Origin of the sequence: Streptomyces sp. NPDC012935, from assembly GCF_042900345.1 — a bacterium.
Taxonomy (GTDB): domain Bacteria; phylum Actinomycetota; class Actinomycetes; order Streptomycetales; family Streptomycetaceae; genus Streptomyces.
This window is the reverse complement of record NZ_JBIBBC010000001.1, coordinates 282772-337694: the sequence shown is the minus strand read 5'-3', so window position 1 is coordinate 337694 and position 54923 is coordinate 282772. Positions and strand designations below refer to the sequence as shown.

54 protein-coding genes and 2 pseudogenes (2 of these 56 only partly in view) are annotated in these 54923 nt (G+C 71.6%); 27 read left to right on the top strand and 29 right to left on the bottom strand.

All coding sequences use genetic code 11. From position 1 onward, the window contains the following. The 4 genes from ACFY5C_RS01430 to ACFY5C_RS01415 form a co-directional block, all read left to right on the top strand. Positions 1-1380, top strand: the 3' portion of a protein-coding gene (locus ACFY5C_RS01430) for a fumarate reductase/succinate dehydrogenase flavoprotein subunit (protein ID WP_389439191.1). 570 nt of this gene lie to the left of the window's left edge; the window shows 1380 of its 1950 coding nt (coding positions 571-1950); its start codon lies beyond the left edge, outside the window; the stop codon is at positions 1378-1380. Then, positions 1377-2123, top strand: a complete 747-nt coding sequence (locus ACFY5C_RS01425; protein ID WP_389439189.1) for a succinate dehydrogenase/fumarate reductase iron-sulfur subunit — start codon at positions 1377-1379, stop codon at positions 2121-2123. The genes ACFY5C_RS01430 and ACFY5C_RS01425 overlap by 4 nt, the downstream gene beginning before the upstream one ends. Before the next feature lie 302 nt (positions 2124-2425). Next, positions 2426-3196: a GNAT family N-acetyltransferase gene (locus tag ACFY5C_RS01420; protein WP_389439187.1), complete on the top strand. Its 771-nt coding sequence runs from the start codon at positions 2426-2428 to the stop codon at positions 3194-3196. Between the two features lie 14 nt (positions 3197-3210). Continuing rightward, positions 3211-4221, top strand: coding sequence for a lysophospholipid acyltransferase family protein (locus tag ACFY5C_RS01415; protein ID WP_389439185.1), 1011 nt, complete (start codon positions 3211-3213; stop codon positions 4219-4221). On the opposite strand, the gene ACFY5C_RS01410 is transcribed toward ACFY5C_RS01415, so the two are convergent. Continuing rightward, positions 4211-6544 carry an ABC transporter gene (locus ACFY5C_RS01410; RefSeq protein WP_389439183.1) on the bottom strand — a complete coding sequence of 778 codons (2334 nt, stop codon included), beginning with the start codon at positions 6542-6544 and terminating at the stop codon, positions 4211-4213. The genes ACFY5C_RS01415 and ACFY5C_RS01410 overlap by 11 nt on opposite strands. Positions 6545-6713: 169 nt before the next feature. Between ACFY5C_RS01410 and ACFY5C_RS01405 the strand changes: the two genes are divergently transcribed. Further along, entirely contained in the window at positions 6714-8030 is a 1317-nt protein-coding gene (locus ACFY5C_RS01405) for a phytase (RefSeq protein ID WP_389439181.1), read from the top strand. A 96-nt stretch (positions 8031-8126) separates the two neighbouring features. On the opposite strand, the pseudogene ACFY5C_RS01400 reads toward ACFY5C_RS01405, so the two are convergent. The 7 genes and pseudogenes from ACFY5C_RS01400 to ACFY5C_RS01370 form a co-directional block, all read right to left on the bottom strand. Continuing rightward, positions 8127-9101, bottom strand: a pseudogene (locus ACFY5C_RS01400) (LLM class flavin-dependent oxidoreductase); the annotation flags it as partial. Between the two features lie 58 nt (positions 9102-9159). Further along, positions 9160-10545 (bottom strand): FAD-binding oxidoreductase, encoded by a 1386-nt coding sequence (locus ACFY5C_RS01395; RefSeq protein ID WP_389439179.1) that lies wholly within the window; start codon positions 10543-10545, stop codon positions 9160-9162. Between the two features lie 131 nt (positions 10546-10676). Continuing rightward, a complete protein-coding gene (locus tag ACFY5C_RS01390; RefSeq protein WP_389439177.1) occupies positions 10677-12350 on the bottom strand; it encodes a LuxR C-terminal-related transcriptional regulator in 1674 nt (557 codons plus the stop codon). 75 nt (positions 12351-12425) lie between these two features. Then, on the bottom strand, positions 12426-13607 hold the full coding sequence (locus tag ACFY5C_RS01385) for a GTP-binding protein (RefSeq protein WP_389439175.1): 1182 nt from the start codon (positions 13605-13607) through the stop codon (positions 12426-12428). Positions 13608-13612: 5 nt separating this feature from the next. Then, positions 13613-13783 (bottom strand): 50S ribosomal protein L32, encoded by a 171-nt coding sequence (gene rpmF, locus ACFY5C_RS01380; RefSeq protein WP_389439173.1) that lies wholly within the window; start codon positions 13781-13783, stop codon positions 13613-13615. 74 nt (positions 13784-13857) lie between these two features. After that, positions 13858-15462: a cation acetate symporter gene (locus tag ACFY5C_RS01375; protein WP_389439172.1), complete on the bottom strand. Its 1605-nt coding sequence runs from the start codon at positions 15460-15462 to the stop codon at positions 13858-13860. Beyond that, positions 15456-15989 (bottom strand): DUF485 domain-containing protein, encoded by a 534-nt coding sequence (locus ACFY5C_RS01370; RefSeq protein ID WP_389440634.1) that lies wholly within the window; start codon positions 15987-15989, stop codon positions 15456-15458. The genes ACFY5C_RS01375 and ACFY5C_RS01370 overlap by 7 nt, the downstream gene beginning before the upstream one ends. Before the next feature lie 171 nt (positions 15990-16160). Between ACFY5C_RS01370 and ACFY5C_RS01365 the strand changes: the two genes are divergently transcribed. Next, positions 16161-16652 (top strand): hypothetical protein, encoded by a 492-nt coding sequence (locus tag ACFY5C_RS01365; RefSeq protein ID WP_389439170.1) that lies wholly within the window; start codon positions 16161-16163, stop codon positions 16650-16652. A 26-nt stretch (positions 16653-16678) separates the two neighbouring features. On the opposite strand, the gene ACFY5C_RS01360 is transcribed toward ACFY5C_RS01365, so the two are convergent. The 5 genes from ACFY5C_RS01360 to egtA form a co-directional block, all read right to left on the bottom strand. After that, positions 16679-16894 (bottom strand): dodecin, encoded by a 216-nt coding sequence (locus tag ACFY5C_RS01360; RefSeq protein ID WP_389439168.1) that lies wholly within the window; start codon positions 16892-16894, stop codon positions 16679-16681. A 66-nt stretch (positions 16895-16960) separates the two neighbouring features. Further along, positions 16961-17923 (bottom strand): L-histidine N(alpha)-methyltransferase, encoded by a 963-nt coding sequence (gene egtD / locus ACFY5C_RS01355; protein ID WP_389439166.1) that lies wholly within the window; start codon positions 17921-17923, stop codon positions 16961-16963. Continuing rightward, positions 17920-18714: an ergothioneine biosynthesis protein EgtC gene (gene egtC / locus ACFY5C_RS01350; RefSeq protein ID WP_389439164.1), complete on the bottom strand. Its 795-nt coding sequence runs from the start codon at positions 18712-18714 to the stop codon at positions 17920-17922. The genes egtD and egtC overlap by 4 nt, the downstream gene beginning before the upstream one ends. Further along, complete coding sequence (gene egtB, locus ACFY5C_RS01345; protein ID WP_389439162.1) at positions 18714-20033, bottom strand: ergothioneine biosynthesis protein EgtB; 1320 nt, start codon at positions 20031-20033, stop codon at positions 18714-18716. Before egtB ends, egtC begins: the two co-directional genes overlap by 1 nt. Beyond that, on the bottom strand, positions 20030-21334 hold the full coding sequence (egtA, locus tag ACFY5C_RS01340) for an ergothioneine biosynthesis glutamate--cysteine ligase EgtA (RefSeq protein ID WP_389439160.1): 1305 nt from the start codon (positions 21332-21334) through the stop codon (positions 20030-20032). The genes egtB and egtA overlap by 4 nt, the downstream gene beginning before the upstream one ends. 311 nt (positions 21335-21645) lie before the next feature. Between egtA and ACFY5C_RS01335 the strand changes: the two genes are divergently transcribed. Beyond that, entirely contained in the window at positions 21646-22470 is an 825-nt protein-coding gene (locus ACFY5C_RS01335; protein ID WP_389439158.1) for a TIGR02452 family protein, read from the top strand. Positions 22471-22539: 69 nt separating this feature from the next. Here the strand turns inward: ACFY5C_RS01335 and ACFY5C_RS01330 are convergent, their stop codons facing one another. From ACFY5C_RS01330 to ACFY5C_RS01315, 4 genes are all read right to left on the bottom strand, one after another. Beyond that, positions 22540-22986 carry a type II toxin-antitoxin system PemK/MazF family toxin gene (locus ACFY5C_RS01330; RefSeq protein ID WP_389439157.1) on the bottom strand — a complete coding sequence of 149 codons (447 nt, stop codon included), beginning with the start codon at positions 22984-22986 and terminating at the stop codon, positions 22540-22542. A gap of 59 nt (positions 22987-23045) precedes the next feature. After that, complete coding sequence (locus ACFY5C_RS01325; protein WP_389439155.1) at positions 23046-24515, bottom strand: flotillin family protein; 1470 nt, start codon at positions 24513-24515, stop codon at positions 23046-23048. A gap of 134 nt (positions 24516-24649) precedes the next feature. Further along, a complete protein-coding gene (locus tag ACFY5C_RS01320; RefSeq protein WP_389439153.1) occupies positions 24650-24868 on the bottom strand; it encodes a hypothetical protein in 219 nt (72 codons plus the stop codon). Positions 24869-24894: 26 nt separating this feature from the next. Beyond that, complete coding sequence (locus ACFY5C_RS01315; protein WP_383616525.1) at positions 24895-26319, bottom strand: amidase; 1425 nt, start codon at positions 26317-26319, stop codon at positions 24895-24897. A gap of 281 nt (positions 26320-26600) precedes the next feature. Here ACFY5C_RS01315 and ACFY5C_RS01310 point away from each other — a divergent pair, with 281 nt between their 5' ends. Beyond that, a complete protein-coding gene (locus ACFY5C_RS01310) occupies positions 26601-27989 on the top strand; it encodes a glycoside hydrolase family 43 protein (protein WP_389439151.1) in 1389 nt (462 codons plus the stop codon). Between the two features lie 236 nt (positions 27990-28225). Here the strand turns inward: ACFY5C_RS01310 and ACFY5C_RS01305 are convergent, their stop codons facing one another. From ACFY5C_RS01305 to ACFY5C_RS01290, 4 genes are all read right to left on the bottom strand, one after another. Next, positions 28226-28966, bottom strand: a complete 741-nt coding sequence (locus ACFY5C_RS01305) for an RNA polymerase subunit sigma (protein WP_389439149.1) — start codon at positions 28964-28966, stop codon at positions 28226-28228. A 34-nt stretch (positions 28967-29000) separates the two neighbouring features. Beyond that, positions 29001-29747, bottom strand: a complete 747-nt coding sequence (locus ACFY5C_RS01300; protein WP_389439147.1) for an SDR family oxidoreductase — start codon at positions 29745-29747, stop codon at positions 29001-29003. An 85-nt stretch (positions 29748-29832) separates the two neighbouring features. Continuing rightward, the gene (locus ACFY5C_RS01295; RefSeq protein ID WP_389440633.1) at positions 29833-31533 is read right to left on the bottom strand and encodes an L-aspartate oxidase; all 1701 of its coding nucleotides are present in this window, start codon (positions 31531-31533) and stop codon (positions 29833-29835) included. A gap of 109 nt (positions 31534-31642) precedes the next feature. Then, positions 31643-32542 carry an RNA polymerase sigma-70 factor gene (locus ACFY5C_RS01290; RefSeq protein ID WP_389439145.1) on the bottom strand — a complete coding sequence of 300 codons (900 nt, stop codon included), beginning with the start codon at positions 32540-32542 and terminating at the stop codon, positions 31643-31645. 211 nt (positions 32543-32753) lie between these two features. On the opposite strand from ACFY5C_RS01290, the gene ACFY5C_RS01285 reads away from it, so the two are divergent. Continuing rightward, positions 32754-33683, top strand: coding sequence for a UTP--glucose-1-phosphate uridylyltransferase (locus ACFY5C_RS01285; protein WP_389439144.1), 930 nt, complete (start codon positions 32754-32756; stop codon positions 33681-33683). A gap of 95 nt (positions 33684-33778) precedes the next feature. Here ACFY5C_RS01285 and ACFY5C_RS01280 read toward each other — a convergent pair whose 3' ends face one another. The 4 genes from ACFY5C_RS01280 to ACFY5C_RS01265 form a co-directional block, all read right to left on the bottom strand. Further along, positions 33779-34717, bottom strand: a complete 939-nt coding sequence (locus tag ACFY5C_RS01280; protein WP_389439142.1) for a hypothetical protein — start codon at positions 34715-34717, stop codon at positions 33779-33781. Next, positions 34714-35199: a hypothetical protein gene (locus ACFY5C_RS01275; protein ID WP_389439140.1), complete on the bottom strand. Its 486-nt coding sequence runs from the start codon at positions 35197-35199 to the stop codon at positions 34714-34716. The genes ACFY5C_RS01280 and ACFY5C_RS01275 overlap by 4 nt, the downstream gene beginning before the upstream one ends. 3 nt (positions 35200-35202) lie before the next feature. Continuing rightward, positions 35203-36426, bottom strand: coding sequence for a macrolide family glycosyltransferase (locus tag ACFY5C_RS01270; protein WP_389439138.1), 1224 nt, complete (start codon positions 36424-36426; stop codon positions 35203-35205). Between the two features lie 116 nt (positions 36427-36542). Then, on the bottom strand, positions 36543-37016 hold the full coding sequence (locus ACFY5C_RS01265; RefSeq protein ID WP_389439136.1) for a carboxymuconolactone decarboxylase family protein: 474 nt from the start codon (positions 37014-37016) through the stop codon (positions 36543-36545). Positions 37017-37281: 265 nt separating this feature from the next. Between ACFY5C_RS01265 and ACFY5C_RS01260 the strand changes: the two genes are divergently transcribed. From ACFY5C_RS01260 to ACFY5C_RS01240, 5 genes are read left to right on the top strand one after another with little or no spacing between them, the layout of a single operon-like run. After that, on the top strand, positions 37282-37467 hold the full coding sequence (locus tag ACFY5C_RS01260) for a hypothetical protein (protein WP_389439134.1): 186 nt from the start codon (positions 37282-37284) through the stop codon (positions 37465-37467). Positions 37468-37489: 22 nt separating this feature from the next. Further along, entirely contained in the window at positions 37490-38200 is a 711-nt protein-coding gene (locus ACFY5C_RS01255; protein WP_389439132.1) for a hypothetical protein, read from the top strand. Next, positions 38197-39228 carry a DUF6895 family protein gene (locus ACFY5C_RS01250; protein WP_389439130.1) on the top strand — a complete coding sequence of 344 codons (1032 nt, stop codon included), beginning with the start codon at positions 38197-38199 and terminating at the stop codon, positions 39226-39228. The genes ACFY5C_RS01255 and ACFY5C_RS01250 overlap by 4 nt, the downstream gene beginning before the upstream one ends. After that, complete coding sequence (locus tag ACFY5C_RS01245; RefSeq protein ID WP_389439128.1) at positions 39225-40145, top strand: DUF6895 family protein; 921 nt, start codon at positions 39225-39227, stop codon at positions 40143-40145. Before ACFY5C_RS01250 ends, ACFY5C_RS01245 begins: the two co-directional genes overlap by 4 nt. Further along, on the top strand, positions 40142-41221 hold the full coding sequence (locus ACFY5C_RS01240; protein ID WP_389439126.1) for a serine hydrolase domain-containing protein: 1080 nt from the start codon (positions 40142-40144) through the stop codon (positions 41219-41221). Before ACFY5C_RS01245 ends, ACFY5C_RS01240 begins: the two co-directional genes overlap by 4 nt. Positions 41222-41319: 98 nt before the next feature. On the opposite strand, the gene ACFY5C_RS01235 is transcribed toward ACFY5C_RS01240, so the two are convergent. Continuing rightward, positions 41320-42693, bottom strand: coding sequence for an alpha-lytic protease prodomain-containing protein (locus ACFY5C_RS01235; protein ID WP_389439124.1), 1374 nt, complete (start codon positions 42691-42693; stop codon positions 41320-41322). Between the two features lie 189 nt (positions 42694-42882). On the opposite strand from ACFY5C_RS01235, the gene ACFY5C_RS01230 reads away from it, so the two are divergent. From ACFY5C_RS01230 to ACFY5C_RS01200, 7 genes are all read left to right on the top strand, one after another. Further along, positions 42883-43332 carry a Fur family transcriptional regulator gene (locus ACFY5C_RS01230; protein WP_389439122.1) on the top strand — a complete coding sequence of 150 codons (450 nt, stop codon included), beginning with the start codon at positions 42883-42885 and terminating at the stop codon, positions 43330-43332. A gap of 24 nt (positions 43333-43356) precedes the next feature. Next, a complete protein-coding gene (katG, locus tag ACFY5C_RS01225) occupies positions 43357-45573 on the top strand; it encodes a catalase/peroxidase HPI (protein ID WP_389439120.1) in 2217 nt (738 codons plus the stop codon). A gap of 181 nt (positions 45574-45754) precedes the next feature. Then, a complete protein-coding gene (locus ACFY5C_RS01220) occupies positions 45755-46861 on the top strand; it encodes an NAD(P)/FAD-dependent oxidoreductase (RefSeq protein ID WP_389439118.1) in 1107 nt (368 codons plus the stop codon). 96 nt (positions 46862-46957) lie between these two features. Then, a complete protein-coding gene (locus ACFY5C_RS01215) occupies positions 46958-47677 on the top strand; it encodes a hypothetical protein (RefSeq protein ID WP_389439117.1) in 720 nt (239 codons plus the stop codon). Then, complete coding sequence (locus ACFY5C_RS01210; RefSeq protein WP_389439115.1) at positions 47674-47961, top strand: hypothetical protein; 288 nt, start codon at positions 47674-47676, stop codon at positions 47959-47961. The genes ACFY5C_RS01215 and ACFY5C_RS01210 overlap by 4 nt, the downstream gene beginning before the upstream one ends. Continuing rightward, complete coding sequence (locus ACFY5C_RS01205; protein WP_389439113.1) at positions 47958-48722, top strand: metallophosphoesterase; 765 nt, start codon at positions 47958-47960, stop codon at positions 48720-48722. Before ACFY5C_RS01210 ends, ACFY5C_RS01205 begins: the two co-directional genes overlap by 4 nt. A gap of 144 nt (positions 48723-48866) precedes the next feature. Further along, positions 48867-49391 (top strand): hypothetical protein, encoded by a 525-nt coding sequence (locus ACFY5C_RS01200; RefSeq protein ID WP_389439111.1) that lies wholly within the window; start codon positions 48867-48869, stop codon positions 49389-49391. Between the two features lie 132 nt (positions 49392-49523). Here the strand turns inward: ACFY5C_RS01200 and ACFY5C_RS01195 are convergent, their stop codons facing one another. Beyond that, positions 49524-50087, bottom strand: coding sequence for a hemerythrin domain-containing protein (locus tag ACFY5C_RS01195; RefSeq protein WP_389439109.1), 564 nt, complete (start codon positions 50085-50087; stop codon positions 49524-49526). 485 nt (positions 50088-50572) lie between these two features. Between ACFY5C_RS01195 and ACFY5C_RS01190 the strand changes: the two genes are divergently transcribed. After that, a complete protein-coding gene (locus ACFY5C_RS01190) occupies positions 50573-51352 on the top strand; it encodes an SDR family NAD(P)-dependent oxidoreductase (RefSeq protein ID WP_389439107.1) in 780 nt (259 codons plus the stop codon). A gap of 20 nt (positions 51353-51372) precedes the next feature. Here ACFY5C_RS01190 and ACFY5C_RS01185 read toward each other — a convergent pair. Further along, positions 51373-51945 (bottom strand): annotated as a pseudogene (locus tag ACFY5C_RS01185) (GNAT family N-acetyltransferase). A gap of 71 nt (positions 51946-52016) precedes the next feature. Here ACFY5C_RS01185 and ACFY5C_RS01180 point away from each other — a divergent pair. After that, positions 52017-52451: a PPC domain-containing DNA-binding protein gene (locus ACFY5C_RS01180; protein WP_389439105.1), complete on the top strand. Its 435-nt coding sequence runs from the start codon at positions 52017-52019 to the stop codon at positions 52449-52451. A gap of 17 nt (positions 52452-52468) precedes the next feature. Here ACFY5C_RS01180 and ACFY5C_RS01175 read toward each other — a convergent pair whose 3' ends face one another. Beyond that, complete coding sequence (locus ACFY5C_RS01175; RefSeq protein WP_389439103.1) at positions 52469-53122, bottom strand: phosphoribosyltransferase; 654 nt, start codon at positions 53120-53122, stop codon at positions 52469-52471. Here ACFY5C_RS01175 and ACFY5C_RS01170 point away from each other — a divergent pair. The 4 genes from ACFY5C_RS01170 to ACFY5C_RS01155 form a co-directional block, all read left to right on the top strand. Then, the gene (locus tag ACFY5C_RS01170; protein ID WP_389439101.1) at positions 53116-53244 is read left to right on the top strand and encodes a hypothetical protein; all 129 of its coding nucleotides are present in this window, start codon (positions 53116-53118) and stop codon (positions 53242-53244) included. The genes ACFY5C_RS01175 and ACFY5C_RS01170 overlap by 7 nt on opposite strands. Positions 53245-53336: 92 nt before the next feature. Next, positions 53337-53735 (top strand): SseB family protein, encoded by a 399-nt coding sequence (locus ACFY5C_RS01165; RefSeq protein ID WP_389439099.1) that lies wholly within the window; start codon positions 53337-53339, stop codon positions 53733-53735. Between the two features lie 81 nt (positions 53736-53816). After that, positions 53817-54704, top strand: coding sequence for an SDR family oxidoreductase (locus tag ACFY5C_RS01160; protein ID WP_389439097.1), 888 nt, complete (start codon positions 53817-53819; stop codon positions 54702-54704). A 44-nt stretch (positions 54705-54748) separates the two neighbouring features. Further along, positions 54749-54923 carry the 5' end (the start) of a glycosyltransferase family 2 protein gene (locus tag ACFY5C_RS01155; protein ID WP_389439095.1) on the top strand. It continues 902 nt past the right edge of the window, so the window shows 175 of its 1077 coding nt (coding positions 1-175); its start codon is at positions 54749-54751; its stop codon lies off the right edge, out of view.

Below are 54923 nucleotides of genomic sequence, written 5' to 3'. Positions count from 1 at the left end.
GCGGGGAACGTGGAGATGCACCCGCGGACCGAGATGCTCGACCTGATCGTCGTCGACGGCAAGGCGCGCGGCATCGTGGCCCGGGATCTCATCACCGGCCGCATCGACACCTACTACGCGGACGCCGTCGTACTCGCGAGCGGCGGCTACGGCAACGTCTTCTACCTGTCGACGAACGCCATGAACTCCAACGCCACCGCGATCTGGCGGGCCCACCGGCGCGGCGCCTACTTCGCCAACCCCTGTTTCACGCAGATCCACCCGACGTGCATCCCGCGCACCGGCGACCACCAGTCGAAGCTGACGCTGATGAGCGAGTCGCTGCGCAACGACGGCCGGATCTGGGTACCGAAGGCCAAGGGCGACGACCGTCCCGCGAACAAGATCCCGGAGGACGAGCGCGACTACTACCTGGAGCGCATCTACCCGTCCTTCGGCAACCTCGTGCCCCGCGACATCGCCTCCCGCGCCGCGAAGAACGTCTGCGACGAGGGCAGGGGAGTCGGCCCCGGCGGACAGGGCGTCTACCTGGACTTCGCCGACGCCATCGCGCGGATGGGCCGCAAGGCCGTCGAGGCCAAGTACGGCAACCTCTTCGACATGTACCAGCGGATCACCGACGAGGATCCGTACCAGGTGCCGATGCGGATCTACCCGGCCGTGCACTACACGATGGGCGGCCTGTGGGTCGACTACGACCTGCAGACCACCGTCCCCGGCCTGTTCGCGATCGGTGAGGCCAACTTCTCCGACCACGGGGCGAACCGGCTCGGTGCCTCGGCCCTGATGCAGGGCCTGGCCGACGGCTACTTCGTGCTGCCGGCCACCATCAACGACTACCTCGCCCGCAACCCGCACCACGAGGCGGTCACCGACGAGCATCCCGTCGTGCAGGAGGTGCTGGCCGAGACGCAGGACCGGCTCAACCTGCTGCTGGCCGTGGACGGCGACCGTACGCCGGACTCCTTCCACCGTGAACTCGGCGAACTGATGTGGGAGTTCTGCGGGATGGCCCGCACCGACTCCGGACTGCGCAAGGCCCTGGAACGCATCCCGCAGATCCGCGAGGAGTTCTGGCGGCGGATCAAGGTGCCGGGCACCGGCGAGGAGTTCAACCAGTCGCTGGAGAAGGCCAACCGCGTCGTCGACTACCTGGAGCTCGCCGAGCTCATGTGCCTCGACGCGCTGGACCGCAGCGAGTCCTGCGGCGGCCACTTCCGCGAGGAGTCGCAGACGCCGGACGGCGAGGCGGCCCGCAAGGACGACGAGTTCGCCTACGCGGCGGCCTGGGAGTTCACCGACACGGGCACCGCTCCCGTGCTGCACAAGGAAGACCTGGTCTTCGAGTACGTCCACCCCACCCAGCGGAGCTACGCATGAAGCTCACCCTGCGCGTCTGGCGGCAGCAGAGCGCCGACGCCGACGGCGCCATGTCCACGTACGAGGTGGACGGCATCTCCTCCGACATGTCCTTCCTGGAGATGCTCGACACCCTCAACGAGGAGCTCATCCTCCGCGGTGAGGACCCGGTCGCCTTCGACCACGACTGCCGTGAGGGCATCTGCGGGGCCTGCTCGCTCGTCATCAACGGTGACGCGCACGGGCCCGAGCGGACCACCACCTGCCAGCTGCACATGCGGTCCTTCAAGGACGGCGACACCATCGACATCGAGCCGTGGCGGGCGTCGGCGTTCCCGGTCATCAAGGACCTGGTCGTCGACCGGTCGGCGTTCGACCGGATCATCCAGGCGGGCGGGTACGTCACCGCCCCGACGGGTGCCGCGCCCGAGGCCCATGCCACACCCGTACCGAAGCCGGACGCCGACTTCGCCTTCGAGCACGCCGAGTGCATCGGCTGCGGGGCGTGTGTGGCCGCGTGTCCCAACGGGGCGGCGATGCTGTTCACTTCCGCCAAGGTCAACCACCTGAACGTGCTGCCGCAGGGCGCTCCCGAGCGCGAGACCCGCGTCCTGGACATGGTGGCGCAGATGGACGACGAGGGCTTCGGCGGGTGCACTCTCACCGGAGAGTGTGCCACCGCCTGCCCCAAGGGCATCCCCCTGATGTCCATCACGAGCATGAACAAGGAGTGGCTGCGGGCCACGCGGAAGGTGAAGCGGTAGGGCGCGGCGCCCAACAGACGTTCGCCGAAAGGTGCGGACGGGCGGGGCCGGGAGTGGTGCTCTCCGGCCCCGTCTCGCGTTTGCGCACCCGTCAGGTGAACAGCACTGGATCGCCCGGCTGACCGGCCGGGCACCGGAACATGGACGGCCGGTACCAGCTCACGCCGTTCAACATTCGCACATCCACTCTCCTGGCACAGGTCACGCATACGCCAACCGGCATAGGAAGAACAGGGGCGGCACATCGCACCGCTCCAACCGAGCTCCGCTCGCCGTCCCCGGCCCGTGACCAGGAGTAAGCCATGACCGGCGTACTGACCGTCGACCGTCCCCCGCAGCCCACGGCACCCACCCGCTACACCGTCGGCCTCGCCCGAGGCGAGGAGGACGTGCGCGCCGCCCAGCGGCTGCGGCACGACGTGTTCGCTGGTGAGATGGGAGCCCTGCTGACCACCCCGCAGCCGGGTCACGACATCGATGCCTTCGACGCGTACTGCGACCACCTGCTCGTCCGTGAGGAGGTGTCCGGCCAGGTCGTCGGCACCTACCGGCTGCTCCCGCCGGAGCGGGCCGCGGTCGCGGGCCGGCTGTACTCCGAGGGCGAGTTCGACCTGAGCCGCATCGACGGCCTGCGTCCGAACCTGGTCGAGGTCGGCCGCTCCTGCGTGCACCCCGACCACCGTGACGGCGCCGTCATCAGCCTCATCTGGGCCGGCATCGCCCGCTACATGGTCGACCGCGGCCACGAGTGGCTGGCCGGCTGCTGCTCGATCCCGCTGGCCGACGGCGGCAAGCTCGCCGCGGCCACCTGGGACCGGGTGCAGGCCAAGCACCTCGCCCCGGAGGAGTACCGGGTACGACCGCTGCGGCCCTGGCAGCCCACCGAGCCCGCCCCCGCCGCCCGCATGGAACTCCCGGCCCTCCTGCGCGGCTACATCCGCCTCGGCGCCTGGGTCTGCGGCGAGCCCGCGCACGACCCGGAGTTCGGGGTCGCCGACATGTACGTGCTGCTGTCGATGCGCCGGGTGAACTCGCGCTACCTGCGGCACTTCCTCTCCCTCGTCCCGGCGTGACGGACGTGGCGGCCATGAGCACCCCCTCCCTCGGTGCCGTCGGAATCCCCACGGCGACCCCTGCCAAGGCCCGGACGACCGGCGCACCGGCCGCACTCGCCCATCCCGTCGAGGTGGCGACTCTCTGGCGGCCCAGCGCCCCCTGCACCCCCCAGGGGTGCGTGGACGCGACGCGACCGGCCAGGGCCGTACCCCTGGCCGCCCTGCGGATCGCGGCGGTCCTGCTCCTGCTGACCATCGGATTCCTGCTCACCCCGCTCGGCGGGCGGATACCCGGCGGACAGGTCCGGCGCTGGTCCCGCTGGGTCGTACGGGCCGCGGGCGTCCAGGTACGGATCGACGGCCGCGCGGCGTCCGAAGGCGGGCTGCTGCTCGTCGCCAACCACGTCTCCTGGCTGGACATCCCGCTGCTCGCCGCCGTCCGGCCGGCCCGGATGCTCGCCAAGTCGGAGATCCGTCAATGGCCGGTGGCGGGGTGGATGACGGCCCGCAGCGGAGCCCTGTTCATCGACCGGGACCGAATCCGCGCACTGCCCGACACGGTGGCCCGGATCGCCGAGGCGTTGCGGGCCGGCGAAGCGGTCGCGGTCTTCCCCGAGGGCAGCACGTGGTGCGGCCGGGCCCAGGGCCACTTCCGCCGGGCCGCGTTCCAGGCGGCCCTCGACGCGGGCGTCCCGGTCCAGCCGGTCCGCCTGCGCTACCGGACGGCCCAGGGCTCGCCCAGCACGGCGGCCGCGTTCGTCGGCGCGGACTCGCTGCTCACCTCGGTGTGGCGGGTGGTGCGGGCACGCGAGCTGGTCGCGGAGGCGGACGTACGGGAGCCGATAGCGCCGGGCAGCCGTCCCGACCGCCGGTCACTGGCCCGCGCGGCCGAGGTGTCCGCGCTGCTCGGGGCGCATCGAGTCCAGGTCCCCCGCCCGTCCCGGTCCGTGGCCCGCCCGGCGAAGGGCGGCATCCGGGCGGTACCCGCCGCCGTCGTCGAAGAGGCGCCGTCCGTCCCGTCGCCCGAGCCCCTCACGGCATGACCCGGGCGAGGTACGGTGCCGTGGCGCTGCCGCTCGCCCGCGCCACCTGGGCGGGCGGGCCGGCCGCCACGATCCGTCCGCCCGCGTCACCGCCGCCCGGCCCCAGGTCGATCACCCAGTCCGCGCCCGCGACCACGGACATGTCGTGCTCGACCACGACGACGGTGTGCCCGGCGTCGACGAGCCCGTGCAGCTGGCGCATCAGCACCTCGACGTCGGCCGGGTGGAGTCCGGTCGTCGGCTCGTCGAGGAGATAGAGGGTGTGGCCGCGCCGGCCGCGCTGCAACTCGTTCGCCAGCTTGATGCGCTGGGCCTCACCGCCGGACAGCTCGGTGGCCGGCTGCCCGAGACGCAGATAGCCGAGACCCACGTCGAGCAGCGCACCGAGGCTGCGGGCCACGGCCGGGGTGTCCGCGAAGAACTCCGCCGCCGCCTCGACCGTGAGGTCCAGCACCTGTGCGATGTTCCGTCCCCGGTACGCCACTTGCAGCGTCTCGGGGTTGTAGCGCGCCCCGCCGCAGTCCGGGCACGGCGCGTACGTGCTCGGCAGGAACAGCAGCTCCACGCTGACGAACCCCTCGCCCTGACAGGTCTCGCAGCGGCCTCCCGCGACATTGAACGAGAAGCGCCCGACGCCGTAGCCACCCGCCCGCGCCTCGTCGGTGGCCGCGAACACCTTGCGCACGACGTCGAAGAGGCCGGTGTAGGTGGCGAGGTTGGAGCGCGGCGTGCGCCCGATGGGCTTCTGGTCGACCGAGACCAGGCGTCCCACCCCCACCAGGTCCTCGGTGATCTCGCCGATGAGCGTCGACTTCCCCGAACCCGAGACGCCGGTGACGGCCGTGAACACACCGAGCGGGAACTCGGCGGTCACGCCGCGCAGGTTGTGCCGGGTGACCGGCCCGACCCTCAACTGGCCCCGTGGGACGCGCACTTGGCGTACTGCGGCGGGGGAGCCGTCGAACAGGAAGCGCGCGGTCGCCGACTCCGTGACCGCCGCCAGCTCCGCCACCGGCCCGCTGTGCAGCACCTGCCCGCCGTGCTCACCCGCCTGTGGTCCCACGTCGACCAGCCAGTCGGCGCCGCGCATGACGTCGAGGTGATGCTCGACCACGAACACCGTGTTCCCGGCCGCCTTCAGCCGCGCCAGCACCGTCAGCAGCGCCTCGGTGTCCGCCGGGTGCAGTCCCGCGGACGGCTCGTCCAGGACGTACACGACACCGAACAGCCCGGACCGCAGCTGCGTCGCGAGCCGCAGGCGCTGCAGTTCGCCCGCCGAGAGCGTCGGCGTGGCGCGGTCGAGGCTGAGATAGCCGAGACCGAGCTCGACGACGGGCCCGATACGGGACTTGAGGTCCTCGGTGAGGACACGGGCCGCCTCCGAGGAGCCACCCTCGAGCAACCCCGCCAGCTCCGTGAGCGGCAGCGCGGCCACATCGGCGATCGTCCGGCCCGCGAAGGTCACCGCCAGCGCCTCGGGCCGCAGCCTGCTGCCGCCGCACGCCGGGCAGGGCGCGGCGGCGAGGAACCGCTCCGCTTTCGCCCTGAGGGTCGGGCTCTTGGAGTCGGCGAAGGTCTTCATGACGTACCGGCGGGCGCTCATGTACGTGCCCTGGTACGGCCGTTGGATCCGGTCCGCGTCGCGCACCGGGTGCACGGTGACGACCGGCTGCTCGTCGGTGAACAGGATCCACTCCCGCTCCTCGGCGGGCAGCTCGCGCCAGGGCCGGTCGACGTCGTGGCCGAGCGCGTCGAGGATGTCGCGCAGGTTCTTGCCCTGCCAGGCACCCGGCCACGCGGCGATCGCGCCGTCGCGGATCGACAGCCCCGGATCGGGAACCAGCAACTCCTCGGTCGTACGGTGCACCTGCCCGAGCCCGTGGCACTGCGGGCAGGCACCGGCCGCCGTGTTCGGTGAGAAGGAGTCCGAGTCGAGCCGCTCGGCGCCCGGCGGGTAGTCGCCGGCGCGGGAGTACAGCATCCGCAGGGAGTTGGAGAGGTTGGTGACCGTGCCGACGAAGGAGCGGGACGTCGGCGCCGAGCGGCGCTGCTGGAGGGACACGGCGGGTGGCAGCCCGGTGATCTCGCCGACTTTCGGCGCACCGACCTGGTGGATCAGCCTGCGCGCGTACGGCGCGACCGACTCGAAGTAGCGGCGCTGGGCCTCGGCGTAGATCGTGCCGAAGGCGAGCGACGACTTCCCGGACCCGGACACACCGGTGAACACGGCCAGCACGTCCCGCGGGATGTCGACGTCCACGCCCTTGAGGTTGTGCTCATGGGCGCCGCGGACGCGGACGTAGGGGTCGTGCGGGGAGTGCATGGGGTGAGGGCTCCGGAAGATGCGCGTCGGTGTCGTGGGCAAACCCCGCAATTCTAAACGAACGGGGCGCACGGGTCGCAGGAGCCACCTGCTGTTCACGATGCCGTCGGCTCGCCCACACCGGCCCCCCATACGGTCTCGCCAGTCTCTCTTCCTACCGAGGAGTATCGTGAGCGCCTCAGCTCTGAGCACTCTCACCGCCGCGCTGCTGATGGTCACGGGCGCGTCCGCCCCGCAGCCGGTCTCCGTCTCCGCTCGCGTGGAGACCCCCGTCGTGTACGACGACGAGGCGGGCGGCAACGCCGACGCCGACGACCCGGCCGTCTGGGTCGACCCCCACAACGCGGGCCGCAGCCTCGTGATCAGCACCCTCAAGGAGGCCGGTCTCGACGTCTACGGCCTCGACGGCAAGCGGCTCCAGCACATCGCCGCGCCCGCGGCACCCGGCGAGGACGCCGCGCCCGGCCGCTTCAACAACGTCGACGTCGTCTACGGCTTCGAACTGGGCGGCAAGAAGACCGACCTGGCCCTGGTCAGCGACCGCGGCCGGGATCGTGTCCGGGCCTACGCGATCGACCCGGCCGCGGTGGCGGCGGGCAGGCCCCCGCTGAAGGACGTGACGGCGGCCGGCGCCGCGCCGGTCTTCTCCGCGAGCGAGGCCGAGGTCGACGACCAGCGCACCGCCTATGGGCTGGCCGCCTTCAGCGACGACGACAACGTCTACGTGGCCGTGTCGCGCCGCTCGGAGACCCGCGTACGGCTGCTGCAGCTGGAGGACCGGAACGGCCGCGTCGGCTACAAGGCCGAGGACACCCTCGACCTGCCCGGCTCCTTCACACTGCCGAACGGCAAGAGCTGGACGCCGTGCGCCGACCCCGGCGATCACGCGCAGGTCGAGGGCATGGTCGTCGACCAGGAGGAGCACGTCCTGTACGCCGCCCAGGAGGACGTCGGGCTGTGGCGGGTCGACCTCGACGACGAGGAGTTCGGCCGGCCCGAGCTGATCGACCGGGTGCGGGAGTACGGCACTCCGTGGACGTATGACGCCGAGGAGGAGGAGTGCGTCATCGACACCGCGGGCGACCCGGGGTTCGGCGGTGAGCACCTGAGCGCCGACGCCGAGGGCGCCGCGATCTACCACGCCGCCGACGGCAAGGGATACCTGCTCGCCTCCAGCCAGGGCGACAACACCTTCGCCGTGTACGAGCGCCAGGGCCGCAACGCCTACCTCGGCTCGTTCGCCGTCACCGACAGCGCCGCCACCGACGGTGTGCAGCACTCCGACGGCGCCGCCGTGGTCAACGTGCCGCTCGGCGGCTCGTTCCCCAAGGGCCTGCTCGTCACCCACGACGGCGAGGCCGCGCCCGCCGACGGGGACCGGGAGGGCACCAACTTCAAGTTCACGCGGTGGGACTCGGTGGCGACCGCGTTCCCGAAGCCGCTGACGATCGACACCAAGTCGTTCGATCCGCGCGACACGGACTGACGTCCCGGCCGGGGGGGGGGGGGGGGGGGGGGGGGGGGGGGGGGGGGGGGGGGGGGGGGGGGGGGGGGGGGGCCGCCCCGCCCCCCCCCCCCCCCCCCGCCGGTAGGAGTCCAGCAGCGCCTCACGGTCGTACGTGCTCGTCGTGACCAGTACCTCCTGCGCCTGAGTCTCCTTCAGCACCGTCTCCAGCTCGTGCGCGACCTGCTCCTGCGTGCCCGCGATGTGCCCGGCGAGGCCGCCCTCGTAGAAGCCGCGCTCCTTGGCGGTCATGGCCGACGCCTCGATGCGCTCGGCGGGAGCCAGTGGCGGGAAGGTGCCGTGTGTGCGCGAGTACGCCATCGCCCAGGCCTCCGGGACGAGCAGTCGCCGCGCCTCCTCGGGCGAGGCGGCCACGGCGACGGTGCCGGAGATGACGACGTACGGCTCACTGGCCCAGGCGGAGGGCTGGAAGCGGTCGCGATAGTGATCGATCCCGCGCCGCATCTTCTCCCGGTTCCGCAGATCACCGATGACCATGGGCAGCCCGGCGCGCGCCGCGATGTCCGCTCCCTCGCCCATCGCCAGCACGAACGGCGGCACGGCAAGGCCCTCGGCGGGCCGTGCGTGCACCCCGGTCGGCGAGGTGCCACGGAACCAGTCGAGCAGCTCCCGGATCTGTGCCGCGAAGTCCTCGGCGTCCCCCTTGTCCCGCCCGAGCGCCTTGCGGACGCCGTCCGTGAAGCCGACCGATCGCCCGAGGCCCATGTCGATACGGCCGGGGAAGAGGGACTCCAGCACCCCGAACTGCTCGGCCACGACCAGGGGTTGGTGGTTGGGCAGCATCACCCCGCCGGTACCGACCCGGATCGTGCGGGTCGCGGCGGCGACGGCGGCGGCCAGCACGGTCGGCGCCGAGCCGGCGACGCCGGGCACACCGTGGTGCTCCGAGACCCAGACGCGGTGGTAGCCCAGTTCCTCCAGCTCCCGCGCCAGCCGTACCGTGTCACGCAGCGCTGCCCCGGTCGGGTGGCCCTCGCGGGTGCGGGAGCGGTCGAGGACGGAGAAGCGGGTCTGGGCGATCGCGGAGCTCATGCAAGCTTCAACACCGCAGCGCGCGCAGGATTCCTCGCCCACTGGCCGGCGGCCCCCCTCATGGCGCGATGTTGTGGTTCAGACGGAACAGGTTGCCCGGGTCGTAGCGCCGCTTCAGGGCGGTCAGGCGCGCGTGGTTGCCGCGGTAGTTGGCCCGTACGCGGTCCTGGTCGTCGCCGTCCATGAAGTTCACGTAGGCGCCTCCCATGGAGTGCGGTTCCAGCGCCCGGTGGAAGTGGCGCACCCAGGCCTTCTCGGCCTCGCAGTCCTCCCGGGTGGTGAGGGTCGGGCTGAGCGCGATCGAGTAGTCGGCGTCCCGGTAGGAGAAGGCGGTCTCCTCCGGCTCGATGCGGTGGCAGGCCCCGTCGATGGGGAAGACCACGGTCACGCTCTGGATCGAGGGCGTGGTGGCGCCGTACTCGACGAAGGCGTCGACGGCTCCGTCCGGCAGTCCCTGGGTGAAGGCGCCCTTCCAGTAGTGGTACAGCCCGGCAGGCACCAGGTCGTCGAAGAGGGTGTTGATCACCGGGTAGGGCATGCGCTCCAGGTGCCGGCCCAGCACCGGCCCGAGGGAGGCGACCCGGTCCCGGATCCGTTCATCCTCGTCCTGCGGCCCGGTCCAGCAGGTGATCACGCCGCACAGCGGCCGCCCGTGCCAGCGCTCGGGCAGGAACGGCACGGGAGGTCCGAGGCCCACGACGAGGGTGGCTCCGAGCCTCTCGTCCTCTTCGGCGACGAGCTCCCGGTAGCGGCGGATCACGTCGCCGTCGAGCGGGAAGAAGGTCGGTCCGCCGAGGACGTCGGCGATGGGGTGCAGCCGGTACGCGAAGGACGTGACGACCCCGAAGTTGCCGCCGCCGCCACGCACCGCCCACATCAGGTCGCTGTGCTGCTTGTCCGTGCAGGTCACGAAGGATCCGTCGGCCGTGACCAGGTCCACCGAGACCAGGTTGTCGCAGGCCAGACCGCAGCGGCGGGCCAGATACCCCATGCCGCCACCCGTCGTCAGGCCGCCGACGCCGGTCGTGGAGACCATCCCGCCGGTGGTGGCCAGACCGAAGGCGTACGTGGCGTGGTTGACGTCCGCCCAGGTGCAGCCGCCCTCGACCCAGGCGGTACGGGTCTCGGGATCGACCCGGATACCGCGCATCAGGCCGAGGTCGAGGACGGCACCGCCGTCGCACGTCCCGTAGCCGGGGACGCTGTGGCTGCCGCCACGCACGGCGAGCGGCACGCCCTGGTCGCGGGCGAAGTCCACCGTGGCGATCACATCGCCTGCGTCGACCGCCCGCACGATGATCGCGGGCCGCCTGTCGTGCATCGCGTTGTAGACCTTGCGGGCCTCGTCGTAGCCCGGGTCGCCGGGCACGACGATGTCACCGCGCACGGATCCGCGCAGCCGCTCCAACAGGTTGTGGTCGAGGGTCGGTGTGTAGGTGGTCATGGCCGCCACCTGCTCTCCACTCCTGGGTCGGAAGGAATGACACCTCCGGTGTACACGCGTACCGGGGGCGCGCTCATCGCCGGAACCGCCCATCCCGGCGGACCGGGCATGGGCGAAACGGCCCATGCGCGTCACGTGAGGCCGTGCTTGTACGCGTACGCCGTCGCCGCGGCCCGCGAGGACACGTCGAGCTTGGCGAAGATGTTGTTGAGGTGCCGGGCGACGGTGTGCTCGCTGATCATCAGCTCCGCGGCGACGGCCCGGTTCGTGCAGCCCGCGGCGACCAGCCGCAGCACCTGGATCTCGCGCTCGGTGAGCCCGCCCGGCTGCCGTCGGCGCACATCGGCGAGCAGGGCCGCCGCCCGGCGCGCGTCGGGTACGGCACCGAGCTGCCGGAAGGTCTGCTCCGCGGCCCGCAACTCCATCCGGGCACCATCCTCGTCCCCGGCGGCCCGGTCGGCGGCGGCCAGGGTCATCCGCACCTGGGCGGCCTCGTACGGCACCCGAAGCTCCAGCCAGAGCGCCAGCGCCCGGCGCAGCAGGGGCAGCGCCCGGTCGAGGTCACGGGCGGCGAAGGCCACCGCGCCGCAGGCCGCCGCGGCGCCGGCGTGCAGCAGGGTCGCATCCGAGCCGCACCGCCGCTGCCAGTCCCGGGCCAGAGCCTGGAGTCCGTCGGCCGCGGTGCGCGCCTCGGCCGTCCGGCCCAGTGCCAGGCACACCTCCACCTGGGCCGCGAGCAGTCTGCATCGTTCGAGACCGCCGGCCTCGGCTCCACCCGCTACGGCCAGCCGCAGGGCCGTGGCCGAGGCGTCGGCCTTCCCCTGGGCAAGCCGCAGCAGGGCGAGGCCGGGCTGCGGGTCGCGACCGAGCTCGTGGGTACGGTCGTACGACTTCTCGGCCGCCGCGAGCTCTCCGCGCCGCCGCTGGATCTGGCCCACCAGGTAGACCGCCTCGGCGGCCATCCGCCGCTCGTACGGCAGCAGTTCCTCGCAGGTCCGCTCGGCCTCGGTCACCGCCTCGGGCCAGCTGCCGCGCAGCTCCAGCACCTCGACCCGGTGCACTCGGCACAGTCCGCGGTAGTTGTTCTCGGCCGGCATCGCCGCGCACCACCGCATGGCCGCGTCGGTCCATTCGGCGGCGCGTTCCAGATCGACGCAGGCCATGGCCTGCTGGAGGCCCAGACAATAGACCCAGCCGGTGAAGAAGGAGCTGAGCTCACCTGCCATGGCCGAGCACATGGCGTCGTCCAGGAGATCGAGTCCGCCACCGACGCGCCCCTGAGCCACCAGGACGCCGGCCTGCGCCTGCACGCTCATGGCCAGCAGATCCGGGCTGCCGCAGCGCCGCGCGATCCCGGCCATGCCCCGGGCCGCCGCCATCGCGTCGTCGAACGCACCGCGCTCCTGAGCGTCCCGCGCATCGACCCAGGCGAGGTAGCACTGCTCGACGCACTCCGGCTCGCTTCCCAGATGCCGCCGGGCCCGGCGCAGCCAGCCGGCGGCCAGGGCCGTGCGCCCCGCGAGCTGGTGCTCGTAGAACAGCAGCCAGGACATGAGCCCCGCCTGCCGAAGCGCGCCCGCCGCGACATAGCCGGAGTAGGCCCGCATCCGCCGGCCGATCGACTCCTCGACACGGCTTGTCCACCAGGCGGCATCGGCGAACGCGGCGTGGTCGTCGGGGGTGAGGCAGGTGGCGTCCAAGCCGCCCAGCAGCCGGTACGCCTCGGCCCACGCCTCATGGGCGGCGGCGTCCCTGGCCTGCCGCAAGATGTCCGCGGCCGCCCTGTCGATCGTCTGTTCGGTCACCCACGGCTCCCTTCTCGCGCTGCGCGAGCAGGACCGGCCCCTCACCAGGATAGGCAGGCCGGGCGCCCGGGGGACTCAGTGAACGGCCACCTGGAGCGGTGCCGCGTGCTCGTGGTCGCAGGCGTCGTCGATGCCGTACGTGTCCCAGCCCGGGAACGGGTCGGCGGCAGGGAGGCCCTCGTCGCCGGCCATGAGGCAGTCGGCCAGGGCGGTCCGGAGCGCCTCCGCGTGCAGATGTGTGCCGATGAAGACCAGCTCCTGCGCGTACGGTGCGTCGGCGTCGCGCGCGGCGCTGGGCTCGAAGCGGGCGACGGAGCCGGCCTGCGACCACAGCCCCGTCACGTGCGGGCGGCTGGCGAGGGTGAAGAAGCCCTTGGACCGCAGCACCTTCCCGTAGGCTCCGCTGTCGAGCTCCACCGTGACGAAGTTCCACAACCGCCCGGGGTGGAAGGGCACTTCGGCGTGGAACACCGTGGACGAGATCCCGTACTCCTCGGTCTCCGGAACGTGGTCGCCGTTGAGCTCCCTCACCCAGCCGGGGGCCTGCTGGGCGCGCTCCAGATCGAACAGCCGCGTGCCGAGCACCTCTTGGAGTGCCACTTGCCCCTGTACGGCGTCGACGACCCGCGCGCCGGGGTTGAGCCGGCGCAGTGCCGCGCGCAGCCGGTCCGCCGTCTCGTCGTCTACCAGGTCCAGCTTGTTGAGCACGATGACGTCCGCGAACTCGACCTGGTCGACAAGGAGATCGCTGACGGTGCGCTCGTCCTCCTCGTACTGGTCGAGGCCGCGCTCGGCGAGTTCGTCGCCACTGTCCAGCTCGGACAGGAAGCCCGCGGCGTCGACCACCGTGACCATGGTGTCCAGGAGGGCGACGTCGTCGAGGGCGGCTCCGTCGTCGCGGGCGAAGGCGAAGGTGGCGGCCACCGGCATGGGTTCGGAGATGCCCGACGACTCGATGAGGAGATGGTCGAAGCGCCCCTCACGTGCCAGCCGGCCGACCTCCTCCAGCAGGTCGTCGCGCAGGGTGCAGCAGATGCAGCCGTTGGTCATCTCGACCAGGCGTTCCTCGGTCAGCGACAGCGCGGCCTCGCCGCCCCGCACCAGCGCGGCGTCGATGTTGATCTCGCTCATGTCGTTGACGATGACCGCCACACGCAGTCCCTCGCGGTTCGCCAGGACGTGGTTGAGCAGGGTCGTCTTGCCCGCCCCGAGGAAGCCGGACAGGACGGTGACGGGCAGACGGCGGTCGTACGGCATCCCGGTCAGCCCTCGGGGCGCAGCAGCCCGCGCTCGTACGCCTTCACCAGGTGCTGCGGCACGAGGTTGCTGACGCCGTCGATGGTGACGGGCACGAGCTGCGGGGTGCTCGCCTTCCACTGGGCGCGGCGGTGGCGGGTGTTGCTGCGGGACATCTTCCGCTTGGGAACAGCCATGACGGACCTCCTCGGTCGGTGAACACCGAGGAGGCTATATGAAAATGGATCCCATTAACAATTGCGCTCCGGAGTCACTCCTGGGCGCCCACCAGCATCCGCACCTCGAACTCCTCGTAAGCGGCGTCGTCCCGCGGCTGCCGGCGGTCGCTCAGCACCGTGCCGAGCCAGCCGAGGAGGAAGCCCGCCGGGATGGAGACGATGCCGGGGTTCTGCAGCGGGAACCAGGCGAAGTCCGAGTCCGGGTAGAAGGAGCCGGGCGTGGCGGAGACCACCGGGGAGAACACCACCAGCAGCACCGAGCACACCAGGCCGCCCCAGAGGCTGAGCAGCGCCCCCTGGCCCGTGAAGCGGCGCCAGAAGAGGGTGTACACGATCGTCGGCAGGATCGCGGACGCCGCCATCGCGAAGGCGAGGAAGGCGAGCGTCGCCGTGTTGGCACCCCAGGAGACGAGGGCGAGCATCATGGCGAGGACGCCGATGACGACCGCGGACAGCCGGGCGACCATCAGTTCCTCGGTCTCACTAGCGCGCCCCTTGCGGATCACTTCGCCGTACAGGTCGTGGGCGAGGGACGAGGCGGCGGCGAGCGTGAGGCCGGCCGCGACCGCGAGCAGTGTGACGAACGCGAGGCAGGACAACAGCGCGGTGAGGATGCCGCCGCCGAGGGCGTTGGCGAGCAGCAGGACGGCGGAGTCGCCCTTGTGGTCCGTCTCCGCGATGGTCTCCCGGCCGACGATGGCGGTGGCGCCGAGGCCCAGGACGCCGGCCGCGAGGCAGACCAGGCCCACCAGACCCACCGCCCACACGAGGGAGGAACGCAGCACGTCGATCCTGCGCGGCGCGAGCAGGCGCATCAGTACGTGGGGGAGGGCGGCGAGGCCCAGCACGATCGCCAGTTCCAGGCTGAAGAAGTCGAGCTTGCTGGTCGTGCTGACGCCGTAGCGCAGTCCGGGTTCGAGGAACTGCGTGCCCGTGCCGCTGTGGTTCGCCGCAGCGGACAGCAGGGCGCCCGGGTTCCAGTCGTAGTGGTTGAGCACCATGACCGCGGTGACCGTCACGCCCGCCACCAGCATCACGGCCTTGATGATCTGAATGACGGTGGCGCCGGGCGCGCCGCCGATCGCGGCGTACACGATGACGACAGTGCCGATCACGATCACGCACAGGGTCCGTGTCGCGGCACTGGGTTCGCCCGTGAACTGGGTCAACAGGGCGATGCTGCCGACGAGTTGGGCGACGAGGTACAGCGTCGTGATGGCCAGGGTGCACATCGCGACGGCGAGCCTGACCGGGCGTTGCATCCGTGGCAGCCGCAGGGCGAGGGTGTCACCGAGGGTGAACTTCCCTGCACGGCGCAGGGGTTCGGCGACGAGCAGCAGCACCATCATCCAGGCGACGACGGTCCCGCCCAGGTACAGCAGACCGTCGTAGCCGTTGAGCGCGACCAGTCCGGTGCTGCCCAGCAGGGTGGCGGCCGACACGTAGTCGCCGCACATCGCCAGGCCGTTGCGCAGCGGGGACATGGTGCGGTTGCCGAGGTAGAACTCGCTGATCTCGTCGCGCTGAGGGGCTGTCAGCAGCGCCATGAACAGCGTGACCACGACGACCGACAGGAAGAGCACGAACGTCAGGTTGAGGCTGAACCGGTCGACGATGCCTGCGGACACGGTCACCACGTGGGGTGCCCCCCGGCCTCGCCGTGCGGCGCTGTGGCGTGGGGGGACCCCAGCTCCTGCTGCCGCAGTCGCGAGGCCAGGCCACGGGCCAGGGGGTCGACCCGGGTGCGCATGTGCCGTACGTAGCACCAGGCCGTCACGCCCATCACGGCGAACTGGCCGAGACCCAGCGCGAGGCCGAGGGTGAGGTCGCCGGTCAGACGCTGGTTCATCAGGGCGGGAGCGGCATGCGACAGCAGTACGTACAGCAGGAATCCGCCGACCGAAAGGATCGTCGCTCGCACGCCGAACCTGCGCTGGGCGCGGCGAAGTGAGTGAAATTCGGGGTCTTCGGATATTCGTTTGGACGGTACCGGACCCTTAACCGGCGAACTGAATGTGAGAGATTTGTCGTGCCATGGTGAAAAGTCGGGCACAGGCGCACCTTCTTCGCTGCGGCATGCCGAACACACTGGGGAGTGCGGGCCTGATGGGGGACGGGTGGCGGGCGGCGAAAGCCGGAAGCCGGAGTATGACAGCGCTCTCATTGAGCAATCAACCGTCGACGTGAATTGCCGCCCCGCGGTGGCGCATTCGCGCCCCTCATGTTTTTCGGCGATCAGGTGAAACATGCGGATAACGGCTGTCGGTGAATTAGTCCGGACCATACCTCCGGGCCGGACTGTCTCCATCCCGGGCCCCGGATTAGGGTGAGGGACGTGACCGACAGCAAGGACCGCCCCCTCGCCGTGTTCGACCTGGACAACACCCTCGCCGACACGGCGCACCGGCAGCACTTCCTGGAGCGCAAGCCGCGTGACTGGGACGGCTTCTTCGGGGCCGCACCGGACGACCCGCCCCTCTCGGAGGGCGTCGCGCTGGCGCGGGAGAGCGCCGAGGAGTGCGAGGTCCGCTATCTGACCGGCCGGCCCGAGCGCTGCCGGCGCGACACGCTCGACTGGCTCGCCGCGCACGGGCTGCCCGAGGGGCGCGTGTACATGCGGCGCAACGACGACCGGCGGCCCGCCCGGCGCACCAAGCTGGAGACCCTGCGCCGCCTCGCCCGGACCCACGAGATCCGGGTCCTGGTGGACGACGACGAGCTGGTCTGCGAGGACGCCGAACGGGCCGGGTTCACCGTCGTACGGGCACGCTGGTCCGCCCCGTCCGCAGCGCTGAAGGTGGCGCAGGAGCGGGAGGGGCGGACCTGAGGGGGCCGGGCCTGCTACCGGGCCTGCTACTCGGTCTCGTCCAGGCGGAAGCCGACCTTCATGGTCACCTGCCAGTGCGCGATCTGCCCGTTGTCGAGCTGGCCGCGCACCTCGGTCACCTCGAACCAGTCCAGGTTGCGCAGGGTCTGCGAGGCACGCTCGATGCCGTTGCGGATGGCCTGGTCCACGCCCTCCGGCGAGGTGCCGACGATATCCGTGACCCGGTAGGTGTGGTTCGACATGTGGGTGCTCCTCTCACACGCGTCACTCCACGGTGCCCCAAGGCGGGGCATCGCGCGAGCCGTCCGTCACCGCGCCACGCTCAGTGACAGCGCGAAGCGACCCTCGGCGTCCGTCCACCAGTGAGCCAGCTCCAGCCCGGCCTCCGACAGTTCCGCGCGGACACCGTCCCTGCGGAACTTCGCCGACACCTCGGTGCGCATGTCCTCGCCCGCCGCGAAGTCGACGGCGAGGCCCAGCGCGGATACCTTCACCGTCTGCGCCGCTCGGGAGCGCAGCCGCATCTCGATCCACTCGTGGTCCGCGTCCCACACGGCGACGTGGTCGAACGCGGCCGGATCGAAGTCGGCGCCCAACTCGCGGTCGATCACCGCCAGGACGTTCTTGTTGAACGCGGCCGTCACCCCGGCCGCGTCGTCGTACGCCTCGACCAGGACCCGCTCGTCCTTGACCAGATCGGTGCCGAGCAGCAGCGTGTCACCGGGGGAGAGCAGGGACCGCACCGAGACGAGGAACGCGGCACGCTCGGCCGGCAGCAGATTGCCGATCGTGCCGCCGAGGAACGCCACCAGCCGGGGCCCCGGCGTCTCCGGCAGCGTCAGCCCACCGGTGAAGTCGGCGATCAGCGCGTGCACGTCGAGCTCCGGCCGCTCCTCGGCGAGCGCCTGCCCGGCCTGCGTGAGCGCGCTCTCGCTGACGTCGACGGGGACGTACGTGTGCAGTGCCGTCAGCGCGTCGATCAGGTACCGCGTCTTCTCCGAGGAGCCGGAGCCCAGTTCGACCAGTGTGCGGGCGCCGGTGGCCGCGGCGATCTCGCCGGCCCGGTCGACGAGGATCTCGCGCTCGGCGCGCGTCGGGTAGTACTCGGGCAACTCGGTGATCTTCTCGAACAGTTCGCTGCCCTGCGCGTCGTAGAACCACTTCGGCGGCAGCGTCTTGGGCGTGCTCGTCAGGCCCTTGAGGACGTCGGCGCGCAGTGCGGCGTCGGTGGCGTCCTCGGGCAGGTTGCGAGTGAGAAGGAACGGACTCACGTGCTGGGCTCCTTCGGTGCTGCGGAGGGTTGCAGGGGTTCGCTCGGGTCCTTGAGCGGGGTGAGCAGCACGTCGGTGCGGCTCGCCGCGAGGAGGGTCCGGTCGGGGACCTCCTGCCAGTGCGGATCGTCGTCGTACGGCTCGGAGGCCACGACGGTGCCGCCGCCGGGCCGGGTCAGATACCAGAGGGTGTCGCCCCAGGCGGTCGCGGCGATGGCCTCGCCGTTGCTGAGCAGCAGGTTGAGCCGGGAACCGGGGGCCGCCTCGGCGACCTCCAGAACCGTGTCCGCCAGCGCCTGCCCCTCCTCGTCGCCGCCGCGCAGCCGCGCGAGGACCAGTGCCCACACGAGCGCCGAGTCGTTGCGGGCCTCCATCGACAGCACGTCCACCGCGGGCAGGGTCGGGACGAGCGGCGCGAGCGAGCCCGGCCAGCCCCTCACCGCGCCGTTGTGGCTGAACAGCCAGGGACCCGCGGCGAACGGCGCCGCCGCGGCCTCCTGATCGGCGCCCGGCAGCGTCGCGTCCCGTACGGCGGCCAGCAGCGCGCCGCTGCGTACGACCCGTGCCAGATCGGCGAAGGACGGATCCGCCCAGATGGGCCCGGCCCGGCGGTACCGGGCCGGTACCGGGTCCCCCTCGGCGTACCAACCGACCCCGAAACCATCGGCGTTGACGGTCCCGTACCGCTGCCGCCGAGGTGCCCACGACTGGCGGTACAGGCCGTGCGGGGGTTCCACCAGGAGTTTGCCGAGCGGCTCCTCGGGGCCCAGATAGGCCAGGTGACGGCACATCAGACGTCCCCCGCGGACCGGGCCGTGCGGAACCCGGAGAAGATCTGCCGCCGGATCGGGTAGTCCCAGTTGCGGAAGGTGCCCCGGCAGGCGACCGCGTCCACGGCGAACGCGCCGCCGCGCAGCACCTTGTACTCCGGCCCGAAGAACACCTCCGAGTACTCCTTGTACGGGAACGCCTGGAAGCCCGGGTACGGCAGGAAGTCGCTCGCCGTCCATTCCCACACGTCACCTATCAACTGCCGTACGCCGAGCGGCGATTCGCCCTCCGGATAGCTGCCGGCCGGGGCGGGGCGCAGATGCCGCTGGCCGAGGTTGGCGTGCTCCGGTCCGGGATCGTCGTCGCCCCACGGGTAGCGCATCGAGCGGTCCCCGGCCGGGTCGTGGCGGGCGGCCTTCTCCCACTCGGCCTCGGTGGGCAGCCGGCGCCCGGCCCAGCGGGCGTAGGCGTCCGCCTCGTACCAGCACACGTGCAGGACGGGCTCGTCGGGCGGTACCACCTCGGTGACGCCGAAGCGGCGGCGGAGCCACTGCTTGCCGTCCCGGCGCCAGAACAGCGGGGCGTGGATCGAGTTCCCGCGGATGTGCGCCCAGCCCTCCGGCGTCCACCAGCGGTCGTCGTCGTAGCCGCCGTCCTCGATGAACGCCTTGTACGCGGCGTTCGTCACCGGTGTGGTGTCGATGTAGAACGGCGGCACCTCGCGCCGGTGTGCCGGGCGTTCGTTGTCCAGCGCCCACGGCTCGGTAGAGGTGCCCATCGTGAACGGGCCGCCGGGAACCAGGACTTCGGACGGGCCCGTCATCAAGGGTGCCGGATCCGGGTCGGGGGCGGTCAGGGCCTGCGGGCCCTTGCGAAGCTGATGGGTGATCAGCATCGTCTCGTCGTGCTGCTGTTCGTGCTGCGCGATCATCCCGAACGCGAAGGCCGCCTCGGTCAGTCGCGTCCCGTGGAAAGCGGTGCTCTCCAGCAGGTCCAGGACCCGTCCGCGCACCTCGGACGCGTAGTGACGGGCCTCGGTCGGCGGCAGCAGCGGCAGGGTGGGGCGGGCGGCGCGGGGGTGCTCGAAGGCGTCGTAGATACCGTCGATCTCGGGCCGCATCGCCTCCCGCCCGGCGACCGTCCGGAGCAGCCACTGCTCCTCCTGGTTGCCGATGTGCGCGAGGTCCCACACCAGCGGGGACATCAGCGGCGAGTGCTGGGCGGTGAGGTCGGGGTCCTCGACGCAGGAGGTCAGCAGGGTCGTCCGGGCACGGGCGGTGGTGAGGCTGGTCAGTGCCCGCTCGCGGAGCGTGTCGGCGTCGTGGGCGGGGTCGGTCATGTCCGGTCGTCCTTCCCGTGCAGGGTGCGGTCCGTGCCGTAGAGCTCGTCCAGCAGGTCGTCGGCGGGGCAGCGGCCCTTGCTGACATAGCGGTCCCGGTACGCCGCGACGGCGTTCGTGACCTCGGCCGTGGCCCCAAGCCGGGGCAGCGCCTCCAGTGCCGCCGCGAAGCAGGTGTCCGCGACCTCCTGCAACTCGGGGTCGGCCAGGCCCGAGCGGGCCGCGTCGAGCCACAGCGGGTTGTGCGGGGCGGGCAGCGACATGCCGCGCTCGGCCAGCGGCTTCACCGTGCGGTAGGCGGTCTCGGCGGCCTCGGGGTCGTCGAAGAGCGCCGTGGTCACGGCGAGCGGCACGATCCACCCGTCCTCGCCCGGCTGCGCGTCGATCATGCGCAGTTCCAGATGGCCCCGCGGTCTGACCGGCGGGAACAGTGTCGTGAGGTGGTAGTCGAGGTCCTCCTGCGTCGGTGGCCTCGGCGCTCCCGACCTGGTCCACTCCCGGAACGTCAGCCCGTCCGGGACGTCCCACGGGCCGCCGTCCTGCCGTACGCACATCACCGGCGCGTCCAGGACGTGCCGCGCCCAGGCGACCCGCGGGTCGCCGTCCAGCGGAGGTGCGCCCGCGCGGCCCGGGCCGATCTCCATCCACAGCAGCTGCCGGGTGGAGAGCCAGCCCGTGGGCTCGCTGGCGGCCAGTGGGGAGTTGGCGAAGGCGGCGACCAGGACCGCGCCCAGCTGGTGTGCCAGCCACCAGCGCCGTCCGTGCCCGAGCGGGCCGGGCTCCTCGTATCCGGAGTCCAGGCACACCTGCACGGAGGCCGAGGTGCACATCATGGCGCGGCCGGCCGGGCCCGCCCGGTCCAGGTACGCCTCCATGGCGTCATAGCGGGGCTGGCGCAGGTAACGGCGGGGCGGGTGCCAGGGATCGTTCCCCATGCCGACCAGACCGAGGTCCTGCTCGCGCAGCACCGCGCGGGCGGCGTCGAGGTCGGCGGAGACGGTACCGATGCACTCCATCAGCGAGGTGGCGGGCGGGGAGCTCAGCTCCAGCTGACCGCCGGGTTCGACGGTGAGCGCCGACCTCAGGGGCACGGTCCGTACTGCGGCGTAGGCCGCTTCGAGTCGTTCGGGTGTCACGGGGAGCTGCGGGCTGTGCAGCTCGTGTACCAGCCATTCCACTTCGACCCCGAGGGTGCGGGGCGGGCCGGTCTTGAAGCAGATGCCCCTGACGAGGGCCTCCACCTCGGCTTCGGTGACTGCGGAGCGCGGCTGCTCCGTACAGTCGCTCACCGAATCTGACATGTCTTGGATCCTCCTGAGAGTCCACGATGCCGCCCGGCCCGGATCTTGTGGGCGGGCCGGCACACTCGTCCCACCCAAGACCCTCACGTCGCTTCGCACAAGGGCGCGTACCGGCACGTTCCGGGTGCGTAATCTTTGCTCCCCGGGTGTTGGCTGGGGCTTTCCCGGCCGTTCTCGGTCGACTGTCGGCGCCCGGGAATTCTGTTGCACCGCACGACCAGCATCGCCCAGGATGCGTGCATGAGCACGGCGGGGGAGATCGCGTGCAGCCGACGCGGTCGCACGGTCATGGCGCACACGGGGGTGGCGCCATGAGCGCGCGCCTGCGCGGCATCGCGCAGCAGACGCAGGAGATCGTGGCGGCGGGGAGGTATCGCGCGCCGGACGGCCGCGAGGTGTCCCTCGCGGCGGCGATCGAGGCGGCGCGGGACGGCACCCGGATGTACGGGCCGGACCCGGTGCCGGTGCCGCAGGTCCCCCGGCGGGAGACGTTCTTCGAGGTCACGGGCGAGAGCAGCCTGGAGGCGGCCCGCCGCCTCGGCGCCGGGACAGCCGTACTGAACTTCGCCTCGGCCCGCAACCCGGGCGGCGGCTACCTGAACGGCGCCCAGGCCCAGGAAGAAGCCCTGTGCCGCGCCTCGGCGCTGTACAGCAGCCTGCTCGGCGCCCGCGCGTTCTACGACCACCACCGCGCCCACCGCGACCCGTTCTACACCGACCGTGTCATCCACTCACCCGGTGTGCCCGTCTTCCGCGACGACCGCGGCAGCCTGCTGGACGCCCCGTACACCGCGGGCTTCCTGACCGCAGCAGCACCGAACGCGGGCGTCATCCGGCGTACGGCCCCGCAGCGCACGGCCGAGCTGCCGGGCGCCCTTGCCACCCGGGCGGAGCGGGTGCTGGAGACAGCTGTCACGCACGGGTACCGGCGACTGGTGCTCGGTGCCTGGGGCTGCGGGGTGTTCCAGAACGACCCGGCGCAGGTGGCGGGCGCGTTCCGTGGGCTGCTCGCGCCCGGCGGGCGGTTCTCCGGGGCCTTCGAGCACGTGGTGTTCGGCATCCTGGACCGCACGCCCGACAGCCCGGTGCGAGCCGCGTTCGTGCGGGCGTTCCCCGAGGGGCAGCTCCAGCGGTAGGGCTCAGGTCCAGCGGTGGCACTCAGGGTGTTCAGTGCCTGCGGTGGCGCTCAGTGCCTGCGGTGACGCTCAGGTCCAGCCATAGCGCTCGTGCAGCCGGTGCCTCACCAGGTTGAACCGCCCCCGGTCCAGGGCGCACGCCTCCCGGCGCATACCCTGCTCGTGCAGGCGCAGGATGCGGTCCACGTCGACCCAGGAGTCGCGCCCCGTCCGGTCCCACGGCCCGCTGCCGATGGCGACCCACTCACGGTCCCCGTCGTGCCGCTTGCTCGACAGCTGCACCGCGAGGAACGTCCCGCCGGCCTCCCGGGCCACCACGAGCACCGGCCGGTCCTTGCCCCGCCCGTCGTTCTCCTCGAAGGGCACCCAGGTCCAGACGATCTCCCCGGGGTCGGGGTCGCCGTCGTGCGCGGGGGAGTACTCGGTGCGCACCTTGCCGACCTTGCGGGGATCGGCCTCGGTGGTGGCGGAGGGACCGTGGCGGCCCGGGACGTTCTCAGCGGTGGGGATGCTCACGGGGGCACCCTAGAGGCTGCCTCCGTGAGCACACCCGCCGGGTCACGTCTCGCGCCGGGTCACTTCTCGTCCATCGGCACCTTCTGAGCGAGCCCGTTGAGCGGGGAACCCTCCTTCGGCACCTGCCCGTTCTGGTTCATCGACGCCAGCAGCTGGCGGGCCAGCCCGAGTCCCGTACCGCCCATGGTGAGCGCCTTGGCGAACATGTCCGCCATCCCGTCGGCGCCGTTGAGCAGCACCATGTTGTCGACGCTGCCGAAGGCGGACGCGCCGGCGCGGACGATCTCCGGCCAGTTCTCGGCGAGTTGCTGCGCGACCACGGCCTCCTGGTTCTCGGCCAGTGCGGAGGCCCGTGCCTTGATGGCCTCCGCCTCCGCGAGTCCCTTGGCCCTGGCTGCCTCGGCCTGCGCGAGGCCCCGGGCCTGTGCGGCGGCGGCCTCGGCCTCGCCGGTGGCGCGAGTCGCCGCGGCCGTCGCCGTGCCGCGGGCCTTGGTCGCCTCGGCCTCGGCGCCCGCGGCCGTCTTGACCCGAGTGGCCTCGGCGGCCGCCGCGAGTTCCGTCTCCTTCGCCTTGGCCTGCGCCGCCGAGATCCGCGCGTCGCGCTCGGCCTCGGCCAGCGTGCGCTTCTCGTAGGCCTGCGCGTCGGCGGGCTTGCGGACATCGGCCTGGAGCTGCTGCTCGCGCCGGTGCGCCTCCAGTTCGGCGACCCGCGTCTCTTGGACGACGACCTCCTGCCGGGCGGCCGCGTCGGCGAGCGGACCGGCCTGCCGGGCCTTGGCCCCCGCCTTGTCGCGCTCGGCCTGGTAGCCCGCCTGGAGGATCTCGCTGTCCCGGGTCGCCTCGGCCATCCGCGCGTAACTCTGCTGCTCCGCCTCGGTGGCGAGACGGTTCGCCTCGGCCTGCGCGATCCGCGCGTCCCGCTGCACGGCCGCCGCGTGCGGCATCGCCAGGTTCTGGATGTACCCGGTGGGGTCCTCGATCTCATGGATCTGCAGCGAGTCGACGATGAGCCCGAGCTTCTCCATCTCCGTACCGCACGCCGCCCGCGTCTGCCCGGTGAGCTTCTCCCGGTCGCGGATCATGTCCTCCACCGTCAACCCGCCCACGATGGACCGCAGATGACCGGCGAAGACGTTGTGCACCCGCTCCGACATCAGCTTCTGCTGGTCCAGGAAACGACGGGCCGCGTTCGCGATCGACACGAAGTCGTCGCCCACCTTGAAGATGACCACGCCCCGCACCTTCAGCGGAATGCCCTGGTGCGTCACGCAGTCCACCTGCAACTCGGTCTCGTTCAGGTCGAGCGACAGCTTGCGCACCGCCTGCACCCCGGGCAGCACCAACGTGCCCCGCCCGGTGACGATCCGAAAGCCCATGCCCTCCTCGAGCCCCTCGGTGCGGTGCTTGGAGCCGGAGATGACCAGTGCCTCGTTGGGTTCGGCGACCCGCCACATCATCTTGAACAGACCGATCAGAACGAGGACGGCAGCTGCTGCCACCCCCGCAACGACGCCGACAACCATCGGCATACGCCCCCTTTGGATGGTGCCCTTTCGGCACCGAACGAATGGGAGTGTGCGCCTGTGCGCCACGCAAATACAGGGGTTGACGCATCCTTGCCGCAACCTTGACGCAGACGGCTCTCACCTGCGAGGGAGCGGGCTCAACTGTCGTATGCCGCCTGGACGTAGACGGTCCGCGGCGGTTGGTACTCCACCACCATCACCACCGTGCCGCGTTCGATGCGGTCGGAGCCGGTGGCCGGATAGGCGAGGAAGTGCTCGGCGCCGCCGCGCACCCGGACCATCACCTCGCCGACGAGCCCGGGTCCCACCGTGCCGGTGACCCGCCCCATGAGCCCGACCATCGACGCATCGTCCATCGTCACAGAGTAGGACCTGCGGCCCCTCAGACGACCGGGGCGGGAACGGTCTCGCCCTGCTGCGGCGGCCACAGCTCGTGCCAGCGCAGCTCCGCCTCCAACTGCGCGGCCAGCGAGATCAGCAGGGGCTCGCTGTTCGCCGGCCCGAGCAACTGGGCACCGACGGGCAGACCGTCCACGAACCCGGCGGGGACGTTCACACCGGGCCAGCCCAGCACGTTCCACGGCCAGGCGTAGGGACAGGCGGCGATCATCGCCCGGTCGGTGGCGAAACCGCCGAGTTCGAGCATCGCGCCGATGCGGGGCGGGGGAGCGGCCGTCGTGGGCGCGAGGATCACGTCGTACGACTCGTAGAACGCGCCGATACGACGGTGCAGCACCGCCTCCGCGCGCCGGGCCGCCCGCAGCGGGACCCCGCCGAGGAGCCGGCCCAGCCGGGCGGCGTCCCGGGTGCGCCGGTCGAGCAGTGCGGGGAACGGCGCTGCGCTCGCCCACTCGGCGATCCCGACCGTCGCGCGCGGGATGAAGGTCAGCCCGATCTGGCCGTACGGCGGATCGGCCTCCTCGACGAAGTGCCCCAACGCGCTCAGTTTCTCGGCGAGTCGGACGACCCTGGCCCGCACCTCCGGCTGCAGACGGGCGGGCAGGGCGGTGAACGGCGGCTTGAGGGAGAGCGCGATGCGCAGCCGTCCGGGTTCGCGGCCCACGGCCTGCGAGGCGTCCACCGCCGGCGGGCGGTGCGGGTCGAGATCGTGATTACCGGCGGCGGCGTCGAGCAGGAGGGCCGCGTCGGCGACCGTACGGGCGAGGGTGCCGTTGACGGTGATGCCCTGGAAGGACTCGCCGCGCGGCCAGGTGGAGACGCGGCCGCGCTGTGGCTTGATGCCGATCAGATGCGTCCACGATGCCGGGATCCGCACCGAACCGGCGCCGTCCGAGCCGAGCGCGGCGGGCACCAGTCCGGCGGCCACGGCGGCTGCCGAACCACCGGACGAGCCGCCGGGCGTGTGGTCCGCGTGCCACGGGTTGCGGGTCGCGCCGAAGGCCGGGCCCTCGGTGAACGGCCACTGCCCCAGCTCGCAGGTGTTCGTCTTGCCCACGATCACCGCCCCGGCCGCGCGCAGCCGCCGTACCGCCTCTCCGTCCTCGGCGACCGGAGGGAACTCGCCGCAACAGCCGAACGCGGTCGGTTCGCCCGCCACGTCCATGTCGTCCTTCACCGCGACCGGTACGCCCAGCAGCGGCCGGCGCCCACCGGCGGCGAGTTCGGCGTCGGCGGCCTTCGCCTCGGCGAGGGCGGCTTCGGCCCGGACCACCCGGAAGGCGTTGAGGGACCCCTGGGTCGCCTCGATCCGCGCGAGCGCCTCCGCGACGAGCGCCTGCGACGTCACCTCCCCGTCGGCCAGCGCACGGGCGGACTCGGCGAGGCCTACGGCACGGTCGGGTGTCATACGGGCACCTCCGGGACGACGTTGTCTACCGAACAGTAACCTCCGGGGCCCGCCGGTGGAACGACTTCGGAAACGGGGGGAGTCCGATTGGGGGAGCCCTGAAGGAGCACAGGATTCCCACAGGCCTCTTCCGCTTCGTGCGCGAAGGATTGACGGGGCCTGGCCTCACCCCTACCGTCTGATCGCCTTACCGAACTATGTTCGATATACCGAACACCTGAAAAGGTCCGACCCGTGTGACCCCTGAATCTCCGAACCCCTTGACGTCATGGAGAGCCGCCGTGACCCCACCGCCCCCCAGGCCGTCCCGCCGCACCCTGCTGCGAGCGATGGCCGTCCTGCCCGCCTCGGCCCTCGCGCTGGGTGAGGCGCCCGGACTGCTCGGTACCGCCCTGGCCGCCGCACCGCCCGGCGGCTCTGCCACGCGCTACACGATCGTGCCGTTCCTGAACAGGGACGACGGCACCGTGAACGTCTACCAGTCGGACGATGCCACCGACTTCCGCCTGGTGAGGGCCTCCGCGTACACCCCGCCGAGCAACCGCATCCGCGACGCGAGCATCTTCAAGCACACCAACGGCTACTACTACGTCACCTACACGACCCACACCTGGCAGGACACCAGCACCACCATCGGCTTCGCCCGCAGCTCCGACAGGGTCAACTGGACGTTCCTGTACGACCACACGGTGCCGATCGCCAATCTCTCCCGTGCGTGGGCGCCGGAGTGGTTCGTCGACAGCGACGGCAGCGTGAACGTCATCGTGTCCTGCTCGACCACCAGCGACGAGTGGATCTTCACGCCGTACCTGCTGAAGGCCACGAACTCCGCGCTGACGGGATGGAGTTCACCGGTGGCGCTGTCCGGGATCGGCGCGAACCACATCGACACGTTCATCGTGAAGCTCGGCTCGACCTACCACGCCTTCACGAAGAACGAGACGACCAAGTACATCGAGTACGCCACGGCGTCCAGCCTCACCGGCCCGTACACGATCTCCCGCACCGGCGACTGGGCGGGCTGGGGGAGCTACCGCGAGGGCCCGGCGCTCGTCCAGCTCGACAACGGTGGCTGGCGGCTCTTCTTCGACGGCTACGGCGACGGCACGTACTACTCCAGCGACAGCTACGACACCTTCGCGACCTGGTCCGCACCGGCCGCTCTGCCCGCCGTCTCCGGAACCGCCCGCCACTTCACCGTCATCAAGGAGACCGTCCCGGGCGGCCCCGCCCTGGCGAAGAACGTCACCCGTTCCTTCCAGTCGGCCAACTACACCACCCGCTACTGGCAGGCACAGTCCTCCTTGCTCAACCTCCCGGTGGTCAGCGGCTCCAGCACCACCGCCGAGAAGCAGGCATCGACCTTCACGGTGCTGCCCGGCCTCGCCGACGCGAACGGCTGCTCCTTCCGCGACTCCTCCGGCAAGTACCTCCGCCACTGGGACTTCCGGGCCCGCTTCGACACCCACGACGGCACGTCGACGTTCGCGAGGGACGCCACGTTCGTCGCCCGCACGGGCGCGTCGAGCGGCTCGCTCCGCTTCGAGTCCTACAACTATCCCGGGTACTACCTGCGGCACTACGGCTATCAGCTGCGGGTGGAACGGGGAGACGGGACGGATCTGTTCCGGCAGGACAGTTCGTTCGTGCCGGTGACTGCCTGGGCGTGAAGGCGAGTTCAGGCGGTTCCGGCAGCGGCCAGCTCCGGTGACGCCAAGGCGTTCACCAACGGCACCGCGAACGCCAACGCGGCGTGGAGCTGCACCGGCTTCGAGAACCGTCAGCGTCTACGACGTGAACGCGCCCAGCCTGAACGACAACGGCCGTTCCGGCCCGTTCTATGCGGTGGACGGCTTCCCCGAGCAAATCAACTCCGCCCGCCAGTGCCGGTGATGTGCCCGGCCCGTCAGCTGCCGGGTGAGGGGCGGTTCCAGGTGCGGAGCTTGTCGGGGTTGAGGGTGCCCCACACCTGGACGACGTGAGCGCCGGCGACGTCGAGGCTGATGACCGCGGCGACCTGAGGGCCGTAGCGCGCCACCAGACCGGTCAGTCCGTTGACCGGATGGGTGTGCAAGGTGGTCCGCGGATGGCGGGCCAGCAGGGTCAGCAGGGTGCGGGCGACGGGGGTGTTGCCGTGGACCGGATGGATCAAGGTCCGCACCTTGCCGCCACCGTCGAAGAAGGCCGTGGCATCGGCCGCGAGGAGGGACGTCAGGAGTCCCTCGTCGTCCGTCACGCAGGCCAGATGCACCGCTCGCACCACCGTGTCGTGCTGCCGGGCCGACGTGGGACGCGCGCGCCGGGAGCGCAGACTGTGCCGGGCCAGGTCGGCCGCTTCGGCGACCGGGGGCTCGGCAGCAGGCCATTCGGTCCGGCGCGCGATGTCGGCGATCGCGCCGGCCCTGTTCTGCTCGGGCAGGGACGGCCAGGTCAGGCAGATGCTCCCGGCGACGCCCGCGAGCCATGAGCGCGGCACCGTGATCCGCGCCCGCGCCGGTTCCGGCAGCTCGAACCACTGTCGGTAGGTCTCGTCGATGACGCGCTCCGCCGCACGGCTGCTGCCGAGCATCCAGTAGGCGACATGCAGCAGATGCCGCCGTTCGTCGAGCAACTCCGCGATCGGGACCGCGTCATCCGTACCCGCCATCGGTATCTCCCGGGCAGGGGCCACGTCGCAGGAACTACTGCTGCTTCGCGAGCCAGTCGGACAGCCTGGTCCCGGCGATGTGCGCGTCCGGACCCGGCAGGAGCGTGGTCTCCTCCAACTCGGCCCCGGAGTACGGGGCGTGCGGGTCGGTGACGACCGTGCGGGGGTCGTTCTGGGCGGAGAGCGTCTCGCGGATGAGCTCGTCGAGCTGGAACACGTCGGGGCCCGCGATCTCCACCGTGCCGTTGACGGGCTCGCCGACCGCGGTACGGCCGACGGCCGCTGCCACGTCGTCGGAGTACATCGGCTGGAACTTGGCCGGGGCCAGCCGCACCGTGTCGCCCTCGGTCGAGATGTCCGCGATCCCCTTGATGAACTCGAAGAACTGGGTGGCGTGGACGAGGGAGTAGGGCATACCGGATGCCTTGATCAGCTCTTCCTGGGCCTGCTTGGCGCGGAAGTACCCGCTCTCCTGGAGGCGGTCGGTGCCGACCACGGACAGCGCGACGTGGTGCGTCACGCCGGCTTCGGCCTCCGCATCGAGCAGGTTGGTGGTGGAGGTGCGGAAGAAGTTCATGACGGCGTCGTCCTCCCACGAAGGGGAGTTGGACACGTCGACCACGACCGACGCGTCCTTCAGGACCTCGGCGAGGCCCTCGCCCGTCAGCGTGTTGACACCGGTGTCGGGCGCGGCCGCGACCGCCTCGTGCCCGTGCTCCTCCAGCTTGCCGACGAGCTTCGAACCGATGAGCCCGGTTCCACCGATCACTACGACCTTCATGGCGGTTTCCTCTCGGAGAGAATTCTGCTCTGCACTGAAGTGACAGGACAGGGGCCCTGCTTGTGACAGCAGTTCGCACAGAAGCTCATTCGGCGAGCTTGCCGTCGGTCGAGACCTCCTCCATCAGCGAAGAGATCTCGTCGGGAACGCTCGGGATGCTCTCGCGTGTGACACCGTCCGTCGGGGACCACACGAGATTGACCTGCAGGGCGGGGTCCAGGTCGGGGTAGTCGCTGCGGTTGTGACAGCCGCGGGTCTCACGACGCTCCAGCGCCGCCTCGAGGGTGGCCCTCGCCGCCAGGGCGGCGGACTTGAGATCGAAGGCGTGCGCGAGGTCCTGGTAGCCGGCGATGTCCGGGTGTACGCCGACGTCCGCCATCCGCTTCTCGATCACCGCGAGCTCCGCCAGCCCCGCACGCAGGCCATCCTCCTCGCGTACGACTCCGGCGTGCTCGGTCATGGTGTTGCGGACGGCGCGTTGCAGGGCACGCACGTTCTCCGGCCCGTCCGCCGCGAGCAGGCCGTCGACCTCCGCACGGGCCTCGGCGATTGCCGACGCCGACCGGCGCTGCGCGGTCAGCGACTGTGAGTACGCGGCGGCCGCCTGCCCCGTGATGCGGCCGAAGACCAGCAGCTCGATGAGGCTGTTGCCGCCGAGGCGGTTGGCGCCGTGCAGCCCGCTCGACGCCTCACCGATGGCGTACAGGCCCCGCACCTCGGTGCTGTGGTCCTCGGGACGCACCCACACGCCGCCCATCGAGTAGTGCGCGGTGGGCGCGATCTCGATCGGCTCGCGGGTGATGTCCAGCATCTGGAGGTCGAGCATCGTCTGGTAGACGCGGGGGAGTCGCGTCATGATCGTCTGCCGGGGCAGATGGGAGACGTCGAGCCACACCGCTCCCTTGGGGGTGCCCCGCCCTTCCTTGATCTCCGTGTAGGAGGCCAGGGCCACGCGGTCGCGCGTGGACAGCTCCATCCGGTCGGGGTCGTAGCGGGCCATGAACCGTTCCCCGAGGGCGTTGCGCAGGATCCCGCCCTCGCCCCGGGCGGCCTCGCTGACCAGGGTGCCGGCCGCGTTCTCCGGCTCGATGATGCCCGAGGGGTGGAACTGGACCAGCTCCGGATCGCGCAGGCGGGCTCCGGCCTCCACGGCCAGGCGGAAGGAGTCCCCCGTGTTCTCGTCGCGCCGCGAGGAGGTACGCCGCCAGATCCGGGTGTGGCCGCCGGCGGCGAGGATGACGGCGTCGGCGTGGATCACGCAACGCCGTCCGGTCGCGAGGTCGAAGCCGTAGGCACCGAAGACGGCACCGTCGTGCACCAGGAGCCGGGTGACGTAGAAGCCGTCGAGGACGGGGATCTGGAGCTGCTCGGCGCGGCGGACGAGGGTGCGCTGGATCTCCAGACCGGTGTAGTCGCCTGCGAAGGCGGTGCGCCGGAACTTGTGCGCGCCGAAGAACCGCTGCGAGATACGGCCGTCCTCCTCCCGGGCGAAGGCCATGCCGAAGCGTTCCAGGTCGTCGATGCCCCGGCCGGCGCCCTGGGTGACGATCTCCACGGTGCGGGGGTCGGCGAGCAGATAGCTCTCCTTGATCGTGTCCGCCGCGTGCTGTTGCCAGCTGTCCTCGGGATCCATGGTGGCCAGCGCCGCGTTGATGCCTCCGGCAGCGAGTGCCGTATGGGCATCCTCCTTGGGGCGCTTGCCTACCGCGAGGACGTCGACACCGGCCTCGGCCAGCTCGATCGCGGCACGCAGGCCGGCACCTCCGGTGCCGATCACCAGCACCATGGTGGAAAGACGTTGTTCGGTGACTGCCACGGTCTTCTCCGATCAGGGGGCGTCACTCACTACGACCGACCGGCGGACGGATCTGTGACAGCCCTCGGCAGGAGCGGTCTCAGCCGGTCAGCGAAGCCACGTAGGGCGCCAGCTTGGCCGGATTCATGACCCACATGATGCGTTCGATGCCCCGGTCCGACACGTCGACGCAGAGCAGCGCCATCGGGTTGCCGTCGGCCGAGACGACGAGGACGGCCGGCCTGCCGTTGGCCTCGACCCAGCGCACCTGTGTCGACGGCCAGAACCGCGGGGCGAAGGCGGCGAGGTACTTGGAGACGTGATCGAGCCCGACGACCGGGATCCTGGACGCCCCGCGCATTCCGCCACCGTCGGCGTAACTGACCACGTCCTGTGTGAGCACCTCCTCCAGCACCGACAGACTGCCGGTCTGGGCCGCGGCGAGGAACGCCTCGAGCAGACGCCGGTGAGCGGTGGAGCTGACCGGCTCCCTGCGCTCCGCCGCCAGGTGTTTCCTCGCGCGGCTCACCAGCTGGCGGGTGTTGGCCTCGCTGGACTCCACGATGTCCGCGATCTGCTTGTAGGGGTAGGCGAAGGCCTCCCGCAGTACGTAGGCGGCCCGCTCCACGGGGTTGAGCTTCTCGAGGAGCAGCAGCACCGCCATGTCGAGGGCCTCGGCCCGCTCCGCACCCACCTGCGGATCCGCCCGGGTGTCGACCGGCTCCGGAAGCCAGGGGCCGACGTACGACTCACGCCGCATCCTCGCGGACTGGGCGAGGTTGATCGCCAGTCGGGTCGTGACGGTCGTCAGGAACGCCGTCGGCTCCTCGATGTCGGTGCGGTCGGTCTTCTGCCACCGCAGCCACGCCTCCTGGACGATGTCCTCGGCCTCCACGGTGCTGCCGAGCACGCGGTAGGCGATGCCGAAGAGCTGGGGGCGCGCTGCCATGAACTGCTGTGCGGCCTGGTCGAGGGGGGCTGCGTCATCCTCGGCGGGCATGGAGTCCTCCAGTCCTGGACGACCAGGCTACAAGCGGGCATCCCAGGGCGCGCGCTGCCGGGAGCCACCTTCCCCGGACGTCCGTCAGAGCTGCCCGAGCCCGGCCGCGATCCGCGAACGGGGCGGTCGGCGGGGTCGTGGCAGGCGTTGGTAGCGTCGAACACGTGCCGTGTCCGCCGGTGCGGCGCGTCGATCGACCGAGAGAGATGTGATGTCCCCGACGATCCGCAGGGCTGTGATCCCCGCCGCGGGGCTCGGCTCCCGACTGCTGCCCCTGACGAAGGCGACACCGAAGGAGATGCTCCCGGTCGGCGACAAGCCGGTCATCGAGCACACGGTGCGTGAGCTGGTGGATTCCGGCATCACCGACATCACCATCGTGGTCTCCGGCGGCAAGAGCCTCATCCAGGACCACTTCCGCCCCAACCCCGCCCTCGTCGAGCAGCTGCGCCAGGACGGCAAGACGGCGTACGCCGACGCGGTGGAGGAGGTCGCCGAGCTGGCCCGCCAGGGCCACATCACCTACCTCGACCAGTACGGCCCGTACGGCAACGGCACTCCGGTGCTGAACGCCGCCCGCTCCTTCGGCGACGAGCCCGTGCTGGTGCTGTGGCCCGACGACGTCTTCGTGGCCGAGGTGCCTCGCGCCCAGCAGCTGATCCGGGCCTACGAACAGACCGGCTGCCCGGTGCTGGCCCTGCTGCCGATGGACCCCACCGAGTCCCAGCGCTACGGCGTGCCCATCGTCAAGGAGGACCTCGGGGACGGTCAGCTGCGCATCACCGGTCTGGTCGAGAAGCCCGAGCCCGCCGCCGCGCCTTCGTCGTACGCCGCGATCGGCGGCTACGTGGTCACCCCCGGCATCATCGACGAACTGCGCGAGCAGACCCGCCGCTGGTACGAGCACCGGACCGGCGAGGTCTATCTGACCGACGCCATCAACGCCTACGCCGCCACCCGCGCGGTCTACGGCCAGGTCATCAAGGGGCGCTGGTACGACACCGGCAACCCGGCCGACTACCTGGTCGCCCAGATGGCCTCCGCCCTCGCCCACCCGGAGTACGGCCCGCTGCTGCGCGGCCTGGTCTCCGGGCTCGACGCCGACGGAGCCGCCGCCCGCCGCACGGAGACCGGGAGCTGAGCCGCCGGCACGGGGCCTCATGACACGGAGCCGCCTCATGGCCCGCGGGCTCATGAATCGCGGCCTCAGGACACGGGGCCTCATGACATGGCGCCTCATGACACGGGGCGGTCCGTTGCCGCCCGCGCCCAGTGCCGGGCGCGGATGAGTGCGATCACGGTGTCAGTCGTGCGGTCGAGGTGGCTGCGGCCCTCGGGCAGCTGGGCCACGGGGCTGATGTAGCTGCGCGGACCGAGGTGGGTGGCCGGATCGAGTCGGTGCACGGTGATCTTCCCGGCGCGGCGGGCGCGGTTCCACCCGCTGCCGCGCAGCAGCCGCCAGCGCTGCGGGAACATCCAGGTGCCGACCCGCTCGATCCAGTCGTGCGCGCTGGTGAGTTGATGCAGGTGCGCGGCCTTGGTGAGATCGTTGGCGCCGTTGTGGAACCCGCCGAGCGTGATCAGCAGGAGCGGGCAGCGCAGCCGGGTGTGCAGTTCGTCGACCGCGCCGGTGGCGACCTGGGCGCCGCCGCTGTAGCTCAGCAGCACCACGGGAATGCCGCTGCCGGGCTCGTAGCCGGCGAGCCGCAGCTGCGTGGCGGTCTGGGAGCCGACGGCCCGGTTGTACAGGGGGCGGTAGCGGTGGTCGGCGGCGACGAAGATCTGCATGACGTTGTGCAGGAACAGCAGCAGCCCGACGCGGCGGCGCAGCCAGGCCCACACCGGGCGGTCGGCGAGCGGGTCGGCCAGCGGCGAGTAGGGCTGCACCTGCCCCAGCACGCGCAGCTCCGGCGCTGCGGCGAGCACGGCCTTGACCAGCTGACCGCCGTCCCGGGTGTCGCGCACGCGGCGCTTCCCGATGCCGTCCAGGTAGACCAGGTACGCCTCCGGGGGCCGGTCGGCGGCGGCACCCCGGGCATAGGGCACCCCCTCGGGGAGCTCGCTGGTGGGGGCCCGGAAGCCGGCGCTGTAGACCAGCACCTCGTAGCGGGCCAGCAGCCCTTCGGCCAGCAGGACGGGCCCGAGCACGCAGGCCCAGAACAGGAAGTCGTTCATGCGACCGGCTCCGGTGTCCGGGGTGCACTGATCCGTACGACCAGACGCCGAACGGCCTCCACAGCGATACCGAGTCCGGCCCCGGCGACGGCCACGCAGCCGGCGGCGCCCCACCAGCCGAGCCCGGTCGCCTGCGCCAGCGGCTCGGCCAGCCCGGCGCCGACACCCACGAAGAGCAGCAGGTGCAGCAGCGGCCCGAGCAGGGGGAACGCGAGCACGGCCGAGAGCATCAGCGGCGCGACCAGGCCGGGCGTCCAGCCCATCCCGTCGCCCGGCGGCGGAGCGGACACCACCAGCTCGGCCAGGGTCCACGCGGTCAGCGGCCACAGCGCGAACACGGCGGCCTCGACGAGGCCGGCAGCAGGCAGCAACCCGGCCACGAGCAGCCGCGGCATGCCGGGCCGACGGGCCAGCAGCGGCAGGATGCGCCCGGTGGCCTCGGACAGCCCGGCGAACAGCAGCAGGAGGACGACAGCGGACATCGCTCAACCTCGCCGTGAGGGGTCGGCGGGGACCGGACGGCGGACCGAGCGGGCGGTGTGCACGTACCGCTCCAGTTCGTCGGCGGCCCGCCGGTATCCACCGGCGTCGTGCTGGGCGGCCTTGAGGGTCGTCGCGGCTGCCCGGAACGCGGGCTCGTGCAGCAGACGTCGGGCGAGGGCACGCACCGAGCCCTTGGCGACGTCCTGGGTACGGAGCGACAGGCCCGCGCCGAGCCCTACGACACGACGGGCGATCATCGGCTGGTCGGCGCCCTGCGGGACCACCAGCATCGGGACCCCGGCGTACATGGCCTCGTTGACGCTGTTCATGCCGCCATGGGTGATGAAAAGCGCCGCCCGGGCCAGCACCTCCGGCTGCGGCACGAAACGCCGGGGGAGCACGTTGGCCGGCAGCGGGCCCAGCGCGTCGGGATCGGTCTGCCCGGTGGAAACGATCACGGTCCCGCCCAGCGGGGCCAGTGCGGTGGCGAACGTACGCAGCAGCTTCGGGTCGGCGTCGAACACCGTGCCGAGGGAGGCGTACAGCACCGGGTCCTGGAGCCGGCCGGCCTCGAACGACGGGTCGATGAGGCGGGCGCCGATGCTCGGGCCGACGAACCGGTAGGACTGGTCGAAGTGCTCGACGGCGGGCTGGAAAGTCCGTGACGTGTAGACCAGGTTGAGCGGCTGACGGATGTTCAGCAGGTCGAGCGGTGGCACCCCGCGCGCGTCGAAGCGGCGATGCAGCTCCCGGCGCGAGCGCAGGTAACGCCGCACGCTGCGGGGCTGCCTGCGTGCCGCTGCCAGCAGCTGCCACGACCCGCTGGTGGGGCTGGGGACCTGCCGGTTGAAGGCGAACGTGGTGAACGACGAGGCCGCCGGCACGTCGAGTTCACGTGCGGCCACCGCGCCCCACAGACAGGAACTGTCGTGGACGATCAGGTCGGGCCGGTCGCGGCGCAGGTCGTCGAGCACCGTGGGCAGCAGCCGGACGGTGGTGTCCGCGAGGCACTCCAGCAGCGTGACCGGCGTCGGCGGATCGGGAAGCGGCGGTTCCCCTCCGGGGTAGAGACGCACGGTCGCGCCGGTGGCCTCGATCTCCGCCCGGAACGCGGGCGAGGTGTGGTACACGACGGTGTGGCCGCGCCGGACGAGCTCGGCCGCGACCGGCAGTGTCGGGTTGACGTGCCCGTGCATGCCGATGTTGAGGAACGCGATGGTGCTCACAGGCCGGCCTCCACCAGGGAAGAAGTCGATGTCCCGTGCGGGCCGGCGGCCACCGCGCTGTACGGGGCCGCCAACTCCTCGGTCCGGGACGGCAGTCCAGCCCCCGTCATGACCGGTCAGCCGAACTGGCCGGGCTGGTAGTCCCCGGCGGGCTGCTGGTTGATGACGTTGATGCGGTTGTAGGCGTTGATGACCCCGAGGAGGGAGATCAGGGCCACGAGCTGGTCCTCGTCGAAGTGCTTGGCGGCGTTGGTCCACGCCTCGTCGGAGACACCACCCGCGGCATCGGCGATGCGGGTGCCCTGCTCCGCCACTTCCAGGGCGGCGCGCTCGGCCTCCGTGAAGACCGTCGCCTCCCGCCAGACCGCGACCAGGTGGAGACGCTGCGCGGTCTCGCCGGCGTGGGCGGCGTCCTTGATGTGCATGTCCGTGCAGAAGCCGCAGCCGTTGATCTGGCTTGCGCGGATCTTCACCAGCTCCTGGACCGTGGCGGGCAGGGTCGAGTCCGAGACCACCTTGCCGGCCGAGTTGATGTGCTTGAGGACCTTGCCTGCCAGGGCGTTGCCGAAGTAGTTGAGACGCGATTCCACGGGAGCTCCTTGTCTTGAAGTGGGGTACGCCCTACTGACCGGAGTAACCCGGCACATGTGACAGGACGAGGTGTGTGAGCTGCGTCTCACCGTCCGTGAAGCTCAACTGCGCGCCACGGCACCGGAGTTCGAGGCGTTGCCGGTGCGCATGGTGGGAATGTTGAAGAAGGGACTTATGTCGCCTTCTGGGAAAAGATGCGCGCTATGTGACTGTGTGGTGCTCTGGGTCATGGAGGCTATGGCTGACCCCAGAGGAGATGGTGATATGCCTTCCATTGACAAGGCGATCGAAGAGATCACGGGTGTCCGGACCGACCTGGAAGCGGCACTTGACCCTGCCGAGCCCGACGGCGTCTTCCGCGACAGCCGTGAGTGCGCCGCCCTGGCGCTGCTCTCCGCGGACACCAAGCTGCTGCTGTCCCCGCCGACCCCTCGCCCCAAGAAGGGCTGAGCGGACGAACGGGAGCAGCTGAATGGACCAGTCAGGCACTTCGGCCCTCTTGCAGGGCGCTGTGCAGGACATCGCGTCCGACGTGGTCTCCGCCCTCCGGGGCGGAGACCACGTGCGCATGTCCGGCACAGCGGCGGTCGACGACCCCGAGGGGCAGTTCGCCCTCGCGGCCGTACGCGTGGTGGGAGCAGACCTGCTGCTGCCGCACGTACTCTTCCCGACTCCGCCCGCCTCGGACGTACTTACCGTGTTCCGGCAGACAGTGGAGGCCTTCCCGCCGCGCCCCGAAGCGGCACCCACCGTCCGATGGAGTCACTGGGCGATGCGCCGCACCCTGCTGCGCCTCGACACACCTCTGACAGGCGCATCCGCCGGGGACGGGGACACAGAACCCGACGCCGCATGGCTCGACGCGGCGACCTGGCAGGTGCTGACACACCAACTCGCGGTCCTGGCCCCTCTCGCGGTGCCCGGCGAGGACTGTGCCGTGGTCCGCGTGGCCCGGAGCCGCCCGGTCGACCTGGCCCGCGGCTTCGTACGCGCGGTGCGCCGCAGGGACTGGCAGCAGGCCGCCGGGGCGGGACGCTGGCTGACCCTGATCGAGGGCGTACCGGACACGCTCGGCCTCGAAGCGGGCCTCGACTTCGTGGAACTGATGGGCGGGATCGACCCCCGGGTGGCCCTCCAGGTCCAGGCGGCACGGGTCATGCGGGCGGCCGGAGCACTCGTATGACCGATACGACCACCGTGAGCGCCGTGGACGCAGGTGCGATCCGGGACGTAGGAGCCGCCGCGTTCGCCTGGCTGTCCGCCCACCGCGAGGACTTCGCGCTGGGCGAGGACGCGCTCACCGCCGACGGCCAGGTCGACGCCACCTGGAAACCGCTCGGGGAACTCGCCCAGACCTGTGCGAGCGTGCGCTCGCACACTCCGGCCTGGGACCCGTTGCATGCGTACGCCGCGGACCTGTTGCGGTTCGCCTGGCAGCAGACCGGCCGGGGCGAACTGTTCCTGCGCCTGCAGCGGTGGGAACCCTTCGCGACCTATCCGCTGGAGGTCTACTCCGTCTTCGCCGCGGCCGGGCTGCGGCATGCCGGGTACGAGGCAGCCGCGGCCACGACGGCCCGCACCCGCGGCTGGCGGCTCACCGAGCAGGAGCCGACCCGTCGGCTCGGCGTCCTGAAGGCCGAACGGCGCAGTGGCATCGACCGGCCGGAGCAGGCCGAGCCGGTGCTGCGCAGCACCTGGCTGGGCGGGCTGGCGGAGCCATGGACGTTCGAGCGCTCCTCGGGGTACGCGCTCACCCACGTCGTCTTCCACCTCACCGACTGGGGCCGCCTCCCCGCGGGCGTCCCCGCCGACCTGACGGCCTACCTGGCCCACTGGCTGCCGCCCTGGCTCGACACCTGCCTGGACGCCGGGATGTGGGACCTGAGCTGCGAGTTGCTGGTGGTCGCCGCCAGCCTGACGTGCCCGCCCGACCCGGCGACGCTGGAGCACGCGTGGACCCGGATCGCGCGGGCGCAGCACGACTCGGGCGCCCTGCCGCAGCAGGCCCCTCAGGGTGAGGGAGGAGCGGACGCGGAGCCGGACTTCCTGCACTGCTACCACTCCACGCTGATGGCCGCGTTCGCGGCGGCACAGACCGTGAAGTGCCTGAGCGGCGAGGCCGAAGAGGACGGCGGCGGCCACGCCGACGGCCGCGCACCGCACGCGGAAGGCGTGCGGAACCGGTACGGGGGACAAGGAGTGCCCGGATGACCGACACCCGTCTGATGCACACCGTCGGCGTGCGCGCCCTGGAGTGGCTGTGGGCCCATCGCGACGGCTTCCGCCTGGAGCCCGACGTCGATCCCGAAGTCGGCTTCCTGGAGCGCTTCAAACCGGTCGGCGAACTGGCCCTGATCTGCCGGGTGCTGTTCCGTGAAGGCGTGGCCGGCTCGCGCCAGGCCGAACTGGCGCGCAAGCTCCTCGACCACACCTGGCGGCACACCCTGGACGGCGGGCGCATGCTGGTGCGCGGCCAGCGCATCGAACCGCTCTCGCCCATCCCGTTCGAGGTGTACCTGCCGTACAAGGAACTCGGGTACAGCGAGCCCGAGGTGGAGCGTGCGACCGTCCTCTACCAGCGGCTCAACAGCTGGGCGGCCCTCGAACTGGACCCGACCCGACGCCTTGGACTGTCCGCGTTCCAGCGCCGCTTCGGCCTCACGCCCCGCACGCCCGAGGCGGACATCGTCGGCTCCACCTGGCTGGGCAGCAGGCCCGAGCCCTGGACGGTCAGCGGGCACATCGCCTACGACCTCACCCACACGGTGTTCCACCTCACCGACTGGGGAGAGCACCCCGACGGCCTGCCGCCGGACATCGCCGACTACCTCGCCATGTGGCTGCCGGTCTGGATCGACGACTGGCTGGACCTCGAGCGCTGGGACCTGCTCGGCGAACTTCTCGTCGTCGACGCCTGCCTGCCGCGCCCCACCCTGGACGAACGGGGCTGGGAGGGCTTCGCCGCCGCGCAGCAGGCCGACGGCGCCATGCCCGCCGTACGGGACATGCCCGAGGGCGAGCCGGACGACCTGTTCGACATGATCTACCACCCGACGCTGGTCGCCGCCTTCGCCTCCGTGCTGGCCACCTCCCGCGCCCTGTCCGAGCTGACGCACGCCACCTCATGACCGGCCGGTCCACGCCCTGGCCGGGCATCGCCGACGACGTGGACCGGCCACACGTGGACGACGGTCCCGGCGACGACGACGCCCTGCGCGAGCGCCTGGAGAGCGCCGCCGATGCCGTCGACGCACCCGACGTCGTCTTCGCGGTGTCCCGGCACGGCCGCCGCACGGTGCACTGCGCCGGGACGGGCCCGCCCCCGCCCGTCCCCCGGCAGGACCTGCGCTACGAGATCGGTTCGGCCTCGAAGACGTTCACCGGCCTGCTGCTGGCCCAGCTCGTCCGGCGCGGTCTGCTGACCGGGGGCGAACCGGCCGCCGCCTGCCTGGCCCCCGGCCGGCGGACCGGTCCGGACCCGGTGACGCTGGCCCACCTCATCACGCACACCGCCGGGCTGCCCGCCCTGCCGGCCGACTTCTACCGCCGGGCGCTGCCCGCCTGGCGCACCAATCCCTACGGCCGGTATCCGGCCGAGCGGGTCACGGACGCCTTCCTGCGGTACCGCCCACGGCACCGGCCCGGCACCCGCTGGCACTACTCCAACTTCGGCGTCGCCGTGCTCGGCCACGCCCTCGCGGCGGTGTGCGGTACGGCGTGGGAGGAACTGCTCGCCACGCACGTACTGCGTCCCCTCGGACTGAGCGGCACGGCCCTGCGGGCGGAGGACCCGAAAGCCGACGCCGTCGGGCACGGCAAGGACGGACGGACGCCCACTCCCGCCTTCGACGCGGGCGGCTTCGAGGCGGCCGGCGCGGTCCGTGCCACGCCGCACGACCTGCTCACCTTCCTCGAGGCGCACCTCGACCCGGCCGGTTCACCGCCGGCCGACGCGCTGCGGGCGGTGCGCACACCCGTCCTGCGGCGCGGCCCGGGACACCGGCACGTGCACACGGTGGCGTGGTTCCGGCACCCCACCGACGGCGGGCCGCTGTACTTCCACAGCGGGGCCACCCTCGGCCAGCAGGCCTTCCTGGGCTTCCGGCCGGACACGGGAACGGCCCTGGCCGCGGTGTGCACCCGCCGCTTCCGCGCCCACGACCCCTTCGTCACCACCGCGTACGGGTTCCTGGCGGAGGAGTAGCGGGGGAGCAGGGGGGAGCCGCTGGGTGCGCTGGGGGCCGGGATCGGACGGTGCGGGGACAGCGCCCCGCACCGAAGCCGTACGACTCCTCGGACCGCCTACATCTTCTGCCACAGGGCCGGAGTGGCCACCGGCGACCACCTGCCCTGGGCCTGGTGGGTCTGCAGGCACTGGTAGCGCACACCCGCGTGGGTCACCGTGGAGCCGGCCTCGTAGACGCGGCCCGCGGCCCAGGCGTCGGCCGCACCGTTGTCCTGCGGAGCGGGAACGCCCTTCTGGGCGGACGCGGTCTTCAGGACGAGGCCGAAGTCGCTGAGGATCGGGTTGATCGGCTGGTAGAAGGTGGTCCCGCCGTCCGTGCAGTCACCCGAGCCGCCGGAGGTCACGCCCTGTGCCTGGGAGCCCGAGAGGTACGGGCCGCCGGAGTCGCCCGGCTCCGCGCACACGGTCGTCTCGGTCACGCCGTTGACGGTGCCCTCGGAGTAGCTGACGCTCGTGTCGTGCTGCTCGATGGTCCCGCAGTGCCATCCGGTGGTGGAACCGGAGCGGCAGATCGACGCCCCGACGAGCGCCTGGACCGAGCCGGTGACCTGCGTACGCTGGCCGCCCTCACCCTTCACGTCGGCCGTTGCCGTCCAGTCGCTGTTCACGGCGACCCAGGACATGTCCTTGCCGGGGAACGTGGAGGCCTGGAACGTGCCCTGCTCGGACATGTCGAAGCCGGTGGTCTCGTCCTGCGGGCTACCGCAGTGGCCCGCCGAGGCGAAGCCCTGCTGGGCGCCCTTGGTGACGGAGAACCCGATGGAGCAGCGGGCCGAGCCGTTGATGTAGTAGGCCTCGCCGCCGACGAGGTCCGCGAAGAGCCGTGGCCGGTGCTCCGACAGGCGTACGCCGACGCCCTTGCCCCGGACACCCGCGGACTTGATGAAGGCGGTGGCGGCCGACCGCTTGGTCGCCTGCACGACGACCCGGTTCGTCGGCACGTCGACGTACCAGACCGGCGTGTCGCGCGTCTTGACCCGGGCGGAGGCGGCATCCAGCTTCTGCTTGACGGCTCGCAGCTCGCTCAGCGGCCGCTTGACGACCGCGGCCTTCGCGCCCTGCGCCTGAATGGCGGCCACGTCGCCGGCGTGTGTGGTGGCGACGGTGAGCTCGGCCGCGGTCGCCCCGCGCAGCCAGGCACCCGCGAAGCGCTCGCCCAGGGAATTGCGGAGGCGACCTGCGCGGACGCCCGCCTCCGCCTCGTTGACCAGTCGCTCGGCCGCCTGCCCCGGCTTCAACTTCAGGTCCCGCTCCAGGGCCCGCAACAGCGCGGCCGGCGGTCGGTCGGCACCGAGCGTCTGCGCGGCGGTGGACGCGGGCACCGCCGGCGGCGGCTCGGCCGCCGCGGCCGAGGTGGCGCCGGTGAGGGCGAGGGCGCCGATAGCGGTGAGGGCGACGCGGCGGCCCGCCGCGGTATGTCTGCCGAGCATGCGATGTACCTCCATCGAGTACAGGTGGGGTTACGACCAATGAAGGCCTTGACAAAAAGGCCTGACTCGATGTCAGAAAAGATGATTTTTCGCGCTTTGGGCGGTGTGTGGACGGGCCAGCGAGACGCACCAGAGTTTCATCATTCGTTTTCTTGAATGATTCGTGTTTAGCGCGGTAGGTTGTCTGCCATGACCGCATCCCAGACTCCGACCCCTGCCGAGGAGCTCCGCGGTGCCGGCCTGCGGGTGACGGCGGCGCGTGTGGCGCTGCTAGAGGCCGTCCGGGCCGGTGACCACCTCGGTGTCGAGGCCATCGCCTCAGGGGTGCGTGATCGCGTGGGTCATGTCTCCCTGCAAGCCGTCTACGAGGGCCTCCACGCACTCACGGCAGCGGGACTCGTCCGCCGTATCGAGCCGGCCGGCAGCCCCGCCCGGTTCGAGGGGCGTGTCGGCGACAACCACCACCACATCGTGTGCCGGTCGTGCGGTGTCGTCGCGGATGTCGACTGCGAGGTCGGCGAGGCGCCCTGTCTGACCGCGTCCGAGGACCACGGCTTCACCATCGACGAGGCCGAGGTCATCTACTGGGGCCTGTGCCCCGACTGCTCCACCGCCCGCAGTGCACCCCGAGCACTGTGATCCACCTAGTTCGGAAGGTTTCCCATGGCTGAGAACCCCGATGCGATCGTCACCGACGCCAAGACGGAGGGCACCGGCGGCGGCTGCCCCGTCGCGCATGATCGCGCTGCGCACCCCACCCAGGGCGGTGGAAACCGCCAGTGGTGGCCGGAGCGGCTCAACCTGAAGATCCTTGCCAAGGACCCTGTTGTCGCCAACCCGCTCGGTGCGGAGTTCGACTACGCCGAGGCGTTCCAGGCCCTCGACCTGGCGGCCGTGAAACGTGACATCGCCGAGGTGCTCACCACCTCGCAGGACTGGTGGCCCGCCGACTTCGGCAACTACGGCCCGCTGATGGTCCGTATGGCCTGGCACAGTGCCGGCACCTACCGCATCAGCGACGGCCGCGGCGGTGGCGGCCGTGGCCAGCAGCGCTTCGCCCCGCTGAACAGCTGGCCGGACAACGGCAACCTGGACAAGGCCCGCCGTCTGCTGTGGCCGGTCAAGAAGAAGTACGGCCAGTCCATCTCCTGGGCCGACCTCATGATCCTCACGGGTAACGTCGCGCTGGAGACGATGGGCTTCGAGACCTTCGGCTTCGCCGGCGGCCGCGCCGACGTGTGGGAGGCCGACGAGGACGTCTACTGGGGCCCCGAGACCACCTGGCTGGACGACCAGCGCTACACCGGCGACCGTGAGCTGGAGAACCCGCTCGGCGCCGTCCAGATGGGTCTCATCTACGTCAACCCGGAGGGCCCGAACGGCAACCCGGACCCGATCGCCGCGGCCCGCGACATCCGTGAGACGTTCCGCCGCATGGCGATGAACGACGAGGAGACCGTCGCCCTGATCGCCGGTGGTCACACCTTCGGCAAGACCCACGGCGCCGGCCCGGCCGACGCGGTCGGCAACGACCCCGAGGCCGCCTCCATGGAGGAGCAGGGCCTGGGCTGGAAGTCCACCTACGGCACGGGCAAGGGTGGCGACGCCATCACGTCCGGCCTGGAGGTCACCTGGACCACCAAGCCCACCCAGTGGAGCAACGACTTCTTCGACATCCTCTTCGGCTACGAGTGGGAGCTGACCCAGTCCCCGGCCGGCGCCAACCAGTGGGTGGCCAAGGACGCCGAGGAGATCATCCCCGACGCGCACGACTCGTCGAAGAAGCGTCTGCCCACGATGCTCACCACCGACCTCTCGCTGCGCTTCGACCCGATCTACGGCCCGATCTCGAAGCGCTTCCACGAGAACCCGGCCGAGTTCGCGGACGCCTTCGCCCGCGCCTGGTACAAGCTGACCCACCGTGACCTGGGCCCGAAGTCCCTGTACCTCGGCCCGGAGGTCCCGGCGGAGACGATGCTGTGGCAGGACCCGCTGCCGCAGGCCGAGGGCGAGGCCATCGACGCCGCGGACGCCGCGGCCCTCAAGGCCAAGCTCCTGGAGTCGGGCCTGACCGTCTCGCAGCTGGTCTCCACCGCCTGGGCGTCGGCCTCGACGTTCCGCGGCAGCGACAAGCGCGGCGGTGCCAACGGCGCCCGTATCCGTCTGCAGCCGCAGAACGGCTGGGAGGTCAACGACCCCGACCAGCTCGCGCAGGTCCTGCGCGTCCTGGAGGGCGTCCAGTCCGAGTTCAACTCCGGTGCCAAGAAGGTCTCCCTGGCCGACCTGATCGTCCTCGGCGGTGCCGCCGCGGTCGAGAAGGCCGCCAAGGACGCCGGCTTCGACGTGGCGGTCCCCTTCACTCCGGGCCGTGTCGACGCGACCGAGGAGCACACCGACGCGGAGTCCTTCGCCGCGCTGGAGCCGACCTCGGACGGCTTCCGCAACTACCTCGGCAAGGGCAACCGCCTGCCGGCCGAGTACCTGCTGCTCGACCGTGCCAACCTGCTCACCCTGAGCGCGCCCGAGATGACCGCCCTCGTCGGTGGTCTGCGCGTCCTGGGCGCCAACCAGGGGCAGTCCTCGCACGGCGTGTTCACGGACACCCCGGGCGTGCTGACCAACGACTTCTTCGTCAACCTGCTCGACCTGGGCACGACGTGGAAGTCGACCTCCGGCGACCAGACGACCTTCGAGGGCCGTGACGCCTCGGGCGCCGTCAAGTGGACCGGTACCCGTGCCGACCTCGTCTTCGGCTCGAACTCCGAGCTGCGCGCGCTCGCGGAGGTCTACGCGAGCGACGACGCGAAGGAGAAGTTCGTGAAGGACTTCGTCGCGGCGTGGGCCAAGGTCATGGACCTGGACCGGTTCGATCTCGTCTGATCCGACCTCGTCCGATCCGTAACGGACACGGCGTCCAGGCCGGCCCTCAGGGGTCTGCCTGGACGCCGTCGTCTGCGTACTGCTGCGGCACCAGCCGCACCCTTCACAGAAAGCGCACCCATCCCCATCAATTATTTAAGTTTCAATCGCTAGGCTCGCCGCCAGAGGAAGGGGACCGGGCGTGCTTGATGGCGACGTAGTGGTGATCGGCGGCGGCTATGCCGGAGTCCGTCTGGCCAAGCGACTGGACGCGACGGCGCGGGTCACGCTGGTGGACCGCAAAGAGGTCTTCTTCCACCGCATCGCCGCCCTGCGCGCCGGGGTTCGTCCGGAGTGGTCGCACAGCCCCTTCATCCCGTACGACCGGCTGCTGCGCAACGGCCGGGTGGCGGTGGGCAAGGCGGTCCGCATAGACACCGGCGAGCGGCAGGTGACGCTCGCGACGGGGGAGCGGCTCCCGTACGACGTGCTGGTGATCGCCACCGGCGCCGACTACCCCGAACCGGCCCGCTTCACCGGCACCACCACCGAGGAGGCGGTGAAGTCCCTCGTCGTCCATCAGCAGCACATCGCAGCGGCCGAGCACGTCCTGGTCGTCGGCGGCGGCCCCTCCGGTGTCGAGCTCAGCGCCGAGATCCGCCTCGCCAGGCCGGACGCCCGTGTCACGCTCGCCCACTCCGGGCCCGAGCTGCTGCACGCGACGGGCAGCGCGCGGGCCGGACGCAAGGCGCGGGCCTGGCTGGAATCCCATGGCGTGGACGTGTGGCTGGACTCCTTCATGTCCCCCGGCAACGACTTCGACACCTACCGGGACGCCCGTGGCAACGTCATCGAGGCCGACCGCTCCTTCTGGGCGACCGGGACCACCCCCAACACGCTCTGGCTGCGGCTGGCCGGGCTCGGGAACTGGCTCACCGGAACGGGCCATGTGAAGGTCGACCAGGCCCTGCGGGTGCAGGGGTGGCTGGACGTGTTCGCGGTCGGCGACGTGAACGACGCCACCGATCTCAAGATCACCCCGGCCGCGCTCGCCCAGGCCGACCTGGCCGCATCGAACATCCGCGCTTATCTGAACAGCGCCGGCAAGCACCGCAAGGAGCCCCGCTTCTACCGGGCGGTCCACCGCACCCCCCTCATCGTCCCGTTCGGCCCGGCCGACGGGGTGACGATGCTGCCCGTACCGGGCGGCGAGACGGCGGTCCTTGGCGGCCGCACCACCACGCTGGCCAAGTCCAAGACCCTCATGACGCCCTACATGAGACGCCAGCTCGGCTACACCGCGGCGTGACCCTGCCGTATCGAACCCCCCGAGCCGGGTACTCGGTGCCCCTACCGAGCCCGCCCAGGGCTCGTACCGGACCTCCGTGCGGCGAACGGAGTGGGCATGACGCAGAACCAGCAGAGCGCGACGCCGGCTCGGCGACCCGGGTTTCCCGAGCTGCGCCCGGTCGGGGTCGGACCCGTCGGGCCGGTCGGGAACAGCCCGGGTGAGCCGTTGCCGGGCGGATCGCGCTCGCTGAACAGCCAGGACCTCCCACAGGACCGCAGCCAGGCCATCCTGGAGGCGGCGAAGCAGGTGGGCGCACTGCTGAAACGTAAGGGGCACAGATTCGCCCTGGCCGGCAGCGTGGCCGTGTACGCGCACGGCGGGAGCGGTCATCTGCAGCACGACGCCGACTTCTGCGTGCTGCGCTCGGACGCCGAGGCGGTGGCGGGGACTCTCGCCGAGGCGGGCCTCACGGTCCGCACGCCGCCCGAGGACTGGCTGATGAAGACGACGTGCCTCGGCCAGGAGGTCGACTTCCTGTTCGAGATGGGCCACCGCCCGGTCACCCCGGACGTGCTGGCCCGCGCACAGGACGTCCCGGTCGACTCGGTGCACATGCCCGTCCTCGCACCGACCGATCTCGTGCGCGGGCTGATCGAGGCCTTCTCGGAGCACTACTGCGACTTCGGGCCGGTGCTCGCTGCCGCCCGCGCTTTGCGCGAGAAGGTCGACTGGGAGGACGTACGCGCCTCCTGCGGCGACGAGCCCATGCCGGCCGCGTTCTTCTTCCTCCTGGAGCGCCTCAACGTGATCGCCCCTCTGGAGCAGCCCCGATGAGCCGCCCCGGCGCTGAGCCGGCCCGGAACCCGGGCGGCGCACAGAACCTGGACTACCTCGTGGCCCATCTGACGGACCACCTGGCCGCCGGGCCCCTCGGCGAGCTGGGGGTACGCATCGAGATCCGAGGCGAGGCGATCCTGCTGACCGGCACCGTTCCGTCCGCCCGGTACCGCGACGACGTCCTGCGCACCGCGCGCGCGGAACTGGTGGGACACCCGGTGCACTGCGACATCGTGGTCGCGGACAGTGCCGCGCCCGACCACGCCGAGGAGGTCGAATGATCCGGATCGCGGCCGTCGGGGACATCCACATGGGCCCCGAGAGCCAGGGCGTGCTGCGGCCCTCGTTCGAGACCCTGCACGAGAGCGCCGACATCCTGCTGCTCGCCGGGGACCTCACCAGGCACGGCACCCCCGAGGAGGCCCAGGTCGTCGCACGCGAGATCAAGGACCTGGCGGTTCCCGTGGTCGCGGTCCTGGGCAACCACGATCATCACGCCGACTGCCCGGATGAGGTCACCGCCGTGCTCCAGGACGCCGGCGCGCGGGTCCTGGAGGGCCAGGCCACCGTGGTGGAGAACGGCTCCACGCGCATCGGCGTGGCCGGTACCAAGGGGTTCGGCGGTGGGTTCGTGGGCCGCTGCGCGGGCGAGTTCGGCGAGCCGATCATGAAGGAGTTCGTCCGCTACTCACGTCGCCGCGCCGACAGCCTGCGGGCCAGCCTGGAGGAGCTGCAGGGGCAGCACTGCGACGTGCGGATCGCCCTGACCCACTTCTCGCCGGTGCCGGACACCCTGGCCGGGGAGCCTCCCGAGATCTATCCGTTCCTCGGCAGCTATCTGCTGGCGGAAGCCATCGACACGGCGGGCGCCGACCTCGCGGTGCACGGGCACGCCCACCTCGGCACCGAGCACGGCATGACCAGCGGGGGCGTGAAGGTGCGCAACGTCGCCCAGCCGGTCATCGGCCGGGCGTTCCACGTCTACCACCTCGCACGGCCCGACCGGATGACGGCCGGTGCGGTGGGCGGCCCGGCGGGCTGAGCGCGCCGATTCGGTGGCTCGGCGCACCGTCCCGGTGTGGGCGAGGCCACGCCGGTCACGAGGCCAAGGGCATGTCGGACGCCAGGATCGCCGGGCTACCGTGAGAGGGATCCCCGCTCCCGCCAGTACTCGGACGGCCCTGCAGTGCTCGCAGATCTCTCCCCGCTCATCGCGGCGACCACCCAATGGCTCACGTGTTCCTACCCCGCGTACGGTGGCGCGCTCGCCGCCGCCCTCGGCGAGGTGCAGGCCCGCCAGGCCGTCACGGTGGCGGCCTGGCTGCGCTACCCGACACCGACGGACGCCGCGCTCGTCGCGATGGCCGGACCGGGCGGGTCGGCCGGCCTCGACTGGATCACCGGCGCGGACACGTCGCCCCATGACGCGGACGACTTCGCGTGGCGCACCTGGGTGGACGAGATCGTGGCGAGCTGGGCGGCCTGCCTGCTCACCGACAGCGACCTGGCCCGGCTGGCGGTCACCGAGATCGCCGAGGGCAGCCACGCGACCGGCGTGCCGGTCGAGTTCCGCCGCCTGGTGGCCCCCGACACCCAGGACCGCCAGGCAGCGGCGCTGCTGCGCCACCCGGACCTCCTCGACCCGGTGGCCGCCCTGCACCGCCCCGCCCTGCACGCGCGCCTAGACCCGGGCAGGGCACTCATCGCCTGAACCCTCGGCCGAGCGCGCTCAGGCTGAGCGCACTCAGGCTGAGCGCACTCACCTGAGCGCGCTCAGCCTGCGTCTTCCCGCCGGAGCGGCCACCGAGCCTCCGCCGGGCGCCGCCCGAGGGACATCCGCCGGTCAGTCCTTCTTGCCGCGTCCCGACAGGGCGTCGCGCAGCCGGTCGACCAGGCCGGCTCCCGGCGCCAGCAGCTTGTTCGCCGGCGGCGTGTCCGGGGCGGACGGGTGCGGGCGGGTCGGCGCCAGCTTCTTCGCCTGACGCACCTTGTCACCCAGCTCGTCCAGCGTCTGCGGGGGGCACGCCGCGCGCAGCCTCGGGAAGAGGTTCTGCTCCTCGTCGGCCAGATGCGAGCGGACCTCGGTCATCAGCATCCCGATGAGCCGGTCGAAGTCGGGGTCGTCGGCATCGCACCCCTCCAGGTCCTTCATGAGCCGCTCGGCCCGGGAGTGGTCGTCGATCTCCCGGTCGGCGATGACGTCCCCGCCCGCCACATGCTCGCGCACGGCCGGGTACAGATAGGCCTCCTCGGCCACCGAGTGCCGCACCAGCTCCATCGTGACCTGATCGGCGTACAGCTTGCGGTCCTTGTCACCGGACGGAAGCGCCTCGATCCGGCCGAAGAACTCCTCGACCTCGCGGTGATCGGTCACCAGCTCGTCGATGACGTTCCCACCATGACCCATTGCTCTCCACCTCCAGAATCGGGCGGCGATCCGGTCGGACCCGCCGCGGACCCCGAGTGCCCGCCCCCGACGGGCTCACACGGGGGCGACGCGACGAAGGGCCGGTGCGCCACGTGCCGGACGCCGTCGCGCCCGGCGCTCTCGTCGGAAGCCCCCGTCCACGACCTCCCGCTGCGCCGTCCGCCGCCCAGGGACAACGCGCCCGCTCGTCGCCGGACGCCGTATCCGGCTCGCACGCGGCCGCTCTTCCCACGGCCGCAAGCGCATCGCGCCGACGCCGGGACAGGCCCCCGGCGCCGCACGGCCCGTCCGGCCCGGCCCGCGGTCCGCGCGGGTGCCCCACCACCTTGTCCACCGCCGTGTGCACCGCGCGCTGGTGCGTCAGGGCGCCCACCTGCGCCTCGAACCGGGGACCGCCCTGCGGCCGCCCTGACGACGACGCCCCCGAGCGCTGTCCCCCCGAACGAGCCTCCTAGGGTGCGGGCATGACGTCGCAGGCATACCTCTCCGAACTGTTCTCCCTGGAAGGCCGGGTCGCCGTGGTGACCGGTGGCAGTTCCGGCATCGGCCGGGCCATCACCGAGGCCCTCGCCCGCGCGGGCGCGAGTGTCGTGGTCGTGGCCCGCAGGGAGGCCGAGCTGGCCGCGACGGTTGGGGAGTTGGAGGCACACGGCTGCCGGGCCGCCTGGGTCAGCGCCGACCTCGGCACGCGCGACGGCGTGCGGGCGGCGGCCGAGGAGGCGGTCAGGGCCTTCGGTGAGCCCGACATCCTCGTGAACAGCGCCGGGATCAATCTGCGACCGCCGCTGGGCGAGCTGGGCGAGGACGTGTGGGACACCACGATGGCCGTGAATTTGGAGGCGCCCCATCTGCTGGGGCAGCGCTTCGGGCCCGGCATGGCCGAGCGGGGCTTCGGCCGGATCATCCACGTCACCTCCCAGCAGGCCCATCGGGCGTTCGTCCAGAGCGGCGCCTACGGCGTGTCCAAGGGCGCGCTGGAGTCGCTGGCCCGTTCCCAGGCCGAGGCCTGGTCGCCGTACGGCGTCACCTGCAACACGCTCGTGCCGGGCTTCGTGATGACGCCGCTCAACGCACGCCTGTCGTCCGACCCCGAGAAGGTCGCGGCGCTCGCGGCGCGCACGATGGTCGGGCGCAACGGCCTGGCCGAGGACTTCGCCGGTGCGGCGGTGTTCCTCGCGAGCAGCGCCTCCGCCTACGTCACCGGGCAGGCGATCTTCGTCGACGGCGGGTTCTCCGTGCACTGAGCCCCCGCGAGGCCGTCGCGTCAGCGCAGGTCGAGCCGCATCAGGATGCGAGGGTGACCGGCCAGGACGGAGGTCGTGTCGGCGGCGTGGACGAAGCCCGCGCGTTCGAAGTTCTTCCGGATCCCGGCGTACGCCATCGTCAGGTCGACCCTCGCGTCACCGTTGTCCAGGGGGTACGCCTCGATCACGGGGGCGCCCCGGTCGCGGGCGAACTCGACCGCGCCGGCGATCAGGGCGTGCGTGATCCCCTGCTTGCGGTGGCCGGGCCGGACCCGGATGCATCACAGCGACCAGACCGGGAGGTCGTCGACGTGCGGGATCTTACGGTTGCGCGCGAAGGACGTGGCCGAGCGGGGTGCGACCGCGGCCCAGCCGACCGGCTCGTCACCGTCGTGGGCGATCACCCCGGGAGGAGGCTCGGCGCGGCACAACTCGGCGACGTACTCGCCGCGGGCCGGCCCCCGCAGCTCGTTGTTCAGCTTGGACGGGATCCGGTAGCTCAGACACCAACAGACGTTTGCCCCGGGCGACTTCGGCCCCAGCACCGCGCGGACGGCCTCGAAGTCCGAGGCCGGGCGAACCTCCATGGTCATGGCACCACCCTTTCACGGAGCGCGTGGGTGCGCCGCGTGGTGGCACCGCGCCGTGCGGGTACCCGAGGCGCATGAAGTGGCAACAGGTGGAGGCTTCTCCGGCGTCGGTGTACGTCCTGGTGGCGGCTCCCGGCGAGGACGCCCTAGCCGAGATCTCCGGCTTCGCCCGGGAGCAGGGGCTCGGGGCGTCGCAGGTGACGGCCGTCGGGGCCTTCTCACGGGCCGTCGTGGGGTGGTTCGACCGCGAGGCCAAGGACTACCGCCGTATCCGGGTCGACGAGCAGTGCGAGGTCCTGTCCCTCCTGGGAGACATCGCCGTCGGAGAGGACGGGCCGACCGCACACCTGCACGCCGTACTGGGCCTGTCCGACGGTACGACGCGGGGCGGCCATCTGCTGGAGGGCCGGGTGTGGCCGACCCTGGAGGTGATCGTCCGTGACAGCCCGGCGGCCCTGGCGAAGATCCACCGGCCTGAACTGGGACTTGCGCTGATCGACCCGGAATGACGCCACGCCGGGGCGCGTCACGCCGTGGCGCGGAACCTGTGCAGCATGTCCGCGATCTCCGTCTCCGAGAGCCGGCCGAAGTCCTCGTACCACTCGCCGACGGCGTGGAGAGCCGCCGGCTCCTCCAGGCACACGAGGTCGTCGCACTGGGCGCGCAGGGCGGTCAGGGTGAGTGGGCTGCCGACGGGGACCGCCAGGATCAGGCGCGCGGGACCGTGGCGGTGCAGGAAGCGCAGGGCCGCGGTGGCGGTGAGGCCGGTGGCCAGGCCGTCGTCGACGAGGATGATCGTACGGCCGTCGACGGAGGGCAGCGGGCGGCGGCCGCGGTAGACGTACTCGAGGCGGTGCAGCTCGTTGCGTTCGCGGGCGATGACATCGCCGAGCCGGTCCTCGGACAGATGCATCATGGCCAGGCTCTGCCGGTCGTAGAGCGGCGGATCGTCGGCGACGACCGCCCCGATCGGCGTCTCCGGCTGGATCGGAGTGCAGATCTCACGGGCCACCAGCACGTCGAGCGGGGCGTGCAGAGCACGGGCCACTTCGGCAGCGACGGGCACGCCGCCGCCCGGAAGGGCCAGCACGAGCGGATTGATCACATCACCGGAGTCGGCCCACTCGACCAGCCGCAGGGCGAGTGCCTGTCCGGCGTGGGTACGGTCGCGGAATGGCACGGCGCACCTCCCTGGCGCTCGGCGCGGTCGCCGGGTTCCCGGCGTGGCGGCCCGCGAAACGACACACGGTCCGCGACGTGAGCGTCGTCTGCGGGAGTGCCGGGACGACGATGCGCACATGAGGCGTGCGCACACATGAGGGATGGTGGAGCGGGTACGCGGAACATGCGGCGCGTACCGGACGGACGGGCACGACACGGCAAGGGGATGGACCATGGCTGACCCCCACTTCGAGAGCGGTGCCTTCGCGGCACAGCGGGCTCTGCGCACGGTCGTCGAGAACGGCGCGGACGAGGCTGCGCTGAGCACGCTGGCCCACAGCGAGGTACTCGTACCGGCGGCGGCGGACGCGGAGGGGCCGGCCCCCAAGGCGCTGACGCTTCCGGTGTTCGAGCAGGAGGACGGGACCGAACTGGTCCCGGTCTTCACCACCCAGGAACGCATGGAGCAGGCCCTGCCCCGGATGCACCGGCACCGCAGCGTGCAACTCGGTGCCCTCGCCCACGGCTGGCCCTCCGACAACCTGTCCCTCGTCATCGACGCCGGCACGCCCGAACAGCTCGCGCTGACGGCCCACGGTGTCAAGGCACTGCTGGACCGCGACGAGGGCTGACCGGCTGACCTCGCTTTTCGGCGGCTGCGAGGCGGGAACCCGGTCAGTCGTCCGAGCCCCGCCAGCCGTCAGGAGGCCGTTGTGACCGATCCGCAGCACAGCCAGAACCCGGCCACCCAGCACCCGCAGCCCGAATTCCCCGCACAGGAGCAGCCCCATCCCGGGTGGACCGGGCCGATGGACCCGCCGCCCGATCACGGTGAGGAGAGCTACCGCGGCAGCGGACGACTGGACGGCCGCAAGACCGTCATCACCGGCGGCGACTCCGGCATCGGGCGGGCAGTGGCGCTGGCCTTCGCCCGGGAGGGCGCCGACGTGTTGTTCACGCACCTCAAGGAGGAGGCGGAGGAGGCACGCGAGACCTCCCGGCTCGTCGAGGACGCCGGTCGCAAGGCGATCGCCGTCCCCTGCGACATCCGGGACGAGGACAACTGCCGGACCCTCATCGAGCGCGCCGTCGCGGAGTTCGGGCACATCGATGTCCTGGTGAACAACGCCGCGTACCAGATGTCCCAGCCGGACGGCATCGAGGCGATCACGACCGAGCAGTTCGACCGGGTCATGCGCACCAACCTCTACGGGATGTTCTGGCTGACGAAGTTCGCCCTGCCGCACATGCGCGAGGGCGGCAGCGTCATCAACTCGACATCGGTGCAGGCCTACAAGCCCAGTCCGCATCTGCTGGACTACGCGATGACCAAGGGCGCGATCGTGACGTTCACCCAGGGGCTGGCCCAGATGGTCGTCGACCGGGGCATCCGGGTGAACGCGGTCGCGCCGGGGCCGGTGTGGACGCCGCTGATCCCCGCGACGATGCCCGACACGGTCGAGTTCGGAAAGCAGAGCCCGTTGGGGCGCCCGGCACAACCCGCCGAACTGGCCCCGGCGTACGTCTATCTCGCCTCCCAGGAGGCCAGCTTCGTCACCGCCGAGATCCTCAACGCCACGGGCGGAACGCCACTGCCGTAGCCGGGGAAGTGAAGTGGCCGATGCCGACAGAGGAGGGCCCTCGTATGACGAGGCCGAGCCGGGTGGTGGACGGCGCGGACCCCACAGCGCCACCGCTCTCGTACGCCGTGGTCGTACCGACCCTGTTGCGCGACACGCTCGCCGACTGCTTGGGCGCGCTGGCCGCCGCGACCGGACCACCGCCGGACGAGATCGTCCTCGTCGACGACCGTCCCGTGC

Excerpts from the sequence above, each read along its gene's own strand:
- ACFY5C_RS01235 (WP_389439124.1), bottom strand. The coding sequence starts at position 42,693 with ATGCTCGGCAGACATACCGCGGCGGGCCGCCGCGTCGCCCTCACCGCT.
- egtA (WP_389439160.1), bottom strand. The coding sequence starts at position 21,334 with ATGTCAGATTCGGTGAGCGACTGTACGGAGCAGCCGCGCTCCGCAGTC.
- ACFY5C_RS01370 (WP_389440634.1), bottom strand. The coding sequence starts at position 15,989 with ATGAGAGCGCTGTCATACTCCGGCTTCCGGCTTTCGCCGCCCGCCACC.
- ACFY5C_RS01295 (WP_389440633.1), bottom strand. The coding sequence starts at position 31,533 with ATGGTGCTGGTGATCGGCACCGGAGGTGCCGGCCTGCGTGCCGCGATC.
- ACFY5C_RS01260 (WP_389439134.1), top strand. The coding sequence starts at position 37,282 with ATGCCTTCCATTGACAAGGCGATCGAAGAGATCACGGGTGTCCGGACC.
- ACFY5C_RS01240 (WP_389439126.1), top strand. The coding sequence starts at position 40,142 with ATGACCGGCCGGTCCACGCCCTGGCCGGGCATCGCCGACGACGTGGAC.
- egtC (WP_389439164.1), bottom strand. The coding sequence starts at position 18,714 with ATGTGCCGTCACCTGGCCTATCTGGGCCCCGAGGAGCCGCTCGGCAAA.
- ACFY5C_RS01195 (WP_389439109.1), bottom strand. The coding sequence starts at position 50,087 with ATGGGTCATGGTGGGAACGTCATCGACGAGCTGGTGACCGATCACCGC.
- ACFY5C_RS01255 (WP_389439132.1), top strand. The coding sequence starts at position 37,490 with ATGGACCAGTCAGGCACTTCGGCCCTCTTGCAGGGCGCTGTGCAGGAC.
- ACFY5C_RS01320 (WP_389439153.1), bottom strand. The coding sequence starts at position 24,868 with ATGGACGATGCGTCGATGGTCGGGCTCATGGGGCGGGTCACCGGCACG.
- ACFY5C_RS01395 (WP_389439179.1), bottom strand. The coding sequence starts at position 10,545 with ATGACCACCTACACACCGACCCTCGACCACAACCTGTTGGAGCGGCTG.
- ACFY5C_RS01285 (WP_389439144.1), top strand. The coding sequence starts at position 32,754 with ATGTCCCCGACGATCCGCAGGGCTGTGATCCCCGCCGCGGGGCTCGGC.
- ACFY5C_RS01410 (WP_389439183.1), bottom strand. The coding sequence starts at position 6,544 with ATGCACTCCCCGCACGACCCCTACGTCCGCGTCCGCGGCGCCCATGAG.
- ACFY5C_RS01170 (WP_389439101.1), top strand. The coding sequence starts at position 53,116 with ATGGCACGGCGCACCTCCCTGGCGCTCGGCGCGGTCGCCGGGTTCCCG.
- ACFY5C_RS01385 (WP_389439175.1), bottom strand. The coding sequence starts at position 13,607 with ATGCCGTACGACCGCCGTCTGCCCGTCACCGTCCTGTCCGGCTTCCTC.
- ACFY5C_RS01205 (WP_389439113.1), top strand. The coding sequence starts at position 47,958 with ATGATCCGGATCGCGGCCGTCGGGGACATCCACATGGGCCCCGAGAGC.
- ACFY5C_RS01165 (WP_389439099.1), top strand. The coding sequence starts at position 53,337 with ATGGCTGACCCCCACTTCGAGAGCGGTGCCTTCGCGGCACAGCGGGCT.
- ACFY5C_RS01250 (WP_389439130.1), top strand. The coding sequence starts at position 38,197 with ATGACCGATACGACCACCGTGAGCGCCGTGGACGCAGGTGCGATCCGG.
- ACFY5C_RS01290 (WP_389439145.1), bottom strand. The coding sequence starts at position 32,542 with ATGCCCGCCGAGGATGACGCAGCCCCCCTCGACCAGGCCGCACAGCAG.
- ACFY5C_RS01335 (WP_389439158.1), top strand. The coding sequence starts at position 21,646 with ATGAGCGCGCGCCTGCGCGGCATCGCGCAGCAGACGCAGGAGATCGTG.
- ACFY5C_RS01210 (WP_389439115.1), top strand. The coding sequence starts at position 47,674 with ATGAGCCGCCCCGGCGCTGAGCCGGCCCGGAACCCGGGCGGCGCACAG.
- ACFY5C_RS01230 (WP_389439122.1), top strand. The coding sequence starts at position 42,883 with ATGACCGCATCCCAGACTCCGACCCCTGCCGAGGAGCTCCGCGGTGCC.
- ACFY5C_RS01180 (WP_389439105.1), top strand. The coding sequence starts at position 52,017 with ATGAAGTGGCAACAGGTGGAGGCTTCTCCGGCGTCGGTGTACGTCCTG.
- ACFY5C_RS01245 (WP_389439128.1), top strand. The coding sequence starts at position 39,225 with ATGACCGACACCCGTCTGATGCACACCGTCGGCGTGCGCGCCCTGGAG.
- ACFY5C_RS01300 (WP_389439147.1), bottom strand. The coding sequence starts at position 29,747 with ATGAAGGTCGTAGTGATCGGTGGAACCGGGCTCATCGGTTCGAAGCTC.
- katG (WP_389439120.1), top strand. The coding sequence starts at position 43,357 with ATGGCTGAGAACCCCGATGCGATCGTCACCGACGCCAAGACGGAGGGC.
- ACFY5C_RS01190 (WP_389439107.1), top strand. The coding sequence starts at position 50,573 with ATGACGTCGCAGGCATACCTCTCCGAACTGTTCTCCCTGGAAGGCCGG.
- rpmF (WP_389439173.1), bottom strand. The coding sequence starts at position 13,783 with ATGGCTGTTCCCAAGCGGAAGATGTCCCGCAGCAACACCCGCCACCGC.
- ACFY5C_RS01275 (WP_389439140.1), bottom strand. The coding sequence starts at position 35,199 with ATGTCCGCTGTCGTCCTCCTGCTGCTGTTCGCCGGGCTGTCCGAGGCC.
- ACFY5C_RS01280 (WP_389439142.1), bottom strand. The coding sequence starts at position 34,717 with ATGAACGACTTCCTGTTCTGGGCCTGCGTGCTCGGGCCCGTCCTGCTG.
- ACFY5C_RS01325 (WP_389439155.1), bottom strand. The coding sequence starts at position 24,515 with ATGCCGATGGTTGTCGGCGTCGTTGCGGGGGTGGCAGCAGCTGCCGTC.
- ACFY5C_RS01215 (WP_389439117.1), top strand. The coding sequence starts at position 46,958 with ATGACGCAGAACCAGCAGAGCGCGACGCCGGCTCGGCGACCCGGGTTT.
- ACFY5C_RS01425 (WP_389439189.1), top strand. The coding sequence starts at position 1,377 with ATGAAGCTCACCCTGCGCGTCTGGCGGCAGCAGAGCGCCGACGCCGAC.
- ACFY5C_RS01420 (WP_389439187.1), top strand. The coding sequence starts at position 2,426 with ATGACCGGCGTACTGACCGTCGACCGTCCCCCGCAGCCCACGGCACCC.
- ACFY5C_RS01315 (WP_383616525.1), bottom strand. The coding sequence starts at position 26,319 with ATGACACCCGACCGTGCCGTAGGCCTCGCCGAGTCCGCCCGTGCGCTG.
- egtB (WP_389439162.1), bottom strand. The coding sequence starts at position 20,033 with ATGACCGACCCCGCCCACGACGCCGACACGCTCCGCGAGCGGGCACTG.
- ACFY5C_RS01415 (WP_389439185.1), top strand. The coding sequence starts at position 3,211 with ATGAGCACCCCCTCCCTCGGTGCCGTCGGAATCCCCACGGCGACCCCT.
- ACFY5C_RS01305 (WP_389439149.1), bottom strand. The coding sequence starts at position 28,966 with ATGGCGGGTACGGATGACGCGGTCCCGATCGCGGAGTTGCTCGACGAA.
- ACFY5C_RS01360 (WP_389439168.1), bottom strand. The coding sequence starts at position 16,894 with ATGTCGAACCACACCTACCGGGTCACGGATATCGTCGGCACCTCGCCG.